This window comes from Ningiella ruwaisensis, assembly GCF_004798935.1.
GTDB lineage: Bacteria > Pseudomonadota > Gammaproteobacteria > Enterobacterales > Alteromonadaceae > Glaciecola > Glaciecola ruwaisensis.
This window is the reverse complement of the sequence record NZ_RAHT01000003.1, coordinates 346,029-403,699: the sequence shown is the minus strand read 5'-3', so window position 1 is coordinate 403,699 and position 57,671 is coordinate 346,029. Positions and strand designations below refer to the sequence as shown.

48 protein-coding genes (1 of these 48 only partly in view) are annotated in these 57,671 nt (G+C 43.2%); 26 read left to right on the top strand and 22 right to left on the bottom strand.

Annotated features, from left to right (window positions below):
• Nucleotides 1–670, bottom strand: the 5' portion of a protein-coding gene (locus D6V41_RS08150; RefSeq protein ID WP_241664498.1) for an AraC family transcriptional regulator. Its footprint begins 374 nt before the window's first position; 670 of the gene's 1,044 nt are visible here — the first part of the coding sequence; its start codon is at nt 668–670; the stop codon falls past the left edge of the window.
• Between the two features lie 147 nt (nt 671–817).
• On the opposite strand from D6V41_RS08150, the gene D6V41_RS08145 reads away from it, so the two are divergent.
• The 7 genes from D6V41_RS08145 (at nt 818) to D6V41_RS08115 (ending at nt 13,998) form a co-directional block, all read left to right on the top strand.
• Entirely contained in the window at nt 818–2,653 is a 1,836-nt protein-coding gene (locus D6V41_RS08145; protein ID WP_136250975.1) for a DUF1302 domain-containing protein, read from the top strand.
• 26 nt (nt 2,654–2,679) lie between these two features.
• On the top strand, nt 2,680–4,047 hold the full coding sequence (locus D6V41_RS08140; RefSeq protein ID WP_136250974.1) for a DUF1329 domain-containing protein: 1,368 nt from the start codon (nt 2,680–2,682) through the stop codon (nt 4,045–4,047).
• A gap of 158 nt (nt 4,048–4,205) precedes the next feature.
• Nucleotides 4,206–6,173 (top strand): alkyl/aryl-sulfatase, encoded by a 1,968-nt coding sequence (locus D6V41_RS08135; protein WP_136250973.1) that lies wholly within the window; start codon nt 4,206–4,208, stop codon nt 6,171–6,173.
• 228 nt (nt 6,174–6,401) lie between these two features.
• The gene (ggt, locus tag D6V41_RS08130) at nt 6,402–8,141 is read left to right on the top strand and encodes a gamma-glutamyltransferase (RefSeq protein WP_421907730.1); all 1,740 of its coding nucleotides are present in this window, start codon (nt 6,402–6,404) and stop codon (nt 8,139–8,141) included.
• Nucleotides 8,142–8,285: 144 nt separating this feature from the next.
• Entirely contained in the window at nt 8,286–8,495 is a 210-nt protein-coding gene (locus tag D6V41_RS08125; RefSeq protein ID WP_136250972.1) for a hypothetical protein, read from the top strand.
• Nucleotides 8,496–8,954: 459 nt separating this feature from the next.
• Nucleotides 8,955–11,927, top strand: coding sequence for a TonB-dependent receptor domain-containing protein (locus tag D6V41_RS08120; protein ID WP_136250971.1), 2,973 nt, complete (start codon nt 8,955–8,957; stop codon nt 11,925–11,927).
• A 94-nt stretch (nt 11,928–12,021) separates the two neighbouring features.
• On the top strand, nt 12,022–13,998 hold the full coding sequence (locus D6V41_RS08115; protein WP_241664474.1) for an alpha/beta hydrolase family protein: 1,977 nt from the start codon (nt 12,022–12,024) through the stop codon (nt 13,996–13,998).
• A gap of 298 nt (nt 13,999–14,296) precedes the next feature.
• On the opposite strand, the gene D6V41_RS08110 is transcribed toward D6V41_RS08115, so the two are convergent.
• The 4 genes from D6V41_RS08110 to D6V41_RS08095 are packed head-to-tail and all read right to left on the bottom strand — an operon-like array spanning nt 14,297 to nt 18,198.
• On the bottom strand, nt 14,297–15,070 hold the full coding sequence (locus D6V41_RS08110; RefSeq protein ID WP_136250970.1) for a HugZ family pyridoxamine 5'-phosphate oxidase: 774 nt from the start codon (nt 15,068–15,070) through the stop codon (nt 14,297–14,299).
• 56 nt (nt 15,071–15,126) lie between these two features.
• The gene (locus tag D6V41_RS08105) at nt 15,127–15,930 is read right to left on the bottom strand and encodes an ATP-binding cassette domain-containing protein (protein WP_136250969.1); all 804 of its coding nucleotides are present in this window, start codon (nt 15,928–15,930) and stop codon (nt 15,127–15,129) included.
• Entirely contained in the window at nt 15,923–17,173 is a 1,251-nt protein-coding gene (locus D6V41_RS08100; RefSeq protein ID WP_241664473.1) for a FecCD family ABC transporter permease, read from the bottom strand. Before D6V41_RS08100 ends, D6V41_RS08105 begins: the two co-directional genes overlap by 8 nt.
• 8 nt (nt 17,174–17,181) lie before the next feature.
• On the bottom strand, nt 17,182–18,198 hold the full coding sequence (locus tag D6V41_RS08095) for a heme/hemin ABC transporter substrate-binding protein (protein WP_136250968.1): 1,017 nt from the start codon (nt 18,196–18,198) through the stop codon (nt 17,182–17,184).
• 119 nt (nt 18,199–18,317) lie between these two features.
• Between D6V41_RS08095 and D6V41_RS08090 the strand changes: the two genes are divergently transcribed.
• Nucleotides 18,318–20,642, top strand: a complete 2,325-nt coding sequence (locus tag D6V41_RS08090; protein WP_136250967.1) for a TonB-dependent hemoglobin/transferrin/lactoferrin family receptor — start codon at nt 18,318–18,320, stop codon at nt 20,640–20,642.
• Here D6V41_RS08090 and D6V41_RS08085 read toward each other — a convergent pair.
• A complete protein-coding gene (locus D6V41_RS08085; protein WP_136250966.1) occupies nt 20,626–21,207 on the bottom strand; it encodes a uracil-DNA glycosylase family protein in 582 nt (193 codons plus the stop codon). The two genes, D6V41_RS08090 and D6V41_RS08085, sit on opposite strands and share 17 nt — an antisense overlap.
• A 52-nt stretch (nt 21,208–21,259) precedes the next feature.
• On the opposite strand from D6V41_RS08085, the gene D6V41_RS08080 reads away from it, so the two are divergent.
• The 6 genes from D6V41_RS08080 (at nt 21,260) to D6V41_RS08055 (ending at nt 30,225) form a co-directional block, all read left to right on the top strand.
• Nucleotides 21,260–22,147 carry a hydroxypyruvate isomerase family protein gene (locus D6V41_RS08080; protein WP_136250965.1) on the top strand — a complete coding sequence of 296 codons (888 nt, stop codon included), beginning with the start codon at nt 21,260–21,262 and terminating at the stop codon, nt 22,145–22,147.
• Nucleotides 22,148–22,262: 115 nt separating this feature from the next.
• Nucleotides 22,263–23,213, top strand: a complete 951-nt coding sequence (locus D6V41_RS08075; protein ID WP_136250964.1) for a hypothetical protein — start codon at nt 22,263–22,265, stop codon at nt 23,211–23,213.
• 39 nt (nt 23,214–23,252) lie between these two features.
• Complete coding sequence (locus D6V41_RS08070; protein ID WP_136250963.1) at nt 23,253–24,698, top strand: glutamate-cysteine ligase family protein; 1,446 nt, start codon at nt 23,253–23,255, stop codon at nt 24,696–24,698.
• Nucleotides 24,699–24,726: 28 nt separating this feature from the next.
• Complete coding sequence (locus tag D6V41_RS08065) at nt 24,727–25,725, top strand: M14 family metallopeptidase (protein ID WP_136250962.1); 999 nt, start codon at nt 24,727–24,729, stop codon at nt 25,723–25,725.
• Between the two features lie 177 nt (nt 25,726–25,902).
• Nucleotides 25,903–29,511, top strand: coding sequence for an ExeM/NucH family extracellular endonuclease (locus D6V41_RS08060; protein WP_136250961.1), 3,609 nt, complete (start codon nt 25,903–25,905; stop codon nt 29,509–29,511).
• Nucleotides 29,512–29,643: 132 nt separating this feature from the next.
• Entirely contained in the window at nt 29,644–30,225 is a 582-nt protein-coding gene (locus D6V41_RS08055) for a hypothetical protein (protein WP_136250960.1), read from the top strand.
• 62 nt (nt 30,226–30,287) lie between these two features.
• Here D6V41_RS08055 and D6V41_RS08050 read toward each other — a convergent pair whose 3' ends face one another.
• Nucleotides 30,288–30,878: a hypothetical protein gene (locus tag D6V41_RS08050; protein WP_136250959.1), complete on the bottom strand. Its 591-nt coding sequence runs from the start codon at nt 30,876–30,878 to the stop codon at nt 30,288–30,290.
• 372 nt (nt 30,879–31,250) lie between these two features.
• Between D6V41_RS08050 and D6V41_RS08045 the strand changes: the two genes are divergently transcribed.
• From D6V41_RS08045 to D6V41_RS08010, 8 genes are all read left to right on the top strand, one after another.
• Nucleotides 31,251–32,843 (top strand): sensor histidine kinase, encoded by a 1,593-nt coding sequence (locus tag D6V41_RS08045; protein WP_136250958.1) that lies wholly within the window; start codon nt 31,251–31,253, stop codon nt 32,841–32,843.
• A 38-nt stretch (nt 32,844–32,881) separates the two neighbouring features.
• Nucleotides 32,882–34,279 carry a sigma-54-dependent transcriptional regulator gene (locus tag D6V41_RS08040; protein WP_136250957.1) on the top strand — a complete coding sequence of 466 codons (1,398 nt, stop codon included), beginning with the start codon at nt 32,882–32,884 and terminating at the stop codon, nt 34,277–34,279.
• Nucleotides 34,280–34,466: 187 nt separating this feature from the next.
• Nucleotides 34,467–36,077, top strand: a complete 1,611-nt coding sequence (locus tag D6V41_RS08035) for a S41 family peptidase (protein WP_136250956.1) — start codon at nt 34,467–34,469, stop codon at nt 36,075–36,077.
• Nucleotides 36,078–36,096: 19 nt separating this feature from the next.
• Nucleotides 36,097–36,519, top strand: a complete 423-nt coding sequence (locus tag D6V41_RS08030; protein ID WP_136250955.1) for a hypothetical protein — start codon at nt 36,097–36,099, stop codon at nt 36,517–36,519.
• Between the two features lie 77 nt (nt 36,520–36,596).
• Nucleotides 36,597–37,412, top strand: coding sequence for a hypothetical protein (locus tag D6V41_RS08025; protein ID WP_136250954.1), 816 nt, complete (start codon nt 36,597–36,599; stop codon nt 37,410–37,412).
• Between the two features lie 138 nt (nt 37,413–37,550).
• On the top strand, nt 37,551–39,752 hold the full coding sequence (locus D6V41_RS08020; protein ID WP_136250953.1) for a TonB-dependent receptor: 2,202 nt from the start codon (nt 37,551–37,553) through the stop codon (nt 39,750–39,752).
• Between the two features lie 43 nt (nt 39,753–39,795).
• Nucleotides 39,796–40,920 (top strand): PepSY-associated TM helix domain-containing protein, encoded by a 1,125-nt coding sequence (locus tag D6V41_RS08015; RefSeq protein WP_136250952.1) that lies wholly within the window; start codon nt 39,796–39,798, stop codon nt 40,918–40,920.
• A gap of 10 nt (nt 40,921–40,930) precedes the next feature.
• Nucleotides 40,931–41,113 carry a hypothetical protein gene (locus D6V41_RS08010; protein WP_136250951.1) on the top strand — a complete coding sequence of 61 codons (183 nt, stop codon included), beginning with the start codon at nt 40,931–40,933 and terminating at the stop codon, nt 41,111–41,113.
• A gap of 50 nt (nt 41,114–41,163) precedes the next feature.
• Here D6V41_RS08010 and D6V41_RS08005 read toward each other — a convergent pair whose 3' ends face one another.
• The 9 genes from D6V41_RS08005 to D6V41_RS07965 all read right to left on the bottom strand — a co-directional run bounded on the left by D6V41_RS08005 (nt 41,164) and on the right by D6V41_RS07965 (nt 48,058).
• Complete coding sequence (locus D6V41_RS08005) at nt 41,164–42,450, bottom strand: NAD(P)/FAD-dependent oxidoreductase (RefSeq protein ID WP_136250950.1); 1,287 nt, start codon at nt 42,448–42,450, stop codon at nt 41,164–41,166.
• Nucleotides 42,451–42,513: 63 nt separating this feature from the next.
• Nucleotides 42,514–43,071 (bottom strand): CBS domain-containing protein, encoded by a 558-nt coding sequence (locus tag D6V41_RS08000; protein ID WP_136250949.1) that lies wholly within the window; start codon nt 43,069–43,071, stop codon nt 42,514–42,516.
• Nucleotides 43,072–43,151: 80 nt separating this feature from the next.
• Nucleotides 43,152–43,433 (bottom strand): hypothetical protein, encoded by a 282-nt coding sequence (locus D6V41_RS07995; protein ID WP_136250948.1) that lies wholly within the window; start codon nt 43,431–43,433, stop codon nt 43,152–43,154.
• A gap of 159 nt (nt 43,434–43,592) precedes the next feature.
• On the bottom strand, nt 43,593–44,192 hold the full coding sequence (locus D6V41_RS07990; RefSeq protein WP_479680818.1) for a response regulator transcription factor: 600 nt from the start codon (nt 44,190–44,192) through the stop codon (nt 43,593–43,595).
• A gap of 8 nt (nt 44,193–44,200) precedes the next feature.
• Nucleotides 44,201–45,163: a sensor histidine kinase gene (locus tag D6V41_RS07985; protein ID WP_136250946.1), complete on the bottom strand. Its 963-nt coding sequence runs from the start codon at nt 45,161–45,163 to the stop codon at nt 44,201–44,203.
• Nucleotides 45,164–45,409: 246 nt separating this feature from the next.
• Nucleotides 45,410–46,183 (bottom strand): ABC transporter permease, encoded by a 774-nt coding sequence (locus D6V41_RS07980; RefSeq protein ID WP_136250945.1) that lies wholly within the window; start codon nt 46,181–46,183, stop codon nt 45,410–45,412.
• The gene (locus D6V41_RS07975) at nt 46,180–47,133 is read right to left on the bottom strand and encodes an ABC transporter ATP-binding protein (RefSeq protein ID WP_136250944.1); all 954 of its coding nucleotides are present in this window, start codon (nt 47,131–47,133) and stop codon (nt 46,180–46,182) included. Before D6V41_RS07975 ends, D6V41_RS07980 begins: the two co-directional genes overlap by 4 nt.
• 406 nt (nt 47,134–47,539) lie before the next feature.
• Entirely contained in the window at nt 47,540–47,827 is a 288-nt protein-coding gene (locus tag D6V41_RS07970; RefSeq protein ID WP_136250943.1) for a type II toxin-antitoxin system RelE/ParE family toxin, read from the bottom strand.
• Nucleotides 47,828–48,058, bottom strand: a complete 231-nt coding sequence (locus D6V41_RS07965; RefSeq protein WP_136250942.1) for a ribbon-helix-helix domain-containing protein — start codon at nt 48,056–48,058, stop codon at nt 47,828–47,830.
• Nucleotides 48,059–48,335: 277 nt separating this feature from the next.
• On the opposite strand from D6V41_RS07965, the gene D6V41_RS07960 reads away from it, so the two are divergent.
• From D6V41_RS07960 to D6V41_RS07945, 4 genes are all read left to right on the top strand, one after another.
• On the top strand, nt 48,336–48,665 hold the full coding sequence (locus D6V41_RS07960) for a DUF883 domain-containing protein (protein WP_136250941.1): 330 nt from the start codon (nt 48,336–48,338) through the stop codon (nt 48,663–48,665).
• Between the two features lie 31 nt (nt 48,666–48,696).
• Nucleotides 48,697–49,182, top strand: a complete 486-nt coding sequence (locus D6V41_RS07955) for a hypothetical protein (RefSeq protein WP_136250940.1) — start codon at nt 48,697–48,699, stop codon at nt 49,180–49,182.
• Nucleotides 49,183–49,312: 130 nt separating this feature from the next.
• The gene (locus tag D6V41_RS07950) at nt 49,313–49,582 is read left to right on the top strand and encodes a hypothetical protein (RefSeq protein WP_136250939.1); all 270 of its coding nucleotides are present in this window, start codon (nt 49,313–49,315) and stop codon (nt 49,580–49,582) included.
• Between the two features lie 190 nt (nt 49,583–49,772).
• Nucleotides 49,773–52,001, top strand: a complete 2,229-nt coding sequence (locus D6V41_RS07945; protein WP_136250938.1) for a hypothetical protein — start codon at nt 49,773–49,775, stop codon at nt 51,999–52,001.
• A gap of 59 nt (nt 52,002–52,060) precedes the next feature.
• Here the strand turns inward: D6V41_RS07945 and D6V41_RS07940 are convergent, their stop codons facing one another.
• From D6V41_RS07940 to D6V41_RS07915, 6 genes are all read right to left on the bottom strand, one after another.
• The gene (locus tag D6V41_RS07940) at nt 52,061–52,846 is read right to left on the bottom strand and encodes a DUF748 domain-containing protein (protein ID WP_136250937.1); all 786 of its coding nucleotides are present in this window, start codon (nt 52,844–52,846) and stop codon (nt 52,061–52,063) included.
• 18 nt (nt 52,847–52,864) lie between these two features.
• Nucleotides 52,865–53,074, bottom strand: a complete 210-nt coding sequence (locus D6V41_RS07935) for a penicillin-binding protein (protein WP_136250936.1) — start codon at nt 53,072–53,074, stop codon at nt 52,865–52,867.
• Nucleotides 53,071–54,216, bottom strand: a complete 1,146-nt coding sequence (locus D6V41_RS07930; RefSeq protein WP_136250935.1) for a PQQ-dependent sugar dehydrogenase — start codon at nt 54,214–54,216, stop codon at nt 53,071–53,073. The genes D6V41_RS07935 and D6V41_RS07930 overlap by 4 nt, the downstream gene beginning before the upstream one ends.
• 146 nt (nt 54,217–54,362) lie before the next feature.
• Complete coding sequence (locus D6V41_RS07925) at nt 54,363–56,090, bottom strand: ArnT family glycosyltransferase (RefSeq protein ID WP_136250934.1); 1,728 nt, start codon at nt 56,088–56,090, stop codon at nt 54,363–54,365.
• Between the two features lie 14 nt (nt 56,091–56,104).
• Complete coding sequence (locus D6V41_RS07920) at nt 56,105–56,806, bottom strand: TVP38/TMEM64 family protein (RefSeq protein ID WP_241664472.1); 702 nt, start codon at nt 56,804–56,806, stop codon at nt 56,105–56,107.
• Nucleotides 56,796–57,551 carry a glycosyltransferase family 2 protein gene (locus D6V41_RS07915; RefSeq protein WP_241664471.1) on the bottom strand — a complete coding sequence of 252 codons (756 nt, stop codon included), beginning with the start codon at nt 57,549–57,551 and terminating at the stop codon, nt 56,796–56,798. Before D6V41_RS07915 ends, D6V41_RS07920 begins: the two co-directional genes overlap by 11 nt.
• Between the last annotated feature and the right edge of the window lie 120 nt (nt 57,552–57,671).

Sequence of the window (57,671 nt, the reverse complement as noted above, 5' to 3'; positions counted from 1 at the left end):
GTGTGATCAGCGTATTACCCACCAACAATTTTTTATCAGCGACCTCGCGAGAAAACACCATATGATGTTGTTGTGCATCGTAATAGATATCGCACCCGAAAAACGCGCGTAATTTCTCATCATCATGCGCTGATGCCGGAGAAGCAAAGTGAACAGACAATGGCGATATTTGCTTGCCGACCAGTTCACGCGAGAATGTAACAATGGTGCCCAGAAAAATCTCAACCAGACATATATCAAGCACTGGACGCCCAGAATCCTCGTAGGTCGCTACGTTCATACTGAAACGCAGTTCACTGGACACCTCTTCTACGTTTAATGTACAAGTGTTAGATACTACTCGTTTGTATCGGGCAATACGTTCAAGTGCATCATGCAGAGAAACTGAAGACATCATGGCGTAGCCTAGCGCATGGAACATGCTTGGATAGAATTGTTTGGCAACTAAAATTGCAAAGTCTTTTCTGCCTAGCTTATTATTCGCGTACTGTACGAGTTGCGCAAATTTGTCTGCAGCAAGTCGCGATTCTTGGTCCGCCATTACCGAAGGTACGATATCGCATTCAGCTAACGCTGTATTGACATCAATTCCGTTATCTTCCATTGCGCGCGAAAAAGGAATGAGCCAACCGCTTAATGCTGAATAATATTCACTCACTTGCTCAAACACCCTAATCAACCTCTTCTATCCTCCTGATTATAGGAGCTTTGCACGAAATGACAACAGATTGGCGCATTCAGGTAAACACCTTTTGAAGATTCACAGGTATGTTAACAGTGTTAATTAATTGTTACCAACCTGATAATGAGAAAACATATGCGCACACAACATCGGAAAAAATTACTTGGGGCGGCAATCGTTTCAGCTTTATACGTTTCATCAGCGCAAGCTGCTGATTTTTATTTTGGCGAAAATGACGATATTCATTTGCAAATCACCTCTCAAATATCTGTTGGAGCAAGCTGGCGACTCGATGAGGCGAACCCGCGTTTTATCTCCACATTAAATGGAGGCGAAGGAGCCACTGCAACGACCGATGATGGAAACTTAAACTTTGAGGAGGGAGAAACTTTTTCCAAAATCGTCAAAGGCTTGCACGACATTCAGTTAACAAAAGATAATTGGGGTATCTTTACTCGAGTCAAATATTGGTACGACAAAGAACTTAAAGACGAGTCTCGGCCTCACGGACATTCACCAAACGCTTACCAGCCAGGCGCGCCTTTAAATGATGACGATTTTGCTACCTTTGCCCAGTTTTCAGGTTTAGAGATTATGGATGCCTATTTTTTTATTGGCACCGATATCGGCGATGCACCGGTTGATTTTCGTTTAGGGCGCCAAGTGGTAAGTTGGGGAGAAAGCACTTTCATACAGGGCGGTCTTAGCTCGATTAACCCATTTGATGTGAACGCGCTGAGACGACCTGGCGCAGAGCTTAAAGAAGGTTTGCTACCTGTTGGTATGGCGTATGTAAACGCCGGAGTAACAGAAAACCTCACACTAGAAGCTTTTTATCAATACGAGTGGGAGAAAACGCAGATTGACGGTTGTGGTACCTATTTTTCTGCTGCCGATTTTGCGGCCGATGGATGCTTTGCTGTTACAATTGCGCTCCCTGACCAACAAGCACTTGCCGGTGGTTTTTTTGCGCAGCGACAGCCTGACGAGGAGCCAGATGATGGCGGTCAGTATGGTATAGGCCTGCGCTATTATGCAGCTGAACTAAATGATACTGAGTTCGGTTTGTACTATATGAACATCCACTCGCGTTTACCGCTGATTAACGCTATAAGAACGCAGACTTTAAGCGTACCGGGTGTGACTCAGGTATTTATTCCTGCCGCATTAGATCCAACGCCAGATAACAGTCTCTCAGCGCTGAACCCCGCATATCGAATCGTATTTCCTGAAGATCTAAAGTATTTTGGTGCAAGTTTTGCGACCAATATAAAAGGTACCGCAGTATCAGGAGAAATTTCTTACAAACCCGATACACCTATTCAGATAAGCGGACCTGAAATACTCAATGGCGTACTTTCTGAACAACCGTTTTTCAGATTCACTTCACGCGTTCAAGCAGTAGGCTTTGGCGAAGAAGTGCAAGGTTGGGATGAATTTGACGTAACTCAGATGCAAATCACCACGCTCAACTTCTTTGAGCGGGTGTTAGGTGCATCACGTTTAACTCTTATTGGTGAAGCTGGAATCATTTTGACCGACGGCATCGCTGATTCCAATCAGCTATATGGCCGAAATGCGGTATTTGGGGTGGGGGATTTCGATGCAGGTAACGGAATTAACTGTGAAAATCTTGTAGCCGCCGGCGCGATCGGCTCTGATTGCAGAAGCGATGGCTATGTAACTGAATCTGCGTGGGGTTATCGGCTTAGAGCAAGCTTGGATTATTCAAATGTATTTGCCGGTATCTCACTAAAACCTACCATTGACTGGCAGCACGATGTAAACGGTTATTCACCTGAACCCGGACAACAATTTCACGAAGGTCGAAAATCATTTGGTGTTTCGCTTGAAGCACTCTATCAACAAAAATATAGCGTAACGCTGGGTTATCGTGCCTTTAGCGGTGGTAGCCACAATATTCTAGAGGACAAAGACTTTTTGTCACTCAGCCTCGCAATGTCTTATTAATCATGTCGTACCCAAAGGAGCAGATTATGACTTTATCAAAACTATCTCAAACGCTATTTATTTCTCTTACGTGCGCCATGCTAAGCAGCCCTGTGTTGGCAAAAATCAGCGAAGAGGAGGCCGCAAAATTAGGCAAAGAACTGACCCCAATAGGCGCCGAAAAAGCCGGTAATGCTGCCGGTACAATTCCTGAATGGACCGGCGGACTAACCGCAAACGCACAGTTGAAAAGCGATGATCCGGGCCGCCCGGATAATCCTTTTCCTGACGATAAACCACTTTTTACTATCACGCATGACAATTTAGATGAGTATAAGGATAATTTAAGCCCTGGCCAAATTGCCATGTTTGAAAAATACCCAAGCTATGCGATGCCTGTTTACCAAACGCGTCGCACGGCCGCTTATCCTCAAGCCATGTATGATGTGATTAAAAAGAATGCAACCACTGCCGAACTGATTCAAGGTGGCAATGGATTAACTAATTTTGACACCACAATTCCCTTTCCTATACCAGATTCTGCATTGGAAATAATATGGAACCATATCACCCGCTACAGAGGTGGCTCAGCCGAACGTATGTTTACTGCCATCCCTGTTCAAAGTGATGGTTCATTCGTCGAAGTAAAAATGCAGGATCAGTTAGTTTGGCCAGAATTTTTGGAAGGCGGACGGGATGAAGCTGACGATAATGTATTATTTTATTATCTGCAGCTAATTACCGCCCCGGCGCGATTAACCGGAACCGCTCTTTTGGTGCATGAAACGATTGATCAGGTTAAAGAAGCTCGCCGCGCATGGGTTTATAACGCCGGACAGAGACGGGTTCGCCGTGCGCCTAACGTGGCCTACGATGGACCAGCCGCTGGTACTGACGGACTTCGAACCGCTGATAATTACGATATGTACAATGGCGCACCTGATCGTTACGATTGGAAACTGGTTGGCAAAAAAGAAATGTATATTCCCTACAATTCATACTTGCTTCTGGATACGGACGCTTCTTACGACGATATCGTCATGCAGGGGCATTTGAACCCTGAATATTTACGTTATGAGTTACATCGTGTTTGGCAAGTAGAGGCTACCTTGAAAGATGATGCCCGCCATATTTATGCCAAACGTGTTTTCTTTATAGACGAAGATACCTGGGGCGCCTCTGTTATTGACCATTACGATGGTCGCGGCGAATTGTGGCGCGTATCAGAAGCGCATAATGTCATGTTTTATGATGTTGAAACACCCTGGATGGTTGCAGAATCCCTACATGACTTAAATTCCGGACGTTATTTGGTAACGGGCTTATCCAATGAAGAGCCACGGTTTATGACTTGGGGTAAAGAAGCTGACAGACGGGACTTTTCATCGTCAGCGCTTAGACGTCTGGGTCGTTAGGCCTATTTAGTATTATTGGGTTTTATTTAGTCAGGAGTTTGAAAAAGAGGTAAAAATATACAGTCGCCATTGTAATGATTTGCGCAGTACTTTGCGCAAATCTTACTTTTTGGCATACATTTTTACATGCGACTCAATCAATATGAGGACACATTTTCATGTCTTACAGAATTTTAGGTATCTTCTCACTCACTGTGCTTTTTACTGCGCATTTTTCGAGTCTTGCTGATACCACATCAAAGGATGCATCTGCGTCAACAAAAGCTTTTCAGCAGTCTATTTTAGAAGCCTTACCTTTTGAAGACAGGCGAGACTTTGAATTAGCTGAGAAAGGACTCATCAAACGGCCTGATGAAGTGACTATCAAGGATGAAAATGGCAAGGTTGTTTGGGAATTGGGAAATTATAATTTTTTGATGACAGACGAACCCATCGATACGATTCACCCTAGTCTGCTTCGCCAAGCAAAACTTAATATGCATTATGGTTTGTACAGAGTCACCGAAAACATTTATCAGGTGCGCGGCTATGACCTTGCAAATATGACCTTTGTAAAAGGCGACAGTGGTTGGATAGTGTTCGATACAATGCTGACTCCTGCTACTGCAAAAGCTGCGTTTGCGCTTGTGACCGAAGAACTCGGCGAATTTCCAATTAAAGCCGTCATTTATAGTCATGCCCATGCAGATCATTTTGGTGGAATAAAAGGGATTGTGAGTCAGGCTCAGGTAGACAACGGCGAAGTGCAGATTATTGCGCCGCGTGATTTTATGGATCATGCTATTAAAGAAAATGTGCTTGCCGGCAATGCGATGACGCGCCGAGCCACATATCAATATGGGAATGCCCTTCCCAAGGGACCAAAAGGACAAGTAGATGCCGCCATTGGAAAAGGTATTTCCAATGGATTTATTGGACTGATTGCTCCAAGCAAAGTCATCGAAGAAGACGAAGAGACCTTAATCATTGATGGGGTGAAAATGGTGTTTCAAAATACGCCAAACACCGAATCGCCGTCTGAAATGAACACTTACTTGCCACAGTATAAAGCCTTCTGGGCAGCTGAAAACGTCATTGGTGCCTTGCATAATGTGTATACGCTTCGTGGTGCTCAGGTAAGAGATGCCTTAGGATGGAGTAAATATATTAACGAGGTGATTCATAAATATGCAAAGGATGCGCAGCTATTATTCGCTTCTCATTCCTGGCCTCGCTGGGGAAATGAGTATTTACTTGAAGTGCTAAAAAAGCAGCGCGATCTTTACGGCTACCTGCACGACCAAACCTTACATTTAGCTAATCAAGGCGTGACAATCAATGAAATTCACAACGAACTAGAAGTACCCGATGTACTCTCTCATGAGTGGTATAACCGCGGATATCATGGGTCCTACTCACACAATGTTCGCGGAATTATCAATAAATACTTAGGCTTTTTTGATATGAACCCGGCTAATTTAAACAAATTAAGTCCTGCCGATTCGGCCCCGCGTTATGTGAAAGCGATGGGCGGTTCTGAAGCACTCTTGAAGCTTGCCAGAGAAGCTTACAATGCAGGTGACTATCGCTGGGGTGCTGAGTTACTGAATCATTTAGTATTCGCTGAGCCAGATAATCAGAGTGCTAGATTATTACAAGCAGATATGTTTGAACAAATGGGTTATCAGTCCGAAAGCGCGGGCTGGCGGAATACTTATTTGGCGGGCGCTTATGAATTGCGCTTTGGCAAGCCAGAGCAGGTCGATGCTGTTCAAGCCGGGCCTGACATGATCAGAGCCATGGACTCGGGGCTCATTTTTGACTTTCTAGGGGTTCGCTTAAATGCACAGAAAGCGCTTGGTAAATCCCTCAAAATCAATATTGTTTTTCCAGATGAAAATACGCGTTACTTGCTGGAATTAGAAAATGCACATTTGAACAATATCAAGGGAATCCAAGCGAAAGATGCCGACGTGACCGTGACGATGAACCGACGCGATTTAGACTTGATGTTAATGAAAGCTAAATCTTTAGGCGATTTAATTTCAGAGGGCAAAGTGACATTTGATGGTGAACAAGGCGCATTTACCTCGTTGTTGCAACTAACAGAAGAATTTCCTTTTTGGTTCGATATTGTAACGCCCTAATCGATTTTGCGGAAAAACACTTAACCAAAGTTAAAGAGAGCATCAAAGCGTAGCTTAATGCTCTCTTTTTTTTTCAGCTCTTATTTTCAGCTGACTTGATAGATTCTTTACATAAAACGAGTTTTGACTTTGATCTACCAAGAATTTTGACGCAGACTATGAACACGTGCAAATGAACAAAATGCTCTCCTTTCAGGCATCTTTTTATAAAGAGTTGATATAAAACGTATGAAAAATACCACTCGAATGCATTCACTTTATCTCACCTGTCTTCTTACATTTTGTATTTCTCTAATTGCCTGCTCAAACACCGACCAGCTTGCAGGTAATCAAACTGAACAAAGTCTTCGGCAGCAAGCCGTTGCCATGCCAGACCGCTTTTCTGCAAACGTAGCGATGGAAATACTCGATAAAGGCGGCAATGCTGTTGATGCGGCCATCGCTGCGCAATTTGCTTTAGCGGTAACACTGCCAGAAGCTGGGAATATCGGTGGCGGTGGCTTTATGGTGGTACATTTTGAAAACAGAGATGGACAAGGCAGCGAAAACACCTTTATTGATTATCGTGAAACAGCCCCTCAAGCTGCTCATCGAGATATGTACCTCGACGAGCAAGGAAATGTAAAACGCATGGAATCGCTGTTTGGCATACTAGCCTCTGGCGTTCCGGGGACCGTGTCTGGCATGCATAAAGCGCATCAAAGATATGGCTCGCTTCCCTGGGCTGAGCTTGTAGCTCCTGCTGTTAGATTAGCAAGAAACGGATTTGTTGTACCTGAAAAACTCGCCAACAACGTGAAGCGCTATTTAGAAAGAATAGAAAAGCGACAGCTCGACGTGAACTGTGCTGATTACTTTAGCGAATTGGAAAGTGGCAAAGTGTTCCGGCAAGCAGAATTAGCAAATACACTTGAGCGCATTCAAAACCAGGGCCCAGACGGTTTTTACAAAGGAGAGACAGCCAGTCTTATTCATGCATTTATGCAAAAACATGGCGGGCTCATTACTCGCGATGATTTAGCAAAGTATAAAGCAAAATGGCGCGAACCTGTCATATCGAATTGGCGAGAATATCAACTTGTGAGCGCAGCACCGCCCAGCTCTGGCGGGATTGCCGTATCCCAGTGGTTGCGCATGTACGATATTGTTAAACGTAATCAAAATATCGAGTTTTCGCACAACAGTGCTCCCTATATTCATGTGCTGTCTGAAATAGGAAAGCGGGTTTTTGCTGATAGAGCTGAATATTTGGGCGATCCGGATTTTTATGAAGTACCGCGCCAGGATTTGCTCGCGCAAAGCTATTTGGAGAACCGCGCTCAAGATATTCGTCTTGATGCTATTTCTGCTACCGACTCCATACAAGCCGGCTTGGACGAGAGTGAACAAACAACTCATTTTTCTATAGTGGATAAATTCGGGAATGCTGTTTCTAATACAACCACTATTAATTTAGGGTTTGGAAGCGGAATGGTGGTAGAAGGCGCTGGCTTCTTGCTTAATGATGAGATGGATGATTTTAGCGCAAAAGCGGGCGTTCCCAATTACTTTGGGGCAATTGGCGGAAAGGCTAATGAGATTCAGCCTAATAAGCGCATGCTAAGTTCAATGACACCTACCATTGTTTTACACAATGATAAATTAAAAATGGTGACCGGCTCCCCGGGTGGCACAACCATATTGTCGTCGGTCTATTTAAGTATTTTGCATGCACTTGAATTTGATTTACCAGTTCAAACGGTAGTGGATGCGCCGCGTTTTCATCATCAATTGCTACCCGAAGACGAAATTCGCCATCATCAGGGTTTGTCAGAAGAGGTCATCGCTGAATTGCAGGCCATGGGCTATACCACCCGCGAAAGCCGCTTTGGCGATGTGCATGTGGTTATTCAACGCGATGGCAAGTTAGAAGCTGCTTCGGAAAGCAACGGTCGCGGAAAGGCGTTAGTTAAGCCGAATAACAAGTAGGAAGAGCAGGTTTCATTCTTCTGATTTTAAGTTATTGTTGATTTGTCATCTGATATCTAGAAAGCCAAGCGCTCATTTTATGGGTCTGCATTTTAGCTGAACGATGACAGCAATCTTAAAACATTAATTTTTCAAGGAGCGAAAATGCTTAAATTAACTAAAAATGTAAATTCTGATTTACAAAAAACTAACAAAAAATGTGTCATAAATGACGAAAACTTAGCGTTCATTTCTGGAGCGGGACACTACGATCCGGGTAGCGCAACACCTTCGATTTTGGATTTTAATCATCATCGGCATCCGAATAATCAAAATCAATATGTGTATCGCGGCCCTTCAAACAATCGTATCTAAAGCGTTTAATCATTTGATGTAGGTATACTGCACTGTCAGAGTCTTATGTAAATTCTTATCAGAATGAGTCAATATCGAAAATGGGCTTTCACTAACAGTTTCTTATTGGACGCTCTTACTGGAAATAATGACGAACGAATTCTGACAGTGTATTTTAAATAAAGTTCACTTCTAACTTTCTCAATCATTGACTTCTTACCAAATTTCATTAAATTTATCGGGCACGTAGAAATTAATTCTATGCTTACGGGACGTTGAACGGATTTACACGTATTAAAACCGGGTTTTATTAGGGCGAGTGTTGACGCGTTTGGCAATCGTATTAGTAAATTACCTCACGTTAAAATACACAAGTCATTTATCAATAAACGTTCTATTAATAAAAATAATCACAGATATCTGGCCAACATTTATTTAACAAATATTCGTATGGTTTTAGTCGATATTGGGAACTTATTAATGAAAACAAAAACTAGAAAGAATCAGATAACGCTTGGCATTTTGCTCGCGATGGGTATGTCTGCAGTATCCACCACTAGCTTGCAAGCACAAGAGACAGAAACCGAAGAGGGCGCAACTGAAGTAGCCGAACGTATTCAAGTTGTTGGTTCTCGTATTCGTACTGATGCATTCGCAAACGAAAATCCGATCGATATCATTTCGGTTGATGCTGCTAAGTTTGAAGGTGTTCAAACCTTAGGTGAATTACTTAGAACCAGTACCGCTGCGGCTGGTGCAAGTCAGCTTACTGCTGCTTTGGGTGTGGGCTTTGTAACTGCAGGCGGTGCAGGCGCTGAGTCAGTATCACTTCGTGGTCTTGGCGCAAACAGAACACTCGTACTTGTAAACGGTCGCCGAGCAGGGCCAGCTGGTGTGCGTGGACAGGTCGCAGCCTTTGACTTAAACAGTATTCCTATCAGCGCGATTGAGCGTATCGAAATCTTGAAAGACGGTGCATCTGCACTATACGGTTCTGACGCCGTCGCAGGTGTTGTAAACATTATCCTTAGAAAGGGTGATGATAAAAATATTAACGTAGACGTAAGCGCTCCCGAAGAATCTGGTGGTGAAACTTTCCGTATTAACGGTACTTTTGGTGAAGAATACGCAGATGGTTCATTCCGCGTTACCGTAGACTACGAAAAAGTAAATAAACTTGCCCGTGGCGACCGAAACTTCTTTAATTGTACTGAGCGTTTACAATTTAACGCCGATGGTACCCGTGCAGATCCTATCGACCCGCGTACTGGTCGTCCTCACTGTTCAGAGGCTGGCTATGGTATTTGGTTAGCAGGTGGTGTATCGAATGCTTTCGGCGGTAGCTTGCAGGCTGCATTTGACTACGATGGTTTTTTTGCCGCTAATGGATATGACGATATTAACAATTCTCCTCGCAACGTTACTGATTTTCGTGCGCCGGGCGGTTGGTATCCAGTTTCTTTCCGCGATGACTATGCCTCTGAAGGTTGGTGGAACCTAAGACACCCTTACTTAGCTGCAGAAACAGTTATCCCGGAAGAAACGAATGCATCTATTTTTGCCACTGGTGACTATAAGTTGACCGAAGACATTACCATGTTTGCAGAGTTAATCCACAGTCGTCGTCAAACAGAAATTGATAACTATCGTCAGTTCTGGATTGCAGATATTGGTTTCCAACCTGCCTCTGTATTTGAAGAATTTGGCTTCTCTGGCGACGGTTTCTTGCTTCCGGTTGCACTTACTGACCACTTCAGTTCAGAAACAACTGTAGATTACACTCGCGGCGTTGTCGGTTTATCTGGTGATATCGGCTTCTGGTCGTGGGAAGCTTCTTATCAGCAAAGCCATAGTAGTGGTGAGTATGCTCAAGAAGTTATTTTCCAGGACTCTATGATCATGTCGCAACTTAACCTTCGCAACAACGTAACATGTTCGGGTGAGGTCACTGAGTTTAGCGGAAGAGAGTGTGTTGATATTAACTGGACAGATCCTAACTTCCTGTTCGGTAACCGTACTGACGCGCAAAACAACTTCCTGTTTGGCGAAGACATTGGTAACACTACGTATAAGCAACAAACTTTTGAAGCATTTATCACTGGCGATTTATTCGAATTACCAGCAGGTGAAGTAGCAACAGCGGTTGGTGTTCAATGGCAGCGTGATGAAATTAACGATGTCCCTGGACAAGTGACTCTTGACGAAAATTCATGGGGCCTTACTGGCGCGGGCATAACAGCTGGTGCGCAAACGTCTCGAGCGGTTTTCGGCGAACTTCGTGTTCCTTTGCTTGAAGGTTTAAAAGGTATTGAAACTTTGGATTTAACTGCGTCTGGGCGTTACACCGATGTTGATACTTACGGTTCTGATACTACGTTCAAACTCGGTGCAAACTGGACAATCACTGATGGCTATGCAATTCGTGCAAGCCGTGGTACATCATTCCGCGCACCAGCCTTATTTGAATTGTTCCTAGCTGAGCAAACAGGTTTTGGTGGACAAATAGCACTCGATCCATGCTTTGATTACGTAAACGCGTTTGAAGCTGGCGACATTACTGACACCGTGTTCGAAAACTGTCAAGCAGATGGAATACCTGCCGATTACACCATTGCTGGAAGCACTGCGACGCTTGTAACCAGCGGTGGTGCAGGTCGTCTGGAAGCTGAAACGTCCGTATCTGAAAGCCTTGGTTTTGTTTTCACCAGCCCTGAAGATACCTTCGCTTTCTCAATCGACTACTTCAAAATTGAAATTCAAGATGAAGTGGCGGTCTTAGGCGGAGCGGATATCATCAGCCGTTGTTATAACTCTATCGATTTTGCCAATGAGCCACTGTGTGACTTATTTACACGTCGAGACGGTTCAGACAACAATGACTTTGGTATTGAGCGTGTAAACGGTGGTTACGTCAATATCTCGCAGCAAATCGCGCGCGGTGTGGATTATAACTTCACTTATCAACAAGACTTTGACTTTGGTACCATTCGCTTTGACGTAGAGCATACGATGCAGATTGAGCGTGAAGCTTTACTGTTTAGCGATAGCCCAGAGAACAATCTTGTTGGTGAGAACGGTAATCCTAAGCACGTGGGTATAGCCCGTTTGTCTTGGTCGAACGATGACTACTTTGTTCAGTGGTCAGCGCAGTATTTCGATTCAACAAACGACTACGAATACTATGCGAGCGAAACAAACGAAACAACGCTTAACGGTGAAACCGTTACGTTTATTGACGAAGCGCCTTGGACGACATACCACACAGTATCTGCTGCGACATCTTTCTTTGATGAAGCCTTGGATGTGACTGTTGGTGTGGCAAACGTTTTCGACGATACACCACCTGTCATTTCGGCCAGTGGTTTTGAGTTAGGAAATGCGGCAAGATTCTCACAGTATGATTCAGGTTGGAGAGGACGCCGATTCTTTGCAAATGTAACGTATAACTTCTAAATCTGATTTAAAGTAGTACGTTCATTTCAAACGGAAAGTAAGCACAGCCCTTTTATACCCCAAGTATGAAAGGGCTTTTTTAACGGAGTAAGAAATGTTAACGATAAAAAAGATTGTAATTGCCATCTCTATATGGCTATTCGCGATGGGTTCTGCCCTGGCGGAAACTAAAGTAAATACAGAGGTATTGGAAGCTTTCGCAAAACAAGCCCAGTATTTAGATATTCAAATATCGCCTGAAGGTAAGTACATAGCGTCTACCTCACGCGCAGAAGATGGCAAGGTATTCGTTACCGTGCTTGATATAAAGGAGCAAAAAGTCACCGCTTTGATTCGCGGCAGTGGAAATCAGTCTGTTGGCTCAGTCACCTGGTTAAACGATGAAAGACTTCTACTTACCATGGTTCGTGAAATCGGTTCGCTTGAAGCCCCTGTACCAACCGGCGAATTACTAGCCATCGATGCTGACGGTTCAAATCAGGCAATATTAACAGGCTTTCGCTCAGAAACCGGAGACAAGCGTTTTAGCTTTGTAGTAGATACACTCCCGTTAGAGCCTGATGTCATTCTGGTAGGTAGTTCAAGCCCCAATTCAGAAAATCCATTTTTAGATATTGACCGAATGAAAATAAGCAACGGTCGTCGAGCCAGCGCTGGAAGAATTCCATTGCGTGCTTATGAAGGAGCAACCCCTGCCGTTATTACTGACAATAACGGAAATGTCTTAGTTGCTATTGCTGAAGATCCGAATAAAGATAACGCAATGGTTATGATGACCCGTACGTCAAAAGATGCAGAGTGGGAAGACTTTGCAGAATACCCAAACTACGAGCCATCTTTTCGCCCTTTCGGATTTTTACCCGATAACTTAACGCTCGTTGGCGTGAGTACCTTAGAGACTGACACCTGGTCTTTAGCAACGCTTAATATCAAGACCAAAAAGCATGAAGTCTTAGCCTCTCATCCTAAAGTGGATATTCAACCAATCATCGGTGAACAAAACGGTCTTTTCACTGAAGTATTTGGTGTGGGCTATGAATATGAAGAGATTGGTGCCATGTTTTTTGATGGGATAAAAGACGTGAAAACAGCGAGCGTAATAGCCAGTTTGTTTAACACTTTTAAAGGCCAAGCTATTTCACTTGCATCGTCCACTGCCGATAACTCAAAACTAGTATTGTCAGTAGGTAATGCTAACCATCCTCAAAAGTTCTATTTGTACGATAGTGAAGCAAATGGTTTGATTGAACTTGCTCAGTCTCGTCCCTGGCTAGATGACGTTGAAATTCCAGAATCTAAATTGATTACTTACAAAGCGCGTGACGGACTGGAAATTTCGGCTGTACTTACTTTACCCCCAGGGAAAGAAGCGAAAGACCTTCCCTTTATCCTATTGCCGCACGGAGGTCCACATGGTCCATACGATACAATTTCTCGAATGGATACGGACGCCAAAGTATTTGCCTCACATGGTTATGCAGTGCTACAGCCAAACTTCAGAGGTTCAGGCGGTTACGGTTTACCGTTTGAAAAAATGGGCTTTAGAAACTGGGGCACTACCATGATAAATGACATGACCGACGGCACGATGCACTTGGTAGAACAAGGTATTGTAGATAAAGACCGTATGTGTGTGTACGGAGGCTCTTACGGCGGATATGCCGCGCTTCAGAGTGTGGTGCGTGAACCCGATCTTTATCAGTGCACGGTAGGCTTTGTGGGAGTTTATGATCTTGATATGATGGAAGAGCTCGGTGATATACCTGAAAGACAAGCCGGCCTGAATTATCTTGCCAAAGTACTTCCTCAAGGAAAAGATCGTGATTTCCAGTCACCGATTAAAAACGTGGATAAAATCAAAGTGCCTGTTTTCATTATTCAAGGTGAAGAAGACCGTCGTGTGCCAAAAGAACAAGCTTTTGCACTTCGCGATGAGCTCGAAAAACACAATAAACCTTATCAGTGGATGATGAAATCAGGAGAAGGACATGGTTTTTACAAACCAGAAAACAACATAGAACGCTGGACTGAAATGTTGAAGTTCTTTAATCAGCACACTAGTAAGAGCTAAAAATCAGATTTTAGTAACACAAATAACTACGTAGTTGCTTATCTTATATATAAAAAGGCCCATGTAACTTTTGTTACATGGGCCTTTTCTATACTTAATGTTAAATTATTATCCATTAACCATAGAGCACCAAGACACAAACGCCTATTCCAATAGATGAAATGATTGAGCGGGTACTTTCTAGCCATTAACCAAAATTTCGATTCGATGTTCTCCGCTGTATTACCTGGTTTGAGTGATGAATTCAAAAGAAAGTGCTTTAGCTGCATCCCCTAAAGTAAACGCAACGAGACTTCTCTTAAACAAGTTCTTCCTGTCTGGCTCTTTTAGTCAAATCTACCATGGCTCTGCGCAAATCGTAATTTTCTGATATTTGATGTAAAAAAGGTATAAAACAAATATGCTTCAAATAGGCAATATGGAAACCTTCAGCAAAACAACTAAGCATTTCAGCTGCACTTTCTTCTTCCGCATTTTCAAGTAATTGTGGATGATTATCCTTTGTGTTTGAAAAGCTGTTTTGCAAGTGCGCTTTTGCGATAGCGACTAGCGCATCAGCATGGTCGTCATGCATATGACTTATTACTCCCTTTACTTGAGTTTGCAGAGTCGGCGCTGCGCTTTTCCAGTCGGTCTGACTAAACCAAAAAATATCGCCAAAGCCGCCTATGTAGCGCACACGTTCTGTTTTTAATAAGTAAAAACGAAAATCATGTGCTTGCACATATTTTTTTGCCTGTGGAAAAAGCGAGAAATATTGATGTTGCAGCTCTTTTGATACCTCATCTGCAACGGCGCGAGCTAAAACTGTGACGCGCGCACTCGCTTGACTATCTTGCTCATTTGCATCATGCACACATAAAGAAACATGAGAGTCGTTTTTCATATTTCTGGAGTGCTGGGCAATATCTGAAGCATAGATAATCAAATCGCCCGATTCTGACATGAGAAATGGCGTGACCGAGCCAAATGGAAAACCTTTCATGGATAAACTATTTGTCGACAATACGCCGCTGTGCTGGGCACGCATTAAAGCTCGTGCCTGTTGAATGTGTTGCAATTTTGAAGTCATTTTTTCTCCTTGGATGATTTAATTTCTGCCTGAGACTTGTCTCTTGATAGGAAAAGTCAGCGATTTACATATTGGACATAATCATCTTGTACTGGCAGGCTAAATATAGAGCTTGCTCTGTGCTCGACTATTTCGCCATGCACATCAAAACAATGGTTTAAGTTCTCTTGTGTAAATACCTCTTCGGTAGAACCAAAGGCCGTTAGGCGGCCGTGTTTCATTAATAAAATATATTGAGCGATGCTGGCCATGGCGTTGATATCGTGATCAATCAAGATCGCCGTTCCTCCCGATTGTGTAAACCAGCGAATTTGTCGATAAAGCGCTCTGGTCTGCTTTATATCTAAGGCACTCGCAGGCTCATCCAAGAGTAAGCATTTATTAACAAAACCTTTATGAGCTTCAAATAGCTGTAAAATAGCACGAGTAAACTCAACTAACTGGGCTTCACCGCCCGATAGAAGACTTAGATTCTGGGCAAGTAGCGCTTTTGCTCCTGTTTGATGTGAGATTGCTTCTACGCATTGTTGGCTTTGCTTTGAAGACTCTACAATGTGCTCTCGGGCAAGCAGAAGATATTCAAAAACAGGTAAATCAAAGGCATGCTGATGCATTTGCGCCACATAAGCTCGCGCATGCGCCAGGGATTCGATTGACCAGGCGCTGTGCGCCTTTCTGTTAAAATACACGCGTCCTTCATGGCTTGAAATCTCTCCTAAAAGCGCTTTGAATAGGGTTGATTTTCCGGCGCCGTTTGCACCTAAAATGACATTGATAGCTCCCCTTTTAAATTCGACATTTATGTTGTGAAGCAAGGTTTTTTCTGCCGCTTTGACTGTAAGTGATTGCACGCTATACATATTGCTGCCTCTTTTTTTCTCGCAATATTAAATAAAGGAAAAACGGAACGCCGACAGCTGATGTAATTAATCCAATAGGTAATTCTTGGGGCACAAGCACTATTCGAGACAAGGTATCAGCAAAGGTAACAAGTATGGCGCCAAGCATTGCGCTTGCTGGCAATAAAACCCGCAGATGCGAACCAATTAGCATGCGGCAAATGTGAGGAACAACCAGGCCAACAAAGCCTACGATACCGGTAAAACTTACGCAGATTGCGACCATCGCCGCTACAGCCAGCAAACAAAGCAATTTGACCCGATTAATTGAAACACCCATGTAGCTTGCGTGTTTTTCGCCCATGCTTATCAGCATCAGTGCGTTTTGCTGTCTGAATATTATTATCGAGCCAAGGATTACGACGCTAAGGCTAAGCAAAACAATTTCCTGATTAACACCCGCATAACTTCCCATGCTCCAAAACGTGATTTGCCGTAAGGTGGCATCGTCTGCAACAAAATTGATAAAACCAAGCAAGGTCATGGCACCGGCATTTATTGCAACGCCAGCCAAAATAAGCATTAGAACGCTTATTCCTGCGCGGGAAGAAGCAACAGTAAGCAAAAGAGCCAGCGTGAATAGCGCACCAATACCAGCCAATATGGGGATGAAAGCTGACATGATCCAATTCGGCAATGTAGTTAAAAATGCATCAAAACCGCTAAAGTGCACGGGTAGCGCACTTAAGCCCCACATGCCCAAAGCAGCAAATAAGGCCGCGCCTGATGACACACCAATTAGCCCGGGGTCGGCCAGCGGATTTCGACAGAGCGACTGTAATACTGCGCCGCTCAGCGCAAGAGCAGCGCCAGTAATTAAGGTCATGGCTATTCTTGGCATACGCAGCTCTAAAAAGATAAGACTTTGCTGTGCATATGTCATATTCTCTGGCGTATCAGAGTACCCGCCCCATTCACTTGGTGAGCTTGGATTTGCCGAACTATCGAATAAGCTATCAAATAAGCTATCGAATAGCTGGCTAGCCCAATAGGAAAAAACGCGACTTAAATCGATGTCTACTGCCCCGTTACTAAAGGCCATCAATACTGTAAGCGGGATCAGCAGCGCCAGGCTAAACAATACAAATCTCTCTTTTTGTTTGCGCGCATCTATCAGGCGAGCTATTTGGCTGCCGTCATTATCCGAATAACCAATTTGATTAGCCTTTAACTTGCTACGCATGACTTCATAACTGGCTTGCATAATGTCAGCTACTCACTTTGCCCGAGAATCAAATGTGGTGTCTTAAGTGCCTCTCGCATGCTTGACGCAGCGCTTGCAATACGAGGTGTAAGGCCTAAAAACTTAAGCGAATCGACAATCTGAATATTACAGCCTTTTTTTGCTGCCCATTGTTTAAGCGCAGGCATTGCACATAACTGCGACTGAGTTCTCCCTTGTGCTTGGTGAGATGGTAAAAACAATACATCTATATTGGAGCCTATGAGCATCTCACTTGAAATCGGTTTAAAGCCTTTAAATTGATCAAATGGATTTTCAATATTTAGTAATTGCATAATAAGGTTGGGCGTTGTCTGCGTTCCTGCCGCCATAATCCCTCGCTCGTTTACAGACATTAAAAATGCGGGTTGTATCGACGTTTGTAGAGATTTGACCGTATTCTGGCTGTTCGTTGGACTTGCGCTTAGCGCGCTTATTTCAGAATCAATTTTATCGATAAGTGCCTGAGCTTGAGGCTGTCGTTCTAGTTGATTGCCTATCGTTCGAATCAAGGTATACAAGCCATCAATCGACCTTGGCTGCTCAAGCTCAATTACTTCAACACCAAGACGGCTTAATTGCTGAATGACGCCATCAGGACCGCCACCTTCAAGCATCAGTAAGGTATCAGGTGAAAATGACAATATTCCTTCTGCGCTTAGCTGACGATAATAGCCGACTTTAGGCAAGTCGCTTACAGAATGAGGAAAGCTGCTACTTGTGTCCGTTGCCACCAGAGCGCCTTGTGCGCCTAAGGCATAAATTATCTCAGTAATGCTGCCCCCCGCACTTACGATCCTTTTGGGCACTTCGTATTTATTGTCGGTTGGCGACGCCTGTGCGGCTGTACTTTCTAAATGTGTATCTACGATGCCTGTATTTGTAAAACTATTCGCGCTTGCAGAACTACTGACGGTAAGTAAACCAGTAAAAGCAGACACAGAAAAAGCAGACAGTGTACACGCCAAAAACCAATGCTTTATGCTGAAACATTTAAATCGCTGCATCAAACACTCCTTTTCATACCTTGTAATTTAATGTTTAAATTTTTATTGCAAATGATAATAGTTCTTATTAGCATTTAAGTAAATACGAAAATACAAAATTTAACAAAAAGGATAAAACCATGAGTAACGCGCGAACTCTTTCGCAAGCTTTGAAAGACAGTATATGTTCAGTCAACAGGCAGCATGCTGCAGTCACAAAGAGCCTGCTTTTTTCTCTTGCTCTTTTTTTTTCAAGCACTCTTTTAAACAATGCTGTCGCAATGGCAGTCGAGGCAGAAACGGTTCCAGATAACGGCTTTGAAACCATTAGCGTTACAGGAACACGGACAATGCGCGAAATTAACGAAATCGCCGCAAGTGTCACGCGTATAGAGAGTCAGCAAATTGATGCAATAAGTGCGAACAATATCCGCGACATGCTAAGGTATGAGCCAGGCATTAGCGTGGAAGGCAACGGACGCTATGGTTTATCCAGCTTTAATATTCGCGGCATTAATGGTGATCGCGTGCTCATACTGCTTGATGGCGTCCCAGTCGCTGATGAATTCAGCTTTGGTCCTAACCTCTCCTCGCGTCGTGATTTTATCGATATCGATTTGATTTCCGCTGTGGATATTGTGCGAGGCCCCGCTTCAACGCTTTATGGAAGTGACGCTATCGGCGGTGTAGTCGCGTTCACAAGTAAGGCACCTGAAGATATTATAAAAAGCAATAATACGATAGGCGGGCGAATCAAGTTAGGCTACGACAGTCAGTCAAACGAGAGAATGCTTAATGCCATGCTTGGTGGTATTTCTGGCAATTGGCAATATTTATTCAATGCTGCCGCTCGATACTCTGATGAAAACGAAAGCTTTTTTTCTTCTTCGCACGACACGGGTATCAACTTTGGAAGCGAGCGGAAAAGCGCAGACCCGCAAGAAAATGATCAAGTATCTGCACTGGCCAAAATTATTTACCAAGCGTCAGATGCACACCGTTTTCAGCTTACGCTGGATGCATTAGATCAGCAGTCAGACACCGAATTGCTCTCGGAATCTGGCATCATTAGCCGGGGCGTGTTGACACAAAACAGTGTCGGTGAGGATAAACGAGAGCGTTCTCGCATATCTTTCGATTATCGCTACACTCCAACAGATGCATTGCTTAATTTAACGCGTATACAGCTTTTAAGCTTTTATCAGAATTCACTGTCTGAACAAGATACCTTTGCAGAGCGACTGGCTTTAGATGAAACTGCGCAGGTGAGTTCACGTGAAAGACATAGCGAGTTTGAACAAGATATTACCGGCGTGTCAGTGCAGTTTGATCATCAATTTAAAGCGCTTGTAGAACACTATCTGATTTATGGCTTAAGCTATGAGAAAACAAAGTCCACATCATTGCGAGAGGGCGCAACCTTTGACGCTCAAAGCGGTGAAGCACTCCCCGAGTTTTCAATCTTTCCAGCAAGAGACTTTCCGCCCTCAGAACTTACTGAGCGCGCGATATTTATTCAAAACGAAATGTCGTTTTTTGACGAAAAATTGCGATTAAGCCCCGGCATTCGCTACGATAGCTTTTCTCTAAATGTAGAAGAAGACGCTTTATTTAGCGCTGCCAACCCTGGTGTAAACGTGGAAAATTATGATGATAGTCAAGCCTCAGCAAAACTTGGGCTCGTCTTTTCACCAAACAAATCCCTGTCGCTTTGGTATCAATATGCCGAAGGATTTCGCATTCCGCCCATGGACGATGTCAACATTGGGTTTACCAACTTTGCGGGTGGCTATACCTCTTTATCTAACCCCGAACTTGAAGCCGAGAGCGTCACCAGTCATGAAGTTGGATTGCGCGTTTTTCGCGACGCCTTCGACTTTTCAGTCAGCGTTTACGACAATCAATACGACAATTTCATCGAATCTTTAGCACTCGTTGGCTTTAATCCCCAAACCCGCCTCTTGGAATTTCAGGCGCGCAATTTGGACTCTGTAAACATAAAAGGGCTGGATGCACAAGCGACTATTTTCCTGGGAGAAATTAATGATGCAATGGAAAACTGGCTACTACGCATGTCCTATTCGCGTCAGTTAAGTGAGGATAAGAGCACGGGTAATGAACTTGACTCAATACTGCCTTCCCAAGGCGTATTGGGGATAAGCTACGGTGACTATGATGCAAAATACCGTGTTGAATTGGCGGCAACTTATACTGATGAAGCCAATGTGATTGAAGCAGCGGCAGATTCACCAGCGTTTTTTCAGGCACCCTCGTATACGCTACTTGATCTCATTGGTCATTATCAGATCTCAGAGGATATTCGTATTAATGCAGGGCTTTTCAATCTTACAGACAAAGAGTATTACCTTGCTTCAGAAGTTCGCGGTCGAACCGTAAGTGAAAATCTCGGACGATTTTCTGCAAGCGGTCGTCATCTTTCTGCGAATCTTATTTGGACTTTTTAGGATGAATAATTTCATTCACACGCGTTCGTAAAGCGGGTATAAGCTTAGTCTCAAACCAAGGATGCTTTGCCAACCAGCGATTATTTCGCCCTGAAGGATGAGGCAAGGCCAATTGTTGCGGTAAAAGCGACTGATAGTCTTCCACCGCTAAGCTTAGGTTTTTATACATCGGTAAGTAAGCATGCTGAGCATATCGTCCAATAGTAAGAACGAGTTCAGGATCAGCTGTTTGTAGAAAAAGTGGGTGCCATTTGGGCGCGCATGGTTTTAGAGGCGGCGCATCTGCGCCGTTTTTATAACCCGGGAAGCAAAAACTCATTGGCAACACGGCAAACTTTCCGCTCTCATAAAAACACTCTCTCTCTACGCCAAGCCAGGCGCGCAATCTGTTTCCTGATGCATCATTCCATGCGATACCCGATTCATGGGCCAGCCTTCCAGGGGCTTGGCTGATGAGGATAATTTTTGGATTGTGAGGCCAAATAAAAATAGGCTTAGCTTGATGAGGCAGCTGCGCCTCGCAATAATTGCAGGATTTTGCCTGTTTTATGAGTTCGTTTGACAAAGTATATCCGCTTAAATTAGTTTACTGTCTAAAGTATACAGGAAGAATGATCATGCTTAATCGCCAACGTAGAACCATAATAAAGGGCATAGCCGGAGCAAGTGCTTTAGGCTTAAGCAGTGCTGCAGGCTTTGCTTTTAGCGCACAAAACTCAAGTTCGATATCACTTAAAGGTAACATCAAACACTCGGTGAGCCGATGGACTTACGGCGATTTATCCATTGAAGAACTTTGTAAAACAGTTAAAAGTCTCGGTTTTAGCGCCATTGATTTAGTGGGTCCTGAAGACTGGCCTGTATTAAAGCAATATGGCATTGATTCTTCCATGTGCAATGGTGCAGAGCTCAATTTGGTGGATGGATTTATTCACCCCGAGCATCATGACCAGTTGGAAGAGCGCTATTTAAAGCACATCGATTTAGTCTCTCAAGCGGGATATAAAAACCTGATTTGCTTTAGTGGCAACGCTCGCGGGATGGACCCAGACACCGGCCTAAAAAATGCAGTGGCTGGCCTAAAACGTATTCTTCCCTATGCTGAAAAGAAAAATGTCACTATATTCATGGAGCTATTTAATAGCAAAATTGATCACCCTGACTACATGGCAGACAACACGCCTTGGTCAATTGAATTAAGCAAGCAGCTTAACTCTACGCATTTTTCTTTGCTTTACGATATTTATCACATGCAAATTAATGAAGGCGATATTATTCGCACTATTCGTGACTATCACCAATATTTTGGTCACTATCATACAGCTGGCGTGCCTGGTCGTCATGAAATTGATGATACCCAAGAGCTCAATTACCCTGCGATTTGTCGTGCGATAAAAGATACTGGATTTACGGGCTATTTAGCGCAAGAATTTATTCCAACTCCGTCATCAAAAGAGGGTAAGATTCAGTCCTTAAAAGACGCTATCCAAATTTGCGATGTTTAAGCCTTTATAAATCAATGCTTTTAATTGATTAATACGTTCTTTATACATTTGTAATTTACCAATGGCGGGTTTAGTCTAAACTACATCATCAAGTAATGACTTTCAGGAAATACAAGTGCTTCATATACGGCGTAGCAAAAACCCATTTAGCTTGCTTGTCTGCTTCTTCTTGTTTTTTGTTTGTTTACAAACATCAAATGCGGGGGCCCAGGAGGCGAGCAACATTTATATTGGCAAGCTTAACTTTTTGGAAGAAAAGGTCATTACAGATTTAAGCGCGATTACGCAAACTGCAAGCTACACCAATCAACCCTATTTTTTCAGCGAACATGAGCTTTATTATACGCAAGCTGTTGCCAATGCCAGTGGCGATAAGAGCGAGCAAATGGACACCTTTTTATACAATGTATTGGAGCAAAGCTCGACAAACCTTACAAATTCAAAAGAAAGCGAATATTCGCCTACGCCCTTGCCCAGCCGAAAGGGCTTTTCCGTTATTCGCGTTAATGAAGCAGGTAAACAGGAGTTATGGTCCTACAATAAGGAAGGCGAAGCATTGAAGCATTTAGTACCTACAATCGAACCTGTTGGCTATCAGGTTTGGCTAAATAAAGATGAATTGCTTTTATTTGTGCTAGGTGAGCCTAATACGCTTCAAAGAGTCGATACACGAGAGCCTTTGGCAAAAGGACAAATCATCGATAATAAAATTGGGGCCAGTCTCTTTCGCTTTCAGCAGTCTGACTGGTTTTTGTATACTCGGCAACATGATACAAACAAAGCGCCGATGCTCAAAGCCTATAACGCGTCTACCAGAAAAGTCGTCGATATTGGTAGCTTACCTGAAAATAGCCAGTATTTTTCTGTCTCTGCCACCGGCCACCTTCTGACAAGTGACACCCTCAAACTTCATCATAAACGCTTAACTATTTCAGGCGGAAAACCGGTATTTAAGGGGCCCTGGACGCAGGTTGTTGTGGGTAATGAGGATTGTCAATCCGGCATTTCCCGAACCGCTATCTCGAATTTTGGTGACCGCGTAGCTCTGGTGTGTGAGAGCAAATAAGAACCCCAAAAATACATTGCTTATAAAGAGAGTGAAATAATGGGCCAGCATTTTGATAAAGACCACTTCACCCCCACAGATCACGATATTTTTAGAAAACGCCTGCACAGTCAGCTGGCTGAGTTAAAAGAAATAATTGAAGCGCCTAATTTTTCATCTGGTGCTGCCAGCCTTGGGGCAGAGCTTGAGCTTTATATTATTGACAAAAAAGGGAAACCGCTTCCCATCAACGAGCTTATTTTAAAAAAGTTACAACATCCCTTGCTAACCGAGGAACTAAACAAATTTAATCTTGAATTTAATCTATCGCCCGTGAAGGCATCAGGTAAACCTTTTAGCGAAATGACAAAAGAGCTCATGCCGTTTTTGTCGTCGCTAAAAGCAAGCGCTAAGACGCAAGAAGCAAAGATTGCTTGCATTGGTATATTGCCGACGCTGGATAGTTCGCACTTACAGCGGGATTTTATGACCGACATGCCTCGCTACCGTGCACTGACCAATGAGCTCACTGCCTTAAAGGGCGAACCGTTTATTGTGGATATTAATGGTAAAGATTCACTGAAAATGGCTTGTGATGAAGTGACACTTGAAGGCGCGAACACCTCATTTCAGGTGCACCTGAAAGTACCCGGCGAACGTTTTGCCGACCTTTTTAACGCCGCGCAGCTTACAACACCGCTAGTCCTTGCGCTTGCAGGCAATTCTCCCACATTTTTAGGGCAGCGCCTATGGTGCGAGACGCGAATTGCACTGTTTAAACAAAGTATAGATAACCGAATTCACTCTTTAACAAACTGGCGGCAGCCTGCGCGGGTATCATTTGGACACGGTTGGGTTCGCAAAGGTGCCTGGGAACTGTTTGCCGAAAATGTTGCGCTCTATCGGCCTTTATTGCCCTATGTATCACCCGATAACACCGCCTTCGCCGAGCTTAATTTGCACCACGGTACCGTTTGGTCATGGAACCGGGCCGTGTTCGATGCCGGTAAGCACCCACATTTGAGGATAGAGTATCGAACTTTACCTGCCGGACCAACAGTTGACGACATGATGGCAAATGCAGCCTTTGCCGTTGGTTTAACTCAGGCATTATCAGCCTACATGCCCGATATGCTTAACAAACTGCCGTTTGAATATGCAGAATATAACTTTTACCGGGCGGCGCAAAACGGCCTCGATGCCAATATTCTGTGGCCGGGCCCTAAACAGCACTATTTGCAAGAGCACCATGTGTGCGATGTAATTGGTAAATTATTGCCAGAAGCGGAAACGGGGCTATCACAGTTAAACATGGACTCAACTGAGATATCAAAGTATTTGGGGATTATCGAAAGGCGCCTTGCAAGTCGACAAACAGGCGCACAATGGCAGCTTAAACAACTCGATAAGTATCAGCGCAAGTACGATAAGTCAGAAGCCCTTGAATGGATGTTAAATGACTATATGGCGCTATCGGAGAGTAATCTCCCTGTGGCGCAGTGGTAAAGCCATCAGGACGATAAACAGGTGATACATGAGTAGCTTAAAACTAAATCATATAAATCAACCTCATCCTGATGAAGTGGGTGCAACGCTCCTTGATTTTTTGGTCCAACTTGGTGGCGCAAGCATTATTCACATTGACGGTAGGGACAAGAGTCGTTGTCGCGTGTTGGTAACCTTGTTACATGGCAACGAACCATCGGGACTCAAAGCGGTTCATAAGTTGCTCAAAGAAGGTTTTGTTCCCGAAGTAAATCTTAAAATTGTCATTGCCTCAGTTGTGGCGGCAAGAACAGAGCCGGTGTTTTATCATAGAATGCTGCCTGGTCAGCAGGATCTTAACCGCTGCTTTAACTCCAATAGAAAAGACCTGCAAACAAAACTTGCCCACAGCATTCAAGCTTATATTGATTCTTTCAAACCCGAAGCGGTCGTAGATTTGCACAACACTTCTGGCAGCGGCCCTGCCTTTTGCGTCAGCACCCATCAATCAGCAAAGCATCTGACACTTGCTTCGTTTTTTACCCATCGATTGATTTATACCGATATCCGTTTAGGCTCAATCATGGAACAGGATTTCAACTGTCCGATCATTACTGTTGAAGCAGGTGGGGCGCAGGATGCAGAGTCCGATATTGTAGCGTACCAAGGTCTTAAAAATTATTTCTCCTCAAAGAACATTTTTGTATTACGGCAAGAAATTGAATTGCTCGCTTTGCCCAGAAGGTTAGAGCTACAGGCCAATACAAGTATAAGTTATAACAGTGAAGCGCAGCCACTGGATATTACCTTGCGACAGGATTTGGAGTCGTTTAACTTCTGCACCATTGCAAAAGGCACCACACTGGGCTGGTCGGATAAACAATTAAACGAAGTTTTGTGCCTTGACCGACCCAGTATTTCACTGAGTAAATGCTTTGAAATCAAGGAAGGACTCTTTCGCAACGTCTGTAAAATGACGCTATTTATGGTGACAACGCGAGTGGATATTGCGACCTCAGACTGTTTATTTTATTTTGCGCCGGCTTGATGCGCTTCAACGCGAACGCTACGCAATTTGAAAGTTGGCAAAATCTGCAAAGCACTTGCTTTGTTTTAAGAACTTGTCATATTTATGTAGCAAATCATTTTTATGATATCGAGCTTGTTTCGACAGACAGCATAATTTTCAGGCATTAAAAAACAATAGAAAGCCAAGGACTAAACCATGAAGAAAACCACTCTCGCCCTCGTGGTAGCAGGATGTTTCACCTCTGCTGCACACGCTGATGTGTACATCTCTGAATATATCGAAGGCTCTAGTAACAATAAAGCCATTGAGTTATATAACGACAGCGACGCAAGCGTTGACCTCTCTAACTACTCTTTAAATTTTTATTATAACGGCAGTGAAACTGCCGGCGGTGTCATTGCACTTTCGGGCGTTCTAGAACCTAACGCGGTTTATGTTATTTCAGATAACGACGCCACAAGCGAAATACTGGAAAAAGCCGATTTAACGTCCACAGTCTCCTTTTATAACGGCGATGATGCCATTGAGCTTCGCGATGGCGATACCGTGATTGACTCCATCGGACAGGTAGGATTTGATCCAGGCTCTCAATGGCTTGGCGGCGTTGATAATAGTGTTGGCACTCAAAATTCAACCTTGCTTCGAGCCGATATCATCAGCATTGGTGACCCTGACAGTTCCAACGAGTTTGACCCATCAGTTGAATGGATAGCGTTGGCTCAAGACGACTTTAGCAATTTAGGTACGCATAAAGGCTGCTGCGACGATGGTGATGATGGCGGTGATGACGGCGGCGATGATGGTGGTGATGGCGGCGGCAACGTTTCGGCAACGCCAATGTTGCTAACTGCCATATACGATGGTCCTTTAAGTGGTGGCACACCTAAAGGCGTTGAAATATATGTATCTGAAGATATCGCGGATTTGTCTATTTGCGGTGTTGGCAGCGCAAACAATGGCGGCGGCAGTGATGGTCAGGAGTTTACCTTCCCTGCTACCAGCGCGAATGCCGGAGACTTTATTTATATTGCTTCTGAATCTGCACAATTTGAAAGCTTCTTCGGCTTTGCGCCAGATTTTACAAGCGGTGCTATGGCCATAAATGGTGACGATGCCATCGAATTATACTGTAACGGCGAAGTCATTGACCTATATGGCGATATAAACGTTGATGGCAGTGGCGAGGCCTGGGAGTATATGGACAGCTTTGCTTATCGCGTTTCACAAACCTTTGCTTCATCAAGCTTTAATATTGATGACTGGCGCGCTGAGGGCGCCAATAGCCTCGATGGTGAAACATCAAACAACAGTGCAGATGAACCGCTTATTCCTGTGGGCAGTTTTGAATTTGCTGCCTCCACGCTCTTTTTCTCAGAATATATTGAAGGTAGCAGTAATAATAAAGCCCTTGAAATCGCCAATAGAACAGGTAGCACAGTATCGCTTGCCGGATATCAGGTCGAAATTTATTTTAATGGCAATACAAATGCAGGGACCGTCATCTCGCTTGAGGGAAGCGTTGAAAGCAATGATGTATTTGTTGTAGCCAATGGCAGTGCAGTCGAAGACGTGCTTGATGTTGCCGACCAGCTTGGCAATGTTGCATTTAATGGTGATGATGCTGTCGTATTGCGCGACCCAATGGGCATGATCATCGACGTAATTGGACAAGTTGGTGTTGACCCTGGCTCTGAGTGGGGCACGGGCGATACCAGCACGCAAAACAATACTTTACTTCGAAATGTCAATACACGTGAAGGAGATACTAATCCTGACGATGCCTTTGACCCTAGCGCGCAGTGGACAGGATTTGCGCAAGATTCTTTTGATGACCTTGGTCGCTTTGGCAGCGATGGCGGTGGTGATGATGGTGGAGACGGCGGTGACCCAACCCTGATTGGCGCTTGTTCGGACGATGCAACATTGATTCACGCTATTCAAGGCAATTCAGAGGCATCCCCCATTGCCGGAAGCGAAGTGGTAATTGAAGCGGTTGTGTCTTTAGTTGCGCCCGGTTTAGACGGTTTCTTTATTCAGGAAGAATTAGCACAGTATGACGAGGACCCTCGCTCATCGGAAGGTTTATTTGTATATACCGACGAGTTGGCAATCAACGTGGCTGAGGGAGATGTGGTACGCGTTCTGGGCACCGTAGAAGAATTTTTTGGCAAGACGCAATTAGCTGCCAGTGAAGTTTCTGCCTCTTGCTCTAGTACTGTGGTTGAACCTCTTGTGCTAAGCTTCCCGCTAGAAGAGGGGGACAGTTTTGAATCCTATGAGGGGATGCTAATTGCAAGTGACGCAGCGCTTACAATTGTCAATACTTTTAACTACACTCGTTTTGGTGAAATAGAAGTTGCCAGCGAACGTATTTATACCCCGACTCACCTGCATCTGCCTGGCTCTGAAGCGGCAGCAGCACTTGCGGCTGAAAATGCGCGCAATAAAATCATTTATGATGACTTATTAAATGGCGCACCCGAATCGGTTGATTTAAACGGACCGTTATCGACAGATAATACCTTAAGAACAGGCTCTACCATAAGCAATGTTGTCGGGGCGGTAGATTATGGTTTTAACGCCTATCGTATTCGCCCTGCAGCTTCGCCAACAGTAAGCGCGAGCGAGCGACCTGATATCCCGGTTGTGGAAGGGGACTTGAAAGTTGCTAGCTTTAATGTGCTCAATCTGTTTAACGGTGATGGAGAAGGCGGCGATTTCCCAACACCGCGTGGTGCTGATAATCAGGCTGAATACGAATTACAGCTGGCTAAAATCGCCAATGCGATTGTTGCGCTGGATTCAAGCGTAGTTGGCTTAATGGAGCTTGAAAACGACGGCTTTGGCGCAAATAGCGCTATTGCGCAATTGGTTAATGCACTGAATGCACGCGCTGGCGAGGGTACTTATGCCTTTGTTGATGCAGGCACTACCATAGGTACCGATCAAATCACCGTTGGTATGGTTTATCAGGTAGCTAGCGTTAGCCCTGTTGGAGAGGTTCAAATTCTTGATGAATCTAACTCCATTGTAGACGAAGACGGACCGCTATTTAATACTCGTCGTAACCGCCCTGCCATGGCACAAATATTTAGCGACAATGCAAGCGGTGAAGAGTTTGTTGTTAGCGTTAATCATTTAAAATCTAAAGGCAGTGGTTGCGGTGCAGGCGATGACGATGCAGAGCAAGGCAATTGTAATCTGACGCGAACGCGAGCAGCACAGGCATTACATGTTTGGCTGGCAAGCAACTTTGCAGATAAGCCGACCTTTATCGTGGGTGACTTAAACAGCTATGCTAAAGAAGATCCTATTCGCGAGTTGCAGGGAGCGGGTTATGTTGATTTAGCCCGTGAATTGGAAGGTCCACTCGCTTACAGTTATTCATTCAGAGGCGCTTTTGGCTCACTTGACTACGCACTTGCCAACGACCAGGCCTTTGACTTGGTGGAAGATGTTGTAGAGTGGCATATCAATGCTGATGAACCCATTGCTTTAGATTATGATGATGAGTTACCGGGCGGCGCAGATAAGCCTGCAAGCTATTTGGATGATTCTTTCTATCGTTCTTCAGATCATGATCCAGTGATTGTTGGCTTTAGCTTTAGCGCGCAAGCAGTTTTGGGAGATGTGAATGGCGATGGCGTCTTAAGCTTTGACGATTACTTCATTATTTATCGTGCGCTTGGTTTGCGTGACGGCATGGATGGCTTTAACTCTGCTGCGGATATAGACAACGATGGCCTGATTAGCTTTAATGACCTAATGGCCTGGTACAATTTGTATCTCACACGCAACGATTAATAACTGTTTAATCAATACTAAGAAAATAACTAGAGGACGCGCCTTACTTTGACACGCTTCGTATTAAAAAAATAAGCATCGATGCTGTATCAAGGTCAAGGCGCAAGCTGTATACACAAATAAGGAAAAACAATGAAAAATCTACTCGCTTCACTTTTACTTTTCGCTGGCATAAGTACTGGCGCCAATGCTGCGATTATTTTGAGCCTAAGCGCTGAAAATGAAAACCTTAGCCTTGGCGAAGACTTGGTGCTTAATATAAGTGCATCAACGATAGACGGCAGTGCGTTTACCAACTTTGGATTAGACTTGTTTCAGGATGCTACTCAGCTTTTTGCAAGCGACATGCTCGTTGAGTTAGGGGCAATGTTCACTCCATTTATAAGTACAGATGGTGATGCCTTGTCAGGCTCCGTTCCTGCTCCAGCCGTTCCATTTATGCCTTTTGCAGTAAGCGGAGATAACATTTTGCTTGCCAGCATTACCATAAGTGGACTAAATGTTGGTGACTATTTGTTTTCAGTAGGCGCTGACCAAGGCATCGATCCTAACGAAGGATTTTTCAATGGCGACCCGCTTACTCCTATTTTCGGGCTTAAGATGGCTGACTTTAGCAATGCACAGCTGGAAGTAAGCGTCAGTGAAGTCAGTGCACCAGCAAGCATTGCCTTAGTAAGTCTTGCGCTTTTAGGATTATTAGCACGTCGTAAATAAATCCGATAGTAAAATGACAAAACCCAGCCAAGGCTGGGTTTTGTCATTTAATAGGCTGATGCCTAGCGCTTGCTATCAAGTGCGGATTGAATTCTATCAAGCTGCTCGGGCGTAAATTCACCACCTTCAAGCAGGGAAATGAGGGCATCTGCTTTGCTTTTGGCAATCATAGGTTTCAAATTTTCTACATTTTTAAGCGCTGTGATGATGTGAGTATTTGATGTTTCATCAAGTATGGCCTCTAAGCCTTCTATTTCACCGGTTCTAAGTACCATCATTTTTTTGATTTCTTCCATCTCACCTACATTTCGATTTAGCCTATCCTTATTTTTACCAAGCTCTTTTAAGGCATCAATTACATTTTTTCGTGTACTCTCATCTAAATCAAAAAGCACGGCTTGTAAGTGGGCTTCGTTTTCCAGATCTAACTTGTCGATTTTGTAAATCTTTGCATCTTCGAAATTGTTAACAACCTCAAGCTCTACTGTTTCTTGGTCGTTACTTTTGATTTTAATCATTTGAATCTCTGGCTCTTGCATAGCATCAGATTTTGGGTTTGCAGAAGCAGTGGTGCAAAGCCCAATGAGCATTGTCGAGGCAAAAACCGAAGCAAAAATCGAGGCAAATAATGCGCGTGGTGTTATGTTTAACATATGTTTCTCCTTTAGGGTCTATCTACATGGCTTGTTGCGATTCATGTTTGAATGCGCTTCATGTACAACATTACAAAGCGCGTGCCATTTGTAGATAAGTATTTTTTTCAATGACTTAGAAGATCTTTGCAAAGTAGCAAGGCAAAAGACTTACAAAAAATCCCGAAATCAGGAGATTATTTCCCTATTTGGGGATAATCTCTCAAGATAAAGATGAAACTTGAGATAATTTATCGATATTTCATTCACTTATAAGTTCGCCAGAGTGGCTCAAAACTTGTTTAGTATGTTAAGACTCAAAAATTCAGTTTCCATTGAAAGAACATAAAAAGTACGCAATCAGTAAGAACACAATCAAAAGAGCAATCGAGTATGCCTATTCTTCTTTTAAAACGCCTATCACTCAGCGCCTATATCTTTCTTATAAGCGGCATGTTTTTATTACTGCTCGCTCTGTTGCAGTATATTGCGATCAAGCTGGTTGAGAATCGAATTGATGAAGAAATCGCGTTTCGAAGTATTAATCTGTCAAACGAAGCGATTAATATGATAGTCACAAAGCCAATCGCGAATTTTCAAGTGTCGCCTGATGCACAAGCCAAAATAAATGCCTTAAGCATTGAGTTATCTAAACTTACCGAAAAACGAATTGTGAATCTGTTGAACCGTGAGCAGGACAGCGAGGAGGAGACCACTGCCGCTAATGACATTCCTGTTAAAGAGATGTTTGACGAGACCAATCAGGCGAAAATCGACGCTTTACTTGAAGAAATTAGCAGCACTGCACTAAGGGCAATTGAAACGCAAAAAAGCGACGGTAACACAACAGGAGAATCTCAAATCGCGATAGACGAAAAACATCGCATGATTAAGCTGCTAAATAAAGAGACTGAATTCGACACTTTGCGCGAACAACTAGAGCAGCTTGAAATTGAGCGATTAGACGGCAACACCTTAGTATTTAAAACGCCGGAATTTGAAATCGAAAGAAAAAACCTCTTTTTTGATTCTGGCCAGTCGACAATTAATACCTATTTTAAATACTTAAGTTTTGCCACATTAGCGCTCGGCTTATTGAGTTTGCTCTTTGCGTGGTTATTGGCTAAACACATAGCAAAGCCGCTTAATCGCTTATCGGATGGCTTTGCTGAATTAGGAAAAGGGAATTTTAAGCATCGAGTGCAAACAGATGGTGTGAAAGAAGTCGAACAAACACTGACCATGTTTAACCACACCAGCGAACGTTTGGAGCGTCTACAAGCCATTGAACAACAATACCTGCAACAACAACAATTGGTGGAACTTGGTGAAATTAGCAGAGGTATTGCACACTCATTGCGAAATCCACTCAACACTATCGGATTGGCGATAGAAGAAATGTCTCAGGCTAATACCAACGAGAAACGTAAAATTGCCATCGCACAACAAGCCAGACAAAAAATCGTGGCACTCGACAGAAGCATTAAATCTTTATTAGTACTCACAACGTCTGGGATAAATCGACAGCAAACACTTGATATGTATATGATTGTGCAAGACGCTGTGATGCAAATGGGAATGGGCAGTAACTGCGAAATGAGCACCGACCTGGAACAAAATTGTAAAATTTTAGGGGCCGAAACGGAAGTGCTCGCGATGCTAACCACTTTATTGAGCAACGCGATAGAGGCCTGCTGCACAACCAAACGTCCCCCGTCCATTCATGTAGTTTTACGTAAAGTACGATATAAGCATCAAGATGCTATTCAGGTTGAAGTTACGGATAATGGACAAGGCTTAAGTGATAGCATTGCTAAAGACTTGTTTAAGCCACACATCTCAAGCAAGGCTGAAGGCGCAGGCATGGGTTTATATATTGCGAGGCGCATTGCAGTGCTGCACTACAAGGGGGACATCGTGCTCAAAAACAATGAAGACGACGATGGCTGTTGCGCGGTATTGACGCTATGTAATGCATCAAACTAAATACCACTTAAACGGTGTCTAACAAGAAAAGGATGCAGATGAGCACAATTATTTTACTGGTTGAAGATGACCAGCAGCAGCGAAAACTGTTAAAAGATATCCTTGAAAATGCAGGCTATGCCATTCGAGATTTTGCTTCGTGTGAAGAAGCCATGCTTTACCTTAAATCAAACAGCGTTGATATGGTGTTTTCTGACTGGAAGCTGCCACAATTAAGCGGTCTTGCACTGTTGCAGTTTGTCAGAGCAAAGTTCCCTGAGCTAGGGTTTGTTATGGCAACGGCTCACGGCACAATAGAGCATGCGGTAGAGGCCATGCAAGCCGGCGCGGATGACTACCTGGCCAAACCATTTCAGCGTCAGGAGCTATTGCTATCTATTGAAAAAGCCTTGCGTGCTAAAGCGCTGCGCGCGCAAAACAATGCGCTTAGTGAGGCGCTGGACTCTCAACATCAATTGCTGGATTTTGTTGGCGTAAGCCAGGCCATGAAAGATGTGCAAAATAGAATAGCAAAGGTAGCAAATACCGATGCAACGGTTCTCATCACGGGCGAAAGCGGTACAGGGAAAGAGTTGGCAGCAAGGGCTTTGCACCGTTTATCAGAGCGTCGACAACATAAATTTGTCGCGATTAATTGCGGTGCGATCCCAGATGAATTGGCAGAAGCAGAGCTCTTTGGTGCACGCAAGGGCGCCTACACCGGGGCAAATACAGATAAAACAGGCAAGCTTCAGCATGCCGATGGTGGCACCCTGTTTTTGGACGAAATTGGAGAGTTGCCCTTAAACTTACAGGCTAAAATTCTACGGTTTCTGCAAGAGGGCTGCGTTATGCCACTAGGCAGTAATGAAGAAGTGCAGCTTAATGTGAGAGTGGTAGCGGCCACTCATCGCAACTTATCAAATATGGTGGCTGAAGGAAGCTTCCGGGAGGATTTGTTTTATCGTTTGAACATTGTCCCTATTAATATTCCGCCGTTAAGAGAACGACGTGACGACATTAAGCTTTTATCTGAATTCTTTTACGCCAAGTTTGCTAAACGCTACGGCAACCAAGGTGCAAAGCCAAGCGTAGCTTCTAACAAAGAGCTAAATGAGAAACTAAGCAAAAAACAGCTTGAAAAACTAGCCAATTACGATTGGCCAGGCAATGTGCGACAGCTCAGCAATCAAATCGAACGTTTTGTGCTATTAGGCGAAGAAGACGAACTGTTTTCGTCAAGTGAAAATAGCAAGCCTCACGCGTCGAATGTTGAAGCACCTGCCAACTTCAAGCTTCCATCAAGTGGAATTGACTTGGACAAGCTCGAAGCGGATCTACTCAAGCAAGCTTTGAGCATAAGCAATCAAAATCGAACAAGAGCCGCCAAACTTTTATCACTCAGCTATAAAGCCTTTTTATACCGGCTGGAAAAACACGGCATACATGTTGGCTAAAGTAAGTAAGCTTTAAATTAGGTAGCAAATAACTATACCCCTTTAGGGCAGGCTTTTTTTTAGCAACTCAACTGAACAATAAGAAAAGTTTTACGCTCTATAGGATTAAACTTTTCTCTCGCGGGTCTCGTTAAGAAAACATATGATACGATCCATATGTGTAAAAATTAATATGTGAAATGATTTGATGAATGCATTTTTTCCCAAACCCCGACTATCACTAGCATTTTTATTTTGCGTTCTTTTTATCGCTGCATGTGGCGGGGGTTCTGGCGGTACTTCGACCCCTCTTCAGCCTCCCGTTAGTCAGGATATAATCTGGCAGCCTGGCATTTATCCGCCAAGCGCAAATTTCGCAGCACAATGTGTAACTCCAAGATCAGGCGTGGATCCTTTTTCAGGGCAACCTTTTCCAGACCAAGCAGGTTCGGCGCTGGCCGAGAAGATGTGGCTGCGCTCGTGGACAAATGAAACCTATCTTTGGTATGACGAAGTACCCGACAATAATCCAAATGATTTCAGTATTTCTGCCTATTTCAATCAGCTCAAAACAAATGAGCGCACAGCCTCTGGTCGCTTGAAAGACAATTTTCATTTTAGCGAGCCTACTTCTGAATACAGGGAGCGAACTCAGGCAGGAACGTCTTCAGAATACGGTATACGATGGGAGTTTATTGCCAATACTGCGCCTCGTGAGCTGATAGTACGATACACGGAGCCGAATTCACCTGCAGCACAGGCTGATATTCCTCGTGGAGCAAGTTTAAAGCGTATCGACGGCATTGACTTTGTGAACACGACTTCTTCGTCAGAGGTTGATGCAATCAATGCCGCTTTGTTTCCAGATGAAGCAGGAGAAAGTCATGAGTTTGAGTTTCAACTTCTTGACGGTTCGACGCTAAACGCTAACTTGACTTCGGCGGTGATTGATTTATCGCCTGTACAAAATGTTGATATTATTGATACCGAATTTAGCAAAATTGGATATATACAGTTCAATAGCTTTATTACGCCCGCACAAGATGCACTTATTGATGCTTTCCAAGCTTTTGTCGACAACGGCGTTAGTGAATTGGTCTTGGATTTGCGCTACAACGGTGGCGGTTCGCTTGCCTTGTCATCGCAGTTGGCGTATATGATTGCTGGCCCAAATCAAACCAATAATGCCATATTCGAACAGTTAGTTTACAACGATAAAACGCCGCCAGAGGACCCTTTTCCTTTTTATAGTCAGGAAATTGACTATGTGAATGGACGCTTTTTGTCCAATACCTTACCTAGTCCAGAGTTTACCCGCGTGTTTATTTTATCAACGGGTAGCACCTGCTCTGCAAGCGAATCGCTTATTAATGGACTTCGTGGGATTGATGTTGAAGTTATTTTGATTGGAGATACAACCTGCGGAAAACCTTTCGGGTTTTTACCAACAGATAACTGCGGTACTACCTATTTCACGATCCAGTTTCAAGGCATAAACGAAAAAGGCTTTGGGAATTTTTCTGATGGATTTATACCCAGTCTGAATCCACAGTTTGACGATGAAGTGGAAGGATGTTTTGTTGATGATGACTTTTCGAATGCGCTGGGCTCTACCGACGAAGCATTATTATCCGCCGCATTATTTTATGCCGAATTTGATGGGTGTCCTGCCAATACCAGCCCGGTACTTTCAATAGACAGCGCAGCTCAAGAAGGAAAAGGTCCAGCCATCATGGCGCCGAATCCTTACATTGAAGCCATTATTAACGACGACAGACGCTTTATTTCGAAAAGTAGTACTTCAAATGGTGAAAACTAGAATGGAAGAAAGAGTATGCATGTTTGCAAAATCCAGTTTATTGTTGCTAAGCGCTACATTTTTTGGCTGCAGTGCATCGACGATAAGCGACAGCGCTGAAAAGAACAACTTTAAAAAGGACATACAAGTGCAAGATGCAAGGCTTGATAATCCGGATGCGCAACAGTTAAAAATCTTGCAATCCGCAATTGCGCCTTTCATGAATGGTCAAATCATTCCCCTTTCGGAATCTGTTTTTACTCAGTCATCGGAACTAGTGATAGGTGCAAGAAGGCTAAATCGACAGGGGCAAGCAATAAACGACAAAGATATTCAACTGCCCACACAAGGAAGCGGAGATCGTTTTTTCTTAAAATTACAGGCGGATAAATGCTATCTGTTACATGAGCAAAGCGGCAGTTTTGTTGAATTAAGAGGCCTGAGTTGCATCAGCGCTCCCTAATCCAGTTCATAAGATAAAAATAGCAAAACGAAGCTATTCGATCTATATTGTACAAAATATAAGCAATTAGAAAGCATATGGATACGCTCGATTATTTAATTATCGGATTGGGTATTGCTTTAATCGCAATTGGTTTGTTTTTATTCATCTCCGGTAAAATTGACTCAAAAAACCCAAATCACGTAGAGGGCTTTGGTATAAAGCTCAATGTCAGCAATCCTTCGATTGTGCTAATCGTATTTGGTATTGGCTTGGTGCTGTTTCCTCGGTTGATGCCACATGGTAACGATAATGACAAAGCTACTGGTAGCGGCGCACAATTAAACGCTGACAATTTTCCCTCTCAGCGCTCTATTGAGAATGTCAGCCAAAGTTTGCCGGCTGTAGATAGCAACAATCAAACATCGCCCTCTCAAACGCTGCCTACCAAAGCCAATAATTCTCCCGATACGACTAACAATAATCCGCAATCAAATAATCTCGTGACGGAGCAGGCCCAATCGCAAGCGCAAGCTCAAGCGCAACAGCCACCTGCGACGCAAGCCTTTCACCCTCAAGGCGATTGGTATTTAACAGCCTATGAAGAAAACGGGATGGACTTATCTAACAATATTGAAGGCACCATTCGCTTTCAGTCAGTCACTGGTAATTCGCAACAGTGGTTCGCCGACCTGGTCACTATCGATTTGTGGGGCAATATGAGTAACTTTCAATACAGCGGTGTAATTACTAGTTCTGCTAATGGTTACAGTATCGATATTGTGAACAGCAATGACCCAAGTTTTATGCGACAAGCACCTACTCCGCTTATTCTAAAAATGGATAATCCCAATTCGTTGCATATGGAATATTTTTATAATGGCTCGTCGATCATCCTGCATTGGTCACAGTAAAGCTGGCAATACACTTCTTTAGTTTTTTGGCTACAACTACAATCAAACTCTTTGCAAAACTACTCGATACGAGTACAATCCCACGCGTTTAATACAAATACGATTTATTCTCATTACGGTTTAAAGGTTATCTCATTGATGTCTACGTTTTCTACATTTTACTTTCCAATTTCCGCGTTGGCCTTCTGCGTGCAGGCGAGCTTTTTTGCAAATGCACAAAGCAGTGAGGCCCCCCTTGATTCAGCTTCTGATGATAATCTTGCAAATACCGAAGTAATCGAAGTGGTAGGGGCTGCCTCGCAAGTGGATTTGACAAAGCGTTTTGCAGGGGAACAAGTTGCCCGGGGCGGCAGAGCCGGTATTTTCGGGAATCTCGACTTTATGGATAGCCCATTCTCCGCCACAGCCTATACCGCTAATTTAATTGAGCAACAGCAGGCGCAAAACATTGGCGATGTGTTGCAAAACGACCCAACCGTGCGAGTAACAAAAGGCTTTGGAAATTTTCAGGAAGTGTATATCTTAAGAGGCTTCCCTGTATTTTCAGACGACATCACCTTAAATGGCGCATTTGGTATTCTGCCAAGACAATATATTGCAGCTGAAATGATAGAGCGGGTTGAAGTCCTGCGCGGTGCAAACGCTTTTATAAATGGCGCGGCGCCCGGCGGAAGTGGTGTTGGTGGCACAATTAACCTAGTCACTAAGCGAGCGCCCGTTGGTGGTATTACTAAAGCAACACTAGGATATGACAATAGCAATCAGTTGACCGGAGCGGTTGATATCGGCCGTCGCTTGGGTGACAACGACGAGTGGGGCTTTCGATTTAACGGCGTTGTCAGAAATGGCGAAGGTGCCATTAGCCGTCAAGAGCAAGACTTATCCGTATTTTCTATAGGGATGGATTACTCAGGCGATAAAGCCCGTTTTTCAGCTGACTTAGGCTATCAAGACAACCATATTGATTCGCCTCGTCCTCAAGTTACGCCTTTTGGTCAGGCACCTAAAGCACCAGATGCAGACGCTAACTTTGCCCAGGATTGGACCTTTTCAGATGAGCAGCAGCTCTTTGGTGTTGTTCGAGGAGAGTATGATCTGGGTGAGAATACCAGCATATGGCTCGGTGCGGGATTTAGAAATGGCGAAGAACAAAACGATTTAGCTAACCCAAATAGCGATGAAAACGGTCAAGGCACTGCATTTCGTTTCGTCAATACTCGCGAGGATGAAGTGTTCTCAATTGATACAGGCGTTCGCACAGAATATGCAATTGCCGGCCTTAAGCAAGAAATGACTGTATCTGCTGCACTGGTCGATTTAGAATCGAAAAATGCATTCGCATTTTCAGACTTTGGCGGCTTTGCCTACAACATCTTCGACCCTTCTCAGGTAACGCCACCCGCAACAGATGCTTTTATTGGTGGGGATTTAAATAATCCAATAACGACTGAGAAGGTGCGTAATGAAAGTATCGCAATAGCAAATACATCATACTTTTTTGATGAGCGTTTACTTGCGACTATTGGCTTAAGACATCAATCCATTAATACGCAGTCTTTTGCTGCATGGTCAGGTGAATTAAACGGCAGTTACGACGATAGCAAAATTACACCTGTTTTAGGTATCGTGGTGAAACAAAGCGATGCCTTGTCGTTTTATGCAAATTACGCGGAAAGTTTACAAGCAGGCGCTACTGCGCCAGATTCAGGGAATGGTCTGCCTATCGAAAATGCCGGAGAAGTGCTTGCACCTTTTAATGGTGAACAGCTTGAACTGGGTGTGAAATACGATGGCGGGAATATAGGCGCGACTGCCAATGTCTTCACGCTAAATAGACCTAACGCTGTGATTGAAAACCAGATATTTAGCGCGTCTGGTGAGCAGCGTAGTCAGGGTTTTGAGTTTACTGTCTTTGGTGAGCCACTTGAAGGGCTGCGAATTGTCGGTGGTGCAACTTATGTCAATGCAGAACTGGCAAAAACCCAAGGAGGCATAGATGAAGGAAATACGCCAATTGGCGTGCCTGAATTGCAAACCAATATCAATGGACAGTGGGATATTGCAGGCATAGAAGGCTTAAGCTTTGATGCTCGCTGGATATATACCTCTGAGCAATACACTAATACCGCAAACACTTTCGAAATTGATAGCTGGAACCGCGTCGACATTGGAGCAAGCTATGATTTTGAGGTTTCTGATACGCTCGTGAATGTGAGAGCTCGCGTGAATAATGTGTTTGACAGTGCATACTGGGCTTCTACCGGCGGCTTTCCTGGTGCAAACTATTTGATATTGAGTGAACCAAGATCGCTATCCATATCGCTTAGTTTTGATTTTTAGTCAACTCACTGATTATTTTTGCAAATGAAGGAGTAGGTGTTCATTGCAAGCTACGGCTATAAAGCGTTGGGAATGGATCCATAAGTGGTCCAGTTTAATCAGCACAGCATTTTTATTAATGCTGTGCATCACTGGTCTGCCGCTAATTTTTCATGACGAAATCGACGCTGCCTTAAACCCGGATACATGGACTCCAGCTAACCCTCAGGCGGAGCATTTAAAACTCGATCAGATTCTTGAAATTGCCTTACAAGCCAGACCAGGCGAAGCGCCGATTTATATGAGTTTTGATACTGAGCGACCCGTTGTAAATGTTACCAGCGGCCCAAGTGCAGATGCGCCGGGTAATCAAATGCATTTTGCGTCTTATGACTTAACAAGTGGCAATATTGTCCCTCCTGCCAATGTAGGAGAGGACTTTATGGAGTTTATTTTACAGCTTCATACCGACATGTTTTTAGGCTTGCCAGGCATGTTGTTTTTGGGTGCGATGGGCATTCTGTTTGTGCTTGCCAGCATTAGCGGTGTTGTTATATATCGCCAATATATGCGAAACCTGGCTTTTGGCACAGTTCGTCAGAGCAAATCAAAACGGCTGAAATGGCTCGACTATCATAATTTATTGGGGATCACATCTCTGGCTTGGGTGCTAGTAGTAAGTATAACTGGCGTTATCAACACACTTGAAAAACCAATTCTGGAAACGTGGCGCTCGCAAAATCTCGACAAACTAATAGAAAGTTATAACGAAGCAGCTGTGAGCAAAAACAAGACCATAGCTTCGGTCGATGCTTCACTTGATAAGGCAATAGAAGCAGCAAGACAAGCAGCACCTGATATGACCTTACAGTTTGTAGCATTTCCTGGAAGCGAGTTTTCCACCAGGCAGCACTTAGCTATTTTTTTGCACGGTAACTCTCCTTTCACAAAAGAAATCATTACACCGGTGTTAGTAGATGCAACAGATGGAAAAGTGATTGGTAAACAAGAAATGCCGTGGTATGCCAATGCTTTATCCTTATCACGCCCATTGCATTTTGGTGATTATGGTGGATTGGGTTTAAAGATAGTCTGGGCAATATTAAATAGTTTTACCATCGCAATTCTGATAACAGGATTATACTTGTGGTGGAAAAAACATGTGCGACTTAAAGCAAAGCAGGTATGAGCAAGCACATATGAAAACAACGTTGTCACTCTGGTCAATCTTTAAAGCACCTTTCTGGCTTTTTGTGGTATCACTTGCTGGGATAATGCTTGCCTTATTTGTAGACAGCACGTGGGACTGGCTGGCAACTTTGTTGGTAAGCAGTGCAGTTGCGATCCCAGTGTTTTTCTATCTTCGCGCCAAGTTTTCGTGAGTCTGCCCCCAAATTACATTTAAGAGCATTTAAGTGTATGCAGGAGTCTGTCAGTGCAATTTTAAATTTGGCCTGATCCTTCGATTAATGCGATTCGCAATCATAAACAAAAGCGTCTTTAACTTTCCGAATATCACAAGTTGATGCATGCGATATAAGCTTATATAGACAATTCTCGCAAGGCGTCCTTCAATAAACACACTACCTCGCGTGAGATTTCCCATTAAACTTCCAATTGTCGAATAAGAAGAAAGCGATACCAAAGAGCCATAATCGACGTAACGATAGGCTTTAGGTGATTTACCTTTTGATTCTCGCTTAATGTTATCAAAAAGACATGAAGCCATTTGATGCGCAGACTGAGCCCTTGGCGGCACCTTATCCCCGTTTGGCATTACGCAATGCGCGCAGTCACCGATGGCGTATATCGCATCGTCTTTTGTACACTGAAGGGTATCAGTTACTACCAACTGATTAATTTTGTTACTTTCCAAGCCATCTAAATTGGCTAAAAATGCAGGTGCTTTGATGCCGGCAGCCCAAACCGACATCGTACTTGGAATAAAAGCACCTTGTTTGGTTTTAAGGCCGCCTTTTTCTACACCAGAGACCGCGGTATCCAGCATTATGTTGACGCCGAGCTCACGTAATTCTGATGCAACGTTTTGTGCGATGCGATCAGGCAATGCTGGCAATAGTCGAGGCCCCGCCTCAATGAGCGTAACATTTAATCGGGAAGAGGAAACCTTATTGTAACCGTATGCATTAAGCAATTCAGCCGTTTTAAAAAGTTCCGCTGACAGCTCTACACCGGTAGCTCCGGCGCCGACGATAGCGATATCCAACTGCTGAGTATTATCATTCGATTCCAACTTCAAAAACTCGTTTAAAAGCTGAACATGAAAACTCTGTGCACTTTTTACGGAATCTAAAAAGATGCAGTGCTCACCTGCGCCAGAGGTACCAAAATCATTTGTTACCGAACCTAACGCAAATATCAGCTTTGCGTAGCTTACGCTTCTCTCGTCCAGAACCATATCGCCTTTTGCATCTAATAAGGGAGCGAGCGTGACGGTTTTTGCAGCACGGTCTAAATTTCTGAATTCTCCAAGCTGAAAATGAAATCCATTTTTTTGACTGATGGCAAGGTAATCCACACCATCAATATCAGCGTCAAGAGAGCCGGCTGCCACTTCATGAAGGAGAGGTTTCCAAATATGAGTTCGATTTTTATCAATCAGCACAACTTTAACAGATGACTTTCGACAAAAGCGGCCCAACTTGACAGCAAGCTCTAAACCGCCTGCACCTCCCCCAACAATCACTATATTAGACACCACCGTCTCCCTTGCGCGTATTTTGCCTGAACTAAAGATATTTAAACAATCTGGCTTGCTGATTTAAGCGTAGATTTCGTCAAACAGTTCCTCAAACGAAATATGCTGTTCAATATCGACAGCGCCTTTCAACAAGCGTGCTACATCCCTTGCTGAAATCAAACCGCGTATCTCGTGATTGCTTTTATCTACGACCAGGCAATGTTGTTGGTGATTACTTCTTTGCGTCTCTAATACATCCCCAACGCTTGCTCTTGTCAGTTCTTTGTAGTCAAAACATTTTAACTTATCGCGGGGATGCATGAACTCCTCCACTAACAAATCTTCGCGTTTGGTGCTTCGATCTACTTTTCGCAAGATTTTTTCTTCCGAAAGGTCACTTAAACTGATCACACCTAAAAATTTGCGGTTTTCATCCACCACAATCTTGAGCCTCACATGCGCTTTTTTCATCAATTGCTCAAGATCAACCGCTTTGACTTTTGATTCGATTATAAGCGGTTTATGTACTGAAAAGTCGGTAAATATGCTCAACGCAGATGTTTTCAGTGATACACCCGTTTCTTGGGGCCAAACAAGTTTGTCGATATGCTCGACACTGTGTAAATGCAGAGGTTTCATATGCTCTATCCTTTAACTAATCCTAATTGTAAAAAGCGCATGGTCGAAAATTCGAATATCAGCGCGCATAACAAATTGGATTAAAGGGGCGGACCGCGTATGAAGTGAAAAAATATGACTTGATAAAAATCGGCATCATCACTGCTACTTTGAATCAGTACACATGGCGATTTTACTTCTTCATTGTTGGAATAAGCCGTCTGGTCATCAACGTCATCCAAATCTAACTGGATTGACGATATATCCAAAGACACTAACTGGGTAGCCTTGGCGGCTTTTACGCCAAACGCGTCTTCACTGCCGTGTTGGGTATAGGCAGATAAAGACGCAAGCAGTAAAAAGACTATCCAGTTGAAGTTCATGTGTTGTCATTAAAGAACCTTTATACATTGAGTGTATATCTAAGGCAAAAATAAGCAATATCAATCTTCATTAACGATTATATTTTTTTAATCTATAGAGATTGCGCTGATATAGCACTAACAATGCGTTAATAATAAAACGATTCGGTTTTGCTCAAGCTACAACCATCCGCGCTGGCGGGCAATTCTGGCAGCCTCAATCCTATTATGCGCATTGAGTTTAGACGAGGCTGAAGACAAATAGTTACGAACCGTACCAGCCGATAAAAACATGGTATCGGCAATTTTTTCGGTACTTAAGCCATCAGCCGCCAGTTTAAGCGCTTTTCGTTCTTTTTCAGTAAGCGGATCTTCCACGTCCCATGCTACGTCAATAAGTTCGGGGGCGATGACCTTTTTACCCGCGTGTACTTTACGTATGGCTGCCGAAAGCTCATCACTTGGGGCGTCTTTGAGTAAATACCCCTTTACGCCAAATTTCATCGCGCGCTGCAAATAACCGCTTCGAGCAAAGGTGGTGAGCACAATCACCTTTGTTTTAAGTCCGTTCTCTTGCACGTACTTTGCGAGGTCAAGGCCTGTTTTATATGGCATTTCAATATCAGTTAATACAATATCAGGCGTATGTTTGCCCAATAAAGCAATGGCTTGCGCACCATCATTAGCCTGAGCGATAACCTCAAAATCTCCTTCCAGATTTAAAAGGGCACTTAATGCGCCTAGCAACATGCCTTGATCTTCTGCTACCAGTATAGAAATATTCTTTGTCATTGCGGCACGCTTACCCTTACACACAAGCCATTTTCGATTTTAGTAAATACTTCACCCGCTAAGGCAGAAATGCGCTCATTTACACCGCTCAAACCATTACCAGGTTTGAGTTCGCCAGCATCACCGTTATCTTTAATTTCAATAAATATCTTATTGTTGCCTAACGAAAGGCGAATACTGCACTGAGTAGCGTTGGAATGTTTAACTACATTGTTCACCAGCTCTCGTAAAGTAAAGGCAAGTGCAATACTCTTATCTTCACTCAAGCTATTTATATCCTTTTCCTCGAAGTGAATGCGACACTGAATATCCGCTGCACTCAAAAGTGCCTGCGCTTCGAGAATAGCGGTTGAAAGGTCTTTCTTGCGATAGCCTGTTACGGTTTCTCTGATTTGAGAAAGCGCTTCGCGGCTAATTGCTTCCAAATCTTGAATTTCGTTTTTGGCCTTGTCCACATCATGATCAAAAAGCTTTCTGGCAAGCTGTGCTTTCATGGTGATCATCGAAAAGGTATGGCCAACGAGATCGTGTAAGTCACGTGCAATCCGCTCACGCTCTGCGGTTTGTGCCAGTCTTTTTACTTGTTCTTGAGAGAGTTTTAAAGCCTTGTTTTTCTTTGCAATTTCATACATATAAATATTTGATACACCAATTAGGAAAACAAAAAACAAGGCGGGTAATAAATAAAAGAGGGGAAGATTCAGCAGGTAGGTATGTAAAGCGATGACTAGCATCATAGCCAATATAAACATAAGCCCTATTTTCGGACTTCGCAAACGGCAGCAAAAAGCAGCAGCATAGATTAAAAAGACACTGGCCCCCGGATTAATATGAGCCTGTACGATGCCTAATAAAAAGATGGCGCTGATATAAAACGCAATTCTATTTGCAGAAACCCAATAAGCCCGAAAATACAAAAACAAAAATAAAGGAATGGTCACAAGCGCCCATCCAATCATTTGAGTATTTGGCTCAACCAGAAAAAAATAGATGAAATAAAAATTTAAATAAAGTAGCCAAAAATAAGGCTCATACCCACTTTCTTCGTTTGCAGGTAACAAACGGCGATGCAGGCTTAACGCAAGTAATTTTAATCTATTGTCTGGCTTTTTTTTTTGGACTTGTATCCATAGTAATCTATGCCTTTTCTATGTTGCCTTGTTGCCTCATTGCTTGCTAGTCGCGTTTACAAAAAGCCTTAATCTTTAAATGGCCATGCGTTGAAAAGCGCGTCTTGCCAAAACTGCAAATATCACGGTTGTAAGCACTAATATACCCGCGTGAGCCCACCATGGGTAGCCTAAATCACTGCCCTGTACTGCAAGGGTTAATTGCGCCACATGAAAGGCTGGCAAGGTCCACGCTATCCATTCCATAAAAGCGGGCATAACGGAAATGGGTATCCAAAGACCTGATAAAAATGCCATGGGCAAATAAATCAGATTGACAACCGCAGGGGCCGCATTTGCGCTCAATACTAGCCCTAAATATAGGCCAATCACACAAAAAGGAATGCAGGCTATAAGTGGAATCAAAAAAGTCAGCGCCCATTGCCCTAGCGACATTTTAACGCCGCCAAAAAGGCTCGCTAATGTGCACATCATCAATAAAATAATGCATGCAAACACCATTGAAGCCGCCACTTTAGCCGTAAAGTATGCTGAAATTGGCATAGGGCTAATTTGTTTAAGGGCAATCCAGCCTTGTTGACGCTCTATTGCAACGCCTACTCCGAACGAAAAAAGCGCGGGCCCAATAATGCCAAATACAGCATAGGTCGCCAATAAATACGCTGGCATCTCAGGATTTTGATTGAATATTAGCGCAAAGAAAGCATAAAACATTACAGCAAACGATAAACTTGGAATAACAAAGCTAGGTTCTCTAAATGTTTTAAGCAGTTCGGTTTTAATTTCAAGCCAATAAAGGGTTTGCTGCTGTTTAAGATTTAAAGTATTCGATGTGTTAGTGAGGCTCATGCCGCTTTCTCCTTTGAAAGTTTTTTCGACTCTTTCTTTTTGACATCTTTTAAGAGTTCGTGCGATTCGCCAGTTAATGCCAGAAATGCATCCTCTAGTGTTTTTTGATACACCGTCAGTTCGTTAATATCAGAAACATTTAAAATCTCACGCAAGCTTTGCACAACATTTGCGCTGGAAAGTTGGATATATCCATCTATCATGTCTGCACTCAGTATTGCTGTCATTTTTTCAAAATGTGAAATGGAAGTCGCGCTTTTAAAGCGAATGGTTTTAGCGCCAAGCGCGTTGACCAGTGAATCTGGCGAGCCTTCATGAATCATTTCGCCATGTTTTAAAAGATACACGCGATCTGCCAAGGCTTCTGCTTCGGCCATATAATGAGTAGTCAATAAGACACTGGTGCCATTTGCAGCCAAGCGACGTATACAGGCCCAAAACTCGCGTCTGGATTCTGCATCCAGGCCAACTGTTGGCTCATCCAAAAATGCCACCTTTGGCTGACCGCAGATGGCAAGAGCAAAAAACACGCGTTGCTTTTGTCCACCTGACAGCTGTTTAAAACGTTTGTTGAGAATTGTCGATAGTTTGGCGATGTCGACCAGTTCATCATAATCGTATGGGTTTGCGTAGTAACTTAAAAATAACCGGATTTGTTCGGCAACTGTCAGATTATCGGGTAGTTTTGTAGACTGCAAAATGGCGCCGATCAGCTGCTTGGCTTGATAAGTTCCGGGAGCAAAGCCAGCCACTTCAATTGAACCAGAATCGGGTTTTAGTCGTCCAAGGAGCATGTTAATCAAGGTAGTTTTCCCTGCTCCATTTGCCCCAAGCAGAGCAACGATTTCACCGGCGCGAATAGATAGATCCACTTTATTCACCGCCTGCTCGCCTTCAAACGACTTGCTAAGCTGCCTTGTTTCGATGAGCACTTGAGCTTGTTTTTGCATATTTATTTCTCCTGTTGATGGAGAAAGTATCTACTTAAACGCTGTTTGAAATAAGTTGTGATTGTCATAATTTGAGTATGACAATTGTCACTTTAGCAATCAATATAGCCTAGGTCATTCCCACGAAAGTGGGATCCCTCTCAACAGACTAAACCGACTAAACCGACTAAACCGAATAGTAAATTGGAAACATTCTCTTCAACGATAAGTAAAACATTTAATTTTAAACAATGCTTAATTTTTAAAGAAAAGGCTTTTTTAGAGGTTCCTGCATTCGCAGGAATGACAGGGTATGTTTAGATATGAGAACGATATTATCTAAAAGCCGGCGTTTAAAACGATCGCTAAACGATGCCTATACTGCAAATAAAGAATATTTATTTTAGATAGAATCTAAACATGTTACTTAAAGCCACACGTCGATATCTTGACCGCCGATGATAGCCATAATCTCGACTACGTCTTGATTTATTCGATAGTAAACAACATCTGAACGATGCGGGCAACGCCTGTAGCCACGTCGAATATCGTCAACAGACTGATATATTAAAGGCGATTCCGCAATCTTAGCAAAGGCTTCAAAAAAGCTATAAAAGTATTCGTCAGCTTGGCTCTCTCCAAATTCTTTACAGCCATACTCGTAAATTCTGCGTAAATCTTCTTTCGCTTCTTCCTTCAAGCGATATTTGCTCATTTACTTTTTTAATCCGGCTTTAAATTCAGCAAGAATTTCATCTTGTGACTGGAAAACGAAGTCACTCTTTTCCGCATTTGATAGTTTTTGATTGATAAACTCAGCCCTTCTGGCGCGTCGAATTAAATCATTAATTAACTCACTCTTATTGGCGTAATCCCCCTCCTTTTTTATATGAGCGTTAAGCCAGGCATTATTACTTTCTGTCAATGTCACACTTTGTCTAGGCATACTATTCTCCGCTATTGATTGGTGCGATATTACACCAGCTGTATTTGACTCACAATAAACGCCGGTGTTTTGGATATAGACATAAAAAATAAATACGCTTCAATCATACTGCGCAAAGTTTTTACACTTTTTAGAAGATTTTACTCGAAGTGCAATTACCTACTTACCTTAAACTTCATAACTATATGTTTTTCAATAACTTTAATCAGCCATGCTTGTGGAACACCGATTGCAACCATCGATGTGAAAGCAAAACTTTAATCAACATGGAGGAATTATGGCTAATTCACAGACCCAGCCCAAAAATGTAGCTAGGACGTCAAAAGTTGCACCATCAAGCGAAAGTACGCACCCTTTGGCTGATAAAGTAAAAGATACTTTGCATCATTCTGTTGATGCCTTATCAGAAAAAGCCGCTGCCGCTGAGCAAGGGTTAAGAGATTCGGCGACGAAAGGCTCTGAAAACTTTTCCAAACAGAAACAACAGGTAGAGTCAAAGTGGAACAATTCGAGTATTCGCCAGTACGCGGTCGAAAATCCAGTCAAAACGGCCGGTATTGCATTTGCAGCAGGTGCCTTGCTTGCTTCGCTTTTGAGAAAAGACTAATCAGTTTAATCAACGAGATGAGCAAAGAGTAATGGATACTCATTCAAATACGAAGGAGCATAGCAACGGCGATGCTCCTTCGCCATATTCAGAAAAAAAACGTCTGCAAAGTGAAAGTCGTGAAGAGAATGCGTCTTTCATCGATACCTTTGCTGCATTGGAAGACTTAGTACGCTTTCAAAAACCAAAATTTGCGAATATGAAAGCCGTATTTTTAGCGGAGGCTGCGCTAACTCGCAAAGCTTTGCTTGTAAGTATTTCTCTTACGCTTTTAGCCAGTTTGCTTGCTTTCACAATATGGTTGTTAATAAACGCGTTTGTCGTGAGTCTTATCGTACAAGCAAGTTCAAGCATCGCCTTAGGCGTTGGCGTCCTCATTGTGATTAACCTTTTATTATTCATCTTTGCCCTTTTCCAGTTAAAGAGCGCCTTTAAAAATATCAGTCTTACCAAATCGCTTAGCATGCTTTCATCAGACGAAAAAGAAGAAAGGTCAAAGCAGGTAGTCCATAGTTAGCGCTGATTTTTGCTGATCGCAATGTTGGAGTGGTGCAGTAGATTAGTTATGTAATTAGGTCGTGAACTCAAAGTGACCATTGACTTGTGCTTATACATGTCCACTCACAATCAATATAGGAGGTCAAATTATGTGCATGTTTTTAAAAGACGAACAACAACATTTAGAAAAAATGCTGATGAGACGTCAAACAATGGAAAATTTGCAGAAAAGCAAAATTTTCAGGCTAAAAAAGCGCATTAGAACCTTACTCGTATCTAAACGTGGTTTATGCACAATGTTCTTGCTAGGCGCATTTAGAGAGCTGAATTCTGACAAAGACGGGGCATCTGATAAAAGTAAGCTTAGAAAACATTCCTCGACGCTTGCCAGGTTAGGTTTAAGTGCTTGGCTGTCTTGAAAGTAATTAATTAGCCTTATTTTTCTATTGCCAGAAATTTGCAATTTTTATTGCGAATTTTAAACAAAGCACTATATTAATATTCTACATCCGCCCGAGTTTGGGCAAAAACTACTATCTAACAACATAGGTTGTGCTGAATAAAGCTTTATCGGCGTGTTGAAAGCGTAACGATAAAAGGAGCTTTGTTATGCGCTTTTCTACCCTATTAAGTTGTATTGCAGTGACTTCACTTTTTTTAAGCTCTTGCAATTCCACTCAGAACAATCATCGTCTCGTGCAGTGGGCATATGCAGAAAATGCTCAAGTTAGTCAATATAGGCAGCAAATTCAGAGTCAATTTCCAATTGCAAAAGCGCAAATCATAAGCTTAAGCTCGATTGCCGGATTTGATTTTGATAGTGAGACTGATGTAGTTGTCGCCTATAAAAAACTAGCTTCAATCGAAAGCAATTTTATACCTCGAGCAAGTGAGCTGAATCGACGAACCAATGCGATTGCTAAAAATCTGCAGTCGCAACATAAAATAGAAGCAAACGATACAACTTGGCAGTCTTTTCAGCAATATAAGCAATATGCAGAGAATGAGTTTGAAGCTTTAACATCCTTAGGTCAGGATTTTACTAAAGCTCATGCCGGTTTTAACAAGGCATTGAGTGCACCTGAATATTCGCAGTATGCAAAGCAGTTACCTCAAACTCCATGGCAAGCGCACACGATTATTCAAACACATGAAGCCGAAGATAACAGAGAGCGTTACAACGAGGCAGTTTTAGCCGCTTTGTCGGAAAAATTAGCAAATGTTGATCTGACAAATTTTGAAGCGCTATCACAATTAGTTGACTTAGCCTCTTTCAGCGGCGTTGATCGAGCCAAATATGGGCAATTTCCAAGAAGAGAGGAGTCGCTCACGCCAAAAACCAGAGATATTTCTCGTCAGCTTATTCAAAGCGCGATATCAGGTCATCTTAGTCGAGCTGCTTATTCATATGCTGCACAGTTTGAAGATATTTCGGCCGTGACGTATCAACTGAGCGAACTTGATAATGAAAACAGTCCCCATCGCCCTTTGAGCGAGCTCTTATCAGATACACAAAAGCAGCAAGTAGCGAACATTTTTAACGCGCGCAAAGCTGAAATTATAGAACAATTGATTTTAGCCTATAAACGCTTACTTGATGCCGCGCTCATTTATGCTGAGCAAGCGACTACGCGGTTACAGACTATGGTGGCACACTCAGACAGATTTATGAACGAGCATGGCAATCTTCGAATGTTTCCGGCTGTTCAGACTTACCTGGATGAGCAACAAAACGAACGACTTGCACTATTGCGTGGCATTAGTCAATCTGCGCTTCAGAATATTGAATCGGCCACTTCGCTTGCTCAATTAAATACTGTGCTGTTTGGCTTAATTGCTAAAGCAGACTATACAAGTGATGTTGCTCAGCAGCTTAAGCAAGCTCAAACCAGTAAACTTAATCGGCTCACCGCGTTTGTACCGGCAACGGACCAAGAAGAACTTAGCATACGTAACTTCAGCGCTAAAAACCTAAACTATGAATCAGAATTGACTGCCATCTATTTAGGCGATTTTGATCACGCACGCCTGTCTTCGGACAGTCTGACGGTAGGCTTAATTTTAAATGATTATATGCATGCTTACGGACGTTATTGTGATAGCGAGCTACCCGCTAACAAAGTCCCTATCACTCGGGAGGAATGTGCTACCGAATCAGTAACAACAGATGGCTGGGGAGTTGAAACAAGCCGGGTTTGTGTGAATTGGGTAGAAATACCCACCGGACTGTACGCAGACCCTGTTATTTACAATACGAGTAAGCGTTTAGCTTCAAGCGCAAGTTTGGACATGTTCGGTGATGCGATGCAAGGGGATTGGTTTGCTGGGAAAAGCATACTGGATGATAAAGTATCGCTTGGTGATGACATGGAGAAATTGGTTAATCAGAATCAGTGCAACAATAAAGGACTCAAGCGCTTTGAAGAAAATCTATTACGATTTATACACGGGCAAAGCGGTATAAGACTCCCCAGCGGCATGACATTGGCAGACGTGCAATCCGTTTATAAAATTGACTTCGCACCAGATGATCTTAATTTAAGTCGATTGCTTGACGATTTAATCTTGGAAAATGCGCAGGCATGGATGTTGAATCGCTACTATCAGGGTAGCGTCGCAGACATCGCGGTTATACGCACCTCAAATGAAGGTTATCCGCTTAGCGTAAAAGCCTCTTACCAGTTTAATACCATGGGGCAGAACAGTTTGGGCGAGGTAGTATTGAGCTTTGCCGACAACATACCAAAGTGTCTGTATTTTTCAGATGCGCCTGATACCTGTCGTCATCCTTCACGCGGCATCATCAATCGATTCGAAAAAGGTGAATATGTGGAATAAAAAAGCTGAGCTAGTGTGAACTGGCTCAGCTTCTTAATGCTTAAAACGGGATTAAGTAACTAGTTATTGTTCAGCAAACCTTTAAGTTTATCGCTTGCCTTATCCATCAACTCGTCTTTTTTCTTGTCAACTTCTTCCTGAAGACGCTTTTTAGCTTCTTCTGCGACTTTTTTCTTTGCTTCTTCTTTTGCTTGCTCAATCACATTATCGAGCATAGCTTGCGCTATCGCTGCGCCAACCTGATCTGCCGGAATGCCGTTTGGCTTTCCGATAGAGCCGGCAGTAAAGGTGGGTAAGGTGACTTCATATGCCTTTTGCTCAAGCTCAACTCCGCCTGTTGGCAGATTTTCAAAATTCAGCATCAACTTTGCCGCCTCAACCCTTACTTGCTCCACTATAACCAGCGGGTTTGCACCGGGTTCGGGGGCAGGCGCAGGCTCAGATCCGCTTGGCAACATCTTTTCCAGATTATTTTTCAGCGCAAGCAAGTTGCCTTGTCCGTTTGCATCCAATTCATACAAAATTTCCGGAGCTTTGAGCGTCACCTCCTGCACAACATAAGGTTCAGATGTTGAGCCACCAATGTCTAAAGTGATCGCCTCTAAACTGAATGCGTCTGACTCGCTAAAGCCTTGCGGGTTTTCCACATCAAGATCGCTTATTGTAATGCGGCCTTCTGTCAGCGCTAGGTCAACACCAAACACGGTAACTTGTGTGCCCAAATATTTAGAGCCCTGTTGCTCTATTTGCTGTTTGATAAAATTATCAACATTGCTAAATCCATACCAAACAAAACCGGCAAGCACTGCCAATAAAATTACCACTATTATCAAAAACTTCTTCATCTTCCTTCTCCTAACGGTCTAATAGCAAGATTTAGGTGTACTATCAGGATTGATTTCTCCCGCGACTTCGTCAGGGTCTACACCGTTATCAAGCAAGCATCCTCTAACAAATTCTATATGCTCAAGAATTTTCTTGTACCCTTCACCATATTCATATTTATTTACCTCAATTGCTTTGGGCATGTATGAAAATGCGATTTTAAGGGCATGCAAATCGTCGGCGTTCATGCTTTTGGGGTCACTTTGTAAATACCTTTACCATCAACACCCACGTACAAAAATCCATCAGGACTCATACTCAAGCTGCGAACACGACCAATGCCATCAAACAGTTTACTATGTCCTTTGATTTCATTGCCATCCATTTCAACTAACACAAGCTGTGCAAATTTGAGTGAGCCTACAATCATATGACCGTTCCACTGCGGGTAACGCTCACTGTCTACAAATACCATTCCAGAAGGTGCGATGGAAGGTGTCCACTGCCAGTCTGGCTGTGCCATGCCTTCTTTTGCAGTAATCTCGGTAAAGCTTGTGCCATTGTAGTTTATGCCATAAGAAATCACTGGCCAGCCATAATTAACGGCTTTTTGAATGCGGTTAATTTCATCACCACCGCGAGGGCCATGTTCGTGCGTCCAGATATCACCTGTTTTAGGATGCATTGCCATGCCCTGAGGATTCCTGTGACCGTAAGAATAAATCGTTGGATTAGCGTTTTCCTGAGACACAAAAGGATTATCGCTTGGCACGCTGCCATCATCTAATAGTCGATGAACCTTGCCGGCATCCCGGTCAAGACGCTGAGGATTCACATCTCTGTCACCACGATCACCCACGCTAAGATACAAAAAGCCTTCATCGTCAAACTCTATGCGACTGCCAAAATGGCGAGTATTATCTGTATTAGGCGCAGCTTCAAACAACTGTTCGATATTAGTCAGCGCCATCGCCTCTTTATCTAGCTTTGCTCGAATCAAGGTAGTATTACTGCCTTCTCCTTCGCCCTCAAACCCAGAATAAGAGATATAAAGCCAGCCATTTTCATCATAATTTGGATGCTTTTCGATATCTAACAAACCACCTTGATTGCGCGCATCTACCGCAGGTACGTTCGCAATTTTCTGTTCAAGCAGCTTGCCGTCTCTGATCATGCGTAACTCACCTGAACGTTCAGTTACCAGCATTTCAGATTCATTTAGCCAGACCATTCCCCAAGGAATGGCTACCTCGTTAGTTACGTTAACTAATTCGTAAGCTGAATCAGTGGTTGATGCTTCAATTGGAGGAGACTCTACTTGCGCACATGCGCTAACGCTCAGCCCTGCCAGAACAAACAGAGAAAGCGGCGTTTTTAAATATTTAAACATGGCAGTTACTCTTTGATTAGTTGTTGTTTTTACTTAAAGTGCATAAGCAAAGATCATGACATAGATGCTAGATGAAGGAATCCGTCTTTGCAATTAAAATGGCGATCACTTCTACGTGTGCAGTATGAGATTGTTCCGTTAGTTGCCTATAACTTGGGAAGTACGCTTCGGCTAAATATTTTCACGCTGCTTCCCTGAAGTCCACACAGAGAATTTAAGTCTGGCCTTTTAGAAGTAGCTGGCAACAATAACCAATGTCTTCGATGAGCAAAGCCCAGATCATGCCCTTCAGATGTATCAAAACAGGTATCATCTGCTAATTTTTTTTCAATTAGAATGTATTGATTACTTGATTCAAGCCACTGATAAGCAGATTTAAGCTGGATATCGTTCGGCGTATGGTAGCCAAAATGTGTCATGGTATAGGGAGAAAATAAAAAAAATTGCTCCGACATATCAATCATCGCAAGCTCAGGTTCTGCTGATACATGTTGCTTTATTTGATTTAAAACACCCACAGGCACGCTGTAAGGATTCCGCAAAATGTAACCGTAAGTGCTATAGCTCAACCAAATCACTGACATCACTAATGGCCATGCCAGTAAGATATTTATTCGAGCGCTTAGCAAAACAAAAAGCAACGCTGTTATTCCGGTTAAAGCCAAAAAAGTCCAAGGTTGAATAGCTAATTGGCCAGTTAGCGAAGAAACGGATGGAACTCCCATTGCACCCAGTAAACCCAAAATGCTCAAACTGACAGCGACTATCAGGCTTAAAACAAGTAGGCCGTACCTGAATGCAGAATGACTATTAAATCGAGCATAAAACGGCGCCACGGCAAGCACGAACATTGGCAAGGCAGGCAAAATATATACTCCTCGTTTGCCAGGTGAAAGGCTGAAAAAAAGGAGCATTAGCACCACGTATCCCAGAGGCAACAAAACACGCAGCTCATGCTTTTTAAGATGCAATTGCCAGTCTTTGTATACAAAAATTGCAGCGAAACTTGTAGGTAACCAAAACCATGGTGCAACTGACGTAATATAATACCAAAATGGTTTGAGGTGATGCCATGAATCTGCATAGCGGGTTACGGTTTGCTTTAACAAAATGTTATCGCGATAGGCTTCATGGGCAATGCTGTCAGATAAGCTTACAAGCACTAGCATTGGAATTAACCATATAGATATCGCGGCTAGCATAAATAAAGGACCCGTCGCCCATTTTATGGCAGAGATTTGAAAGCATTGATTGGACTTAGGCGCTTTATGACCATACCAAATATAAGGAATAAGCATCAACAGAGGTAAAAACCCAACGCCTTTTGTAATGACTCCAAGCCCCATAAAAAACCATGCGCTCGCGTACCATCGATAAGTGTCTTTAAGCACGAGAAAACGCAATAAGCCATAGCAGGCAAAGGTCATGAATGCGCAAACGACTGCGTCGATTTGAGCGGTTTTAGCCTGTAATAAAAACTGAAAGCTGAACAAGAGCATCCAGCCTGCTATCAGACCTACTTTTTTATTCCACATGCGTTTGGCAATATCGTAAGTCAATGCAATAGTAATCAGTGCTGCTATCGCGGACGGCAGCAAAAAGGCGATACGCAAATTGGAAGTTAACCAATAAAAAATGGCAATTGCCCACATAAATAAAGGCGGCTTGTCTGGATAAAGTTCACCTGCTCTTGAGGGAAAGAACCATTGCCCGGTTTCCACCATGTCTTTGGCGATCAGCGCAAACCTTGGTTCATCTGCAGGCCATGGATCTCTTAAACCAATACCGCTAAAAATAAGTAAGCTGGCAACCATAAACAGTGGCAGACTGGATGCGGTAATGCTCAATAACAAGCGCTGCTGTATCATTGCCATGTTTTGACTCACAATCAATTAGAGCATGCGCACTGTAGCTTGGCCCGCTCTTGTTTATGCTGTTGATAAAGTCGCCAACTGACAATAGTGGAAACCACTAGCAAAAATGCGCTCATCATAATTTTATAGTAAGAGCCCACTAACAGCCCTTTACCCAGCAATGCAAAAATCAGCGTCTGTGGAATATAACCTACGACAGAGCCTATAAAAAATGCGCTCGGGCGCACATCAGTTATACCAGCAGCCACATTGGTCAATACATTGCTGCCCACCGGTAATAGCCGCAATACAATCGTTTTGCGAGTTGTATGAACATTTAAAAAGCGAGTTACTTTTTCGATAGTCTTAAAATGATACCTTGAAAGAACAGGCCTAAAAATTTGCTTGGCACTGTAAAATGACAAAATGCATCCAAACAAGCTGGCTAACAGCGCCAATAAAAAACCAAACGCAACTCCAAACGCATAGCCTGCCAAAAACGCGACAATCTGTCGCGGCGCACCAACCGCAGTAAGCAAGCTTGAGATAAACAAGAAATAAAGCGGGCCGTAGTATCCACCTGGTCGAATGTCACGATCTATCCACTGTTCATCAAAGCTTGCTAAGAGCGAACTGTAATGGAACAGAAAAGTAAAAATCAGACAGGCTATCAACAATAAAAATGTAGACTGCATTCCGCTCTTTTTAAACCACGCTTGGGGAAACTTATTCTTCATGTTGTACCTGCGCGCGATATACAGCAATACTTGGACTTTTTGAGCGACGTTGCAGCCACATTACACCAAGCAAATCAATGATACCTGCAAATAAACGCTCCCACATTCCGTATTTGGATTCTCCTCGTTTTCTCTCTCGATGAGATACTTCCACAATTTCTACGCATCCACCGACGCGCTTTATCAGCGCCGGCAGATACCGATGCATATGATTAAAATATGGCAATTTTAAAAAGGTATGTCTTGGAAATACCTTTAAACCGCAACCGGTATCTGGCGTATCATCTTTTAATAAATAAGCTCTGACTTTATTTGCTATTTTCGACTGTAAGCGCTTATAAGCAGTGTCTTTTCTATGTTTGCGAAATCCAGTGATACAAAAGTCACGTACGGGGCTAAAGGTGCTGGCTCTCTTCAACAATTTGGGAATATCAGCCGGGTTGTTTTGCCCGTCAGCATCAAGCGTTATGATTAAGCGACCAGCGGCGGCGCAAACTCCAGTGTAAATTGCTGTGCTCTGCCCGGCGCATATATCATGTCTTGCAAGCACGATTTTCCCCGGGTAGTTAGCACTAACTTGTTTAATAATTTCAGAGGTGTTATCGCTACTTCCATCGTCAACGTAAACTATTTCAAAGTCATCTGATTCAGAAAATTGCAGAAAAATCTCATCCACCAATGTGCGAATATTTTCAGCTTCGTTTTTGGCAGGTATGACAATGCTGTAATTTATCTCAAATGACATTAATGAGACTCTTAAAAAAACCATCTTGATATTTCAAATCATATGTTATGAAACTTAAGAGAACCTGAAGAAAGTCCATGAGACTGAATGTTTAAATGCACGAAATTAATTTAATTTTTG

Bases quoted from the DNA above. Each gene is read 5' to 3' on its own strand.
- D6V41_RS08120 (WP_136250971.1), top strand. From the start codon at position 8,955: ATGAAAACAAAAACTAGAAAGAATCAGATAACGCTTGGCATTTTGCTC.
- D6V41_RS07975 (WP_136250944.1), bottom strand. From the start codon at position 47,133: ATGCAAAAACAAGCTCAAGTGCTCATCGAAACAAGGCAGCTTAGCAAG.
- D6V41_RS08065 (WP_136250962.1), top strand. From the start codon at position 24,727: ATGAGTAGCTTAAAACTAAATCATATAAATCAACCTCATCCTGATGAA.
- D6V41_RS07955 (WP_136250940.1), top strand. From the start codon at position 48,697: ATGGATACTCATTCAAATACGAAGGAGCATAGCAACGGCGATGCTCCT.
- D6V41_RS08125 (WP_136250972.1), top strand. From the start codon at position 8,286: ATGCTTAAATTAACTAAAAATGTAAATTCTGATTTACAAAAAACTAAC.
- D6V41_RS08055 (WP_136250960.1), top strand. From the start codon at position 29,644: ATGAAAAATCTACTCGCTTCACTTTTACTTTTCGCTGGCATAAGTACT.
- D6V41_RS08145 (WP_136250975.1), top strand. From the start codon at position 818: ATGCGCACACAACATCGGAAAAAATTACTTGGGGCGGCAATCGTTTCA.
- D6V41_RS08030 (WP_136250955.1), top strand. From the start codon at position 36,097: ATGTTTGCAAAATCCAGTTTATTGTTGCTAAGCGCTACATTTTTTGGC.
- D6V41_RS07925 (WP_136250934.1), bottom strand. From the start codon at position 56,090: ATGGCAATGATACAGCAGCGCTTGTTATTGAGCATTACCGCATCCAGT.
- D6V41_RS07965 (WP_136250942.1), bottom strand. From the start codon at position 48,058: ATGCCTAGACAAAGTGTGACATTGACAGAAAGTAATAATGCCTGGCTT.
- D6V41_RS08050 (WP_136250959.1), bottom strand. From the start codon at position 30,878: ATGTTAAACATAACACCACGCGCATTATTTGCCTCGATTTTTGCTTCG.
- D6V41_RS08090 (WP_136250967.1), top strand. From the start codon at position 18,318: ATGAGTAACGCGCGAACTCTTTCGCAAGCTTTGAAAGACAGTATATGT.
- D6V41_RS07930 (WP_136250935.1), bottom strand. From the start codon at position 54,216: ATGTTTAAATATTTAAAAACGCCGCTTTCTCTGTTTGTTCTGGCAGGG.
- D6V41_RS07940 (WP_136250937.1), bottom strand. From the start codon at position 52,846: ATGAAGAAGTTTTTGATAATAGTGGTAATTTTATTGGCAGTGCTTGCC.
- D6V41_RS08100 (WP_241664473.1), bottom strand. From the start codon at position 17,173: ATGCAAGCCAGTTATGAAGTCATGCGTAGCAAGTTAAAGGCTAATCAA.
- D6V41_RS07950 (WP_136250939.1), top strand. From the start codon at position 49,313: ATGTGCATGTTTTTAAAAGACGAACAACAACATTTAGAAAAAATGCTG.
- D6V41_RS08095 (WP_136250968.1), bottom strand. From the start codon at position 18,198: ATGCAGCGATTTAAATGTTTCAGCATAAAGCATTGGTTTTTGGCGTGT.
- D6V41_RS07960 (WP_136250941.1), top strand. From the start codon at position 48,336: ATGGCTAATTCACAGACCCAGCCCAAAAATGTAGCTAGGACGTCAAAA.
- D6V41_RS07980 (WP_136250945.1), bottom strand. From the start codon at position 46,183: ATGAGCCTCACTAACACATCGAATACTTTAAATCTTAAACAGCAGCAA.
- D6V41_RS08135 (WP_136250973.1), top strand. From the start codon at position 4,206: ATGTCTTACAGAATTTTAGGTATCTTCTCACTCACTGTGCTTTTTACT.
- D6V41_RS07995 (WP_136250948.1), bottom strand. From the start codon at position 43,433: ATGAACTTCAACTGGATAGTCTTTTTACTGCTTGCGTCTTTATCTGCC.
- D6V41_RS08115 (WP_241664474.1), top strand. From the start codon at position 12,022: ATGTTAACGATAAAAAAGATTGTAATTGCCATCTCTATATGGCTATTC.
- D6V41_RS08020 (WP_136250953.1), top strand. From the start codon at position 37,551: ATGTCTACGTTTTCTACATTTTACTTTCCAATTTCCGCGTTGGCCTTC.
- D6V41_RS08040 (WP_136250957.1), top strand. From the start codon at position 32,882: ATGAGCACAATTATTTTACTGGTTGAAGATGACCAGCAGCAGCGAAAA.
- D6V41_RS08045 (WP_136250958.1), top strand. From the start codon at position 31,251: ATGCCTATTCTTCTTTTAAAACGCCTATCACTCAGCGCCTATATCTTT.
- D6V41_RS07945 (WP_136250938.1), top strand. From the start codon at position 49,773: ATGCGCTTTTCTACCCTATTAAGTTGTATTGCAGTGACTTCACTTTTT.
- D6V41_RS08080 (WP_136250965.1), top strand. From the start codon at position 21,260: ATGCTTAATCGCCAACGTAGAACCATAATAAAGGGCATAGCCGGAGCA.
- D6V41_RS07915 (WP_241664471.1), bottom strand. From the start codon at position 57,551: ATGTCATTTGAGATAAATTACAGCATTGTCATACCTGCCAAAAACGAA.
- D6V41_RS08140 (WP_136250974.1), top strand. From the start codon at position 2,680: ATGACTTTATCAAAACTATCTCAAACGCTATTTATTTCTCTTACGTGC.
- D6V41_RS08060 (WP_136250961.1), top strand. From the start codon at position 25,903: ATGAAGAAAACCACTCTCGCCCTCGTGGTAGCAGGATGTTTCACCTCT.
- D6V41_RS08070 (WP_136250963.1), top strand. From the start codon at position 23,253: ATGGGCCAGCATTTTGATAAAGACCACTTCACCCCCACAGATCACGAT.
- D6V41_RS08105 (WP_136250969.1), bottom strand. From the start codon at position 15,930: ATGTATAGCGTGCAATCACTTACAGTCAAAGCGGCAGAAAAAACCTTG.
- ggt (WP_421907730.1), top strand. From the start codon at position 6,402: ATGAAAAATACCACTCGAATGCATTCACTTTATCTCACCTGTCTTCTT.
- D6V41_RS07985 (WP_136250946.1), bottom strand. From the start codon at position 45,163: ATGATTGGATGGGCGCTTGTGACCATTCCTTTATTTTTGTTTTTGTAT.
- D6V41_RS08110 (WP_136250970.1), bottom strand. From the start codon at position 15,070: ATGACTTCAAAATTGCAACACATTCAACAGGCACGAGCTTTAATGCGT.
- D6V41_RS07920 (WP_241664472.1), bottom strand. From the start codon at position 56,806: ATGAAGAATAAGTTTCCCCAAGCGTGGTTTAAAAAGAGCGGAATGCAG.
- D6V41_RS08035 (WP_136250956.1), top strand. From the start codon at position 34,467: ATGAATGCATTTTTTCCCAAACCCCGACTATCACTAGCATTTTTATTT.
- D6V41_RS08025 (WP_136250954.1), top strand. From the start codon at position 36,597: ATGGATACGCTCGATTATTTAATTATCGGATTGGGTATTGCTTTAATC.
- D6V41_RS08010 (WP_136250951.1), top strand. From the start codon at position 40,931: ATGAAAACAACGTTGTCACTCTGGTCAATCTTTAAAGCACCTTTCTGG.
- D6V41_RS07970 (WP_136250943.1), bottom strand. From the start codon at position 47,827: ATGAGCAAATATCGCTTGAAGGAAGAAGCGAAAGAAGATTTACGCAGA.
- D6V41_RS07935 (WP_136250936.1), bottom strand. From the start codon at position 53,074: ATGAACGCCGACGATTTGCATGCCCTTAAAATCGCATTTTCATACATG.
- D6V41_RS08000 (WP_136250949.1), bottom strand. From the start codon at position 43,071: ATGAAACCTCTGCATTTACACAGTGTCGAGCATATCGACAAACTTGTT.